General features: G+C 59.8%; 48 protein-coding genes, 1 tRNA gene and 1 pseudogene (1 of these 50 running past the window's edge). 14 read left to right on the forward strand and 36 right to left on the reverse strand.

All coding sequences use genetic code 11. The annotated features are described in order from the left end of the window. Positions 1-129 precede the first annotated feature (129 nt). From FHX09_RS13700 to FHX09_RS13730, 7 genes are all read right to left on the reverse strand, one after another. Positions 130-969: a dipeptide ABC transporter ATP-binding protein gene (locus FHX09_RS13700; RefSeq protein WP_183718870.1), complete on the reverse strand. Its 840-nt coding sequence runs from the start codon at positions 967-969 to the stop codon at positions 130-132. Then, the gene (locus tag FHX09_RS13705; protein WP_132588360.1) at positions 966-1,802 is read right to left on the reverse strand and encodes an ABC transporter ATP-binding protein; all 837 of its coding nucleotides are present in this window, start codon (positions 1,800-1,802) and stop codon (positions 966-968) included. Before FHX09_RS13705 ends, FHX09_RS13700 begins: the two co-directional genes overlap by 4 nt. A gap of 1 nt (position 1,803) precedes the next feature. Next, positions 1,804-2,694 carry an ABC transporter permease subunit gene (locus FHX09_RS13710; RefSeq protein WP_007796811.1) on the reverse strand — a complete coding sequence of 297 codons (891 nt, stop codon included), beginning with the start codon at positions 2,692-2,694 and terminating at the stop codon, positions 1,804-1,806. Between the two features lie 9 nt (positions 2,695-2,703). Next, positions 2,704-3,708 carry an ABC transporter permease subunit gene (locus FHX09_RS13715; protein WP_132588359.1) on the reverse strand — a complete coding sequence of 335 codons (1,005 nt, stop codon included), beginning with the start codon at positions 3,706-3,708 and terminating at the stop codon, positions 2,704-2,706. A gap of 90 nt (positions 3,709-3,798) precedes the next feature. Continuing rightward, positions 3,799-5,394, reverse strand: a complete 1,596-nt coding sequence (locus FHX09_RS13720) for an ABC transporter substrate-binding protein (RefSeq protein WP_007796805.1) — start codon at positions 5,392-5,394, stop codon at positions 3,799-3,801. 334 nt (positions 5,395-5,728) lie between these two features. Then, positions 5,729-6,214: an iron-responsive transcriptional regulator RirA gene (gene rirA, locus FHX09_RS13725; RefSeq protein ID WP_007796803.1), complete on the reverse strand. Its 486-nt coding sequence runs from the start codon at positions 6,212-6,214 to the stop codon at positions 5,729-5,731. Positions 6,215-6,474: 260 nt separating this feature from the next. Next, positions 6,475-7,971 (reverse strand): CoA-acylating methylmalonate-semialdehyde dehydrogenase, encoded by a 1,497-nt coding sequence (locus FHX09_RS13730; protein WP_132588358.1) that lies wholly within the window; start codon positions 7,969-7,971, stop codon positions 6,475-6,477. A 187-nt stretch (positions 7,972-8,158) separates the two neighbouring features. Between FHX09_RS13730 and FHX09_RS13735 the strand changes: the two genes are divergently transcribed. Together FHX09_RS13735 and FHX09_RS13740 are read left to right on the forward strand one after the other, a co-directional pair. Then, the gene (locus tag FHX09_RS13735; protein ID WP_132588357.1) at positions 8,159-8,473 is read left to right on the forward strand and encodes a putative quinol monooxygenase; all 315 of its coding nucleotides are present in this window, start codon (positions 8,159-8,161) and stop codon (positions 8,471-8,473) included. After that, entirely contained in the window at positions 8,470-9,351 is an 882-nt protein-coding gene (locus FHX09_RS13740) for a LysR family transcriptional regulator (RefSeq protein WP_007796796.1), read from the forward strand. Before FHX09_RS13735 ends, FHX09_RS13740 begins: the two co-directional genes overlap by 4 nt. Before the next feature lie 18 nt (positions 9,352-9,369). On the opposite strand, the gene FHX09_RS13745 is transcribed toward FHX09_RS13740, so the two are convergent. From FHX09_RS13745 to FHX09_RS13760, 4 genes are all read right to left on the reverse strand, one after another. Further along, complete coding sequence (locus FHX09_RS13745) at positions 9,370-9,837, reverse strand: DUF4174 domain-containing protein (protein WP_132588356.1); 468 nt, start codon at positions 9,835-9,837, stop codon at positions 9,370-9,372. A gap of 63 nt (positions 9,838-9,900) precedes the next feature. After that, positions 9,901-10,365 (reverse strand): hypothetical protein, encoded by a 465-nt coding sequence (locus FHX09_RS13750; RefSeq protein ID WP_183718868.1) that lies wholly within the window; start codon positions 10,363-10,365, stop codon positions 9,901-9,903. Positions 10,366-10,583: 218 nt separating this feature from the next. Next, positions 10,584-10,829, reverse strand: a complete 246-nt coding sequence (locus tag FHX09_RS13755; RefSeq protein WP_007796787.1) for a helix-turn-helix domain-containing protein — start codon at positions 10,827-10,829, stop codon at positions 10,584-10,586. A gap of 494 nt (positions 10,830-11,323) precedes the next feature. Next, the gene (locus tag FHX09_RS13760; RefSeq protein ID WP_132588354.1) at positions 11,324-11,977 is read right to left on the reverse strand and encodes a hypothetical protein; all 654 of its coding nucleotides are present in this window, start codon (positions 11,975-11,977) and stop codon (positions 11,324-11,326) included. 629 nt (positions 11,978-12,606) lie between these two features. Between FHX09_RS13760 and ppk2 the strand changes: the two genes are divergently transcribed. Beyond that, a complete protein-coding gene (ppk2, locus tag FHX09_RS13765; RefSeq protein ID WP_007796780.1) occupies positions 12,607-13,524 on the forward strand; it encodes a polyphosphate kinase 2 in 918 nt (305 codons plus the stop codon). A 133-nt stretch (positions 13,525-13,657) separates the two neighbouring features. Here the strand turns inward: ppk2 and FHX09_RS13770 are convergent. Together FHX09_RS13770 and FHX09_RS13775 are read right to left on the reverse strand one after the other, a co-directional pair. Continuing rightward, positions 13,658-13,734 (reverse strand) — tRNA-His (locus tag FHX09_RS13770). Between the two features lie 126 nt (positions 13,735-13,860). Continuing rightward, a complete protein-coding gene (locus tag FHX09_RS13775) occupies positions 13,861-14,310 on the reverse strand; it encodes a phasin (RefSeq protein WP_007796777.1) in 450 nt (149 codons plus the stop codon). A gap of 214 nt (positions 14,311-14,524) precedes the next feature. Between FHX09_RS13775 and FHX09_RS13780 the strand changes: the two genes are divergently transcribed. Continuing rightward, positions 14,525-18,247, forward strand: a complete 3,723-nt coding sequence (locus FHX09_RS13780) for an ATP-binding protein (RefSeq protein ID WP_184450241.1) — start codon at positions 14,525-14,527, stop codon at positions 18,245-18,247. Positions 18,248-18,468: 221 nt separating this feature from the next. On the opposite strand, the gene FHX09_RS13785 is transcribed toward FHX09_RS13780, so the two are convergent. Further along, entirely contained in the window at positions 18,469-20,421 is a 1,953-nt protein-coding gene (locus tag FHX09_RS13785) for an acetoacetate--CoA ligase (RefSeq protein WP_132588353.1), read from the reverse strand. 160 nt (positions 20,422-20,581) lie between these two features. Here FHX09_RS13785 and FHX09_RS13790 point away from each other — a divergent pair, with 160 nt between their 5' ends. Further along, positions 20,582-22,462, forward strand: a complete 1,881-nt coding sequence (locus tag FHX09_RS13790) for an AsmA-like C-terminal region-containing protein (RefSeq protein WP_132588352.1) — start codon at positions 20,582-20,584, stop codon at positions 22,460-22,462. Here the strand turns inward: FHX09_RS13790 and FHX09_RS13795 are convergent, their stop codons facing one another. The 5 genes from FHX09_RS13795 to FHX09_RS13815 all read right to left on the reverse strand — a co-directional run bounded on the left by FHX09_RS13795 (position 22,463) and on the right by FHX09_RS13815 (position 28,074). Continuing rightward, the gene (locus FHX09_RS13795) at positions 22,463-23,281 is read right to left on the reverse strand and encodes an ABC transporter permease (RefSeq protein ID WP_007796763.1); all 819 of its coding nucleotides are present in this window, start codon (positions 23,279-23,281) and stop codon (positions 22,463-22,465) included. Positions 23,282-23,283: 2 nt separating this feature from the next. Next, positions 23,284-24,195 carry an ABC transporter permease subunit gene (locus tag FHX09_RS13800; RefSeq protein ID WP_007796760.1) on the reverse strand — a complete coding sequence of 304 codons (912 nt, stop codon included), beginning with the start codon at positions 24,193-24,195 and terminating at the stop codon, positions 23,284-23,286. 3 nt (positions 24,196-24,198) lie between these two features. Next, on the reverse strand, positions 24,199-25,341 hold the full coding sequence (locus tag FHX09_RS13805) for an ABC transporter ATP-binding protein (RefSeq protein ID WP_132588351.1): 1,143 nt from the start codon (positions 25,339-25,341) through the stop codon (positions 24,199-24,201). A 91-nt stretch (positions 25,342-25,432) separates the two neighbouring features. Continuing rightward, positions 25,433-26,533: a polyamine ABC transporter substrate-binding protein gene (locus tag FHX09_RS13810; protein WP_007796753.1), complete on the reverse strand. Its 1,101-nt coding sequence runs from the start codon at positions 26,531-26,533 to the stop codon at positions 25,433-25,435. Positions 26,534-26,661: 128 nt separating this feature from the next. After that, positions 26,662-28,074, reverse strand: coding sequence for a short-chain fatty acyl-CoA regulator family protein (locus tag FHX09_RS13815; RefSeq protein ID WP_132588350.1), 1,413 nt, complete (start codon positions 28,072-28,074; stop codon positions 26,662-26,664). Between the two features lie 192 nt (positions 28,075-28,266). Here FHX09_RS13815 and aceA point away from each other — a divergent pair, with 192 nt between their 5' ends. Together aceA and FHX09_RS13825 are read left to right on the forward strand one after the other, a co-directional pair. Beyond that, positions 28,267-29,556 (forward strand): isocitrate lyase, encoded by a 1,290-nt coding sequence (gene aceA, locus FHX09_RS13820; RefSeq protein WP_132588349.1) that lies wholly within the window; start codon positions 28,267-28,269, stop codon positions 29,554-29,556. A gap of 22 nt (positions 29,557-29,578) precedes the next feature. Continuing rightward, complete coding sequence (locus tag FHX09_RS13825) at positions 29,579-29,815, forward strand: hypothetical protein (RefSeq protein ID WP_007796744.1); 237 nt, start codon at positions 29,579-29,581, stop codon at positions 29,813-29,815. Positions 29,816-29,834: 19 nt separating this feature from the next. Here FHX09_RS13825 and FHX09_RS13830 read toward each other — a convergent pair whose 3' ends face one another. Beyond that, a complete protein-coding gene (locus FHX09_RS13830; protein ID WP_132588348.1) occupies positions 29,835-30,704 on the reverse strand; it encodes a LysR family transcriptional regulator in 870 nt (289 codons plus the stop codon). Positions 30,705-30,791: 87 nt separating this feature from the next. On the opposite strand from FHX09_RS13830, the gene FHX09_RS13835 reads away from it, so the two are divergent. Further along, positions 30,792-31,025, forward strand: a complete 234-nt coding sequence (locus FHX09_RS13835; protein ID WP_132588347.1) for a hypothetical protein — start codon at positions 30,792-30,794, stop codon at positions 31,023-31,025. Here FHX09_RS13835 and FHX09_RS13840 read toward each other — a convergent pair. The 4 genes and pseudogenes from FHX09_RS13840 to FHX09_RS13855 all read right to left on the reverse strand — a co-directional run. Further along, positions 30,998-32,558, reverse strand: a pseudogene (locus tag FHX09_RS13840) (methyl-accepting chemotaxis protein); the annotation flags it as partial. The gene FHX09_RS13835 and the pseudogene FHX09_RS13840 sit on opposite strands and share 28 nt — an antisense overlap. A 144-nt stretch (positions 32,559-32,702) precedes the next feature. Then, positions 32,703-35,231 carry a HAMP domain-containing methyl-accepting chemotaxis protein gene (locus tag FHX09_RS13845; RefSeq protein WP_184450243.1) on the reverse strand — a complete coding sequence of 843 codons (2,529 nt, stop codon included), beginning with the start codon at positions 35,229-35,231 and terminating at the stop codon, positions 32,703-32,705. A gap of 301 nt (positions 35,232-35,532) precedes the next feature. Further along, positions 35,533-35,676: a hypothetical protein gene (locus FHX09_RS13850; protein ID WP_007796730.1), complete on the reverse strand. Its 144-nt coding sequence runs from the start codon at positions 35,674-35,676 to the stop codon at positions 35,533-35,535. 149 nt (positions 35,677-35,825) lie between these two features. Continuing rightward, the gene (locus FHX09_RS13855) at positions 35,826-36,959 is read right to left on the reverse strand and encodes an NAD(P)/FAD-dependent oxidoreductase (RefSeq protein WP_245505409.1); all 1,134 of its coding nucleotides are present in this window, start codon (positions 36,957-36,959) and stop codon (positions 35,826-35,828) included. 170 nt (positions 36,960-37,129) lie between these two features. Here FHX09_RS13855 and FHX09_RS13860 point away from each other — a divergent pair, with 170 nt between their 5' ends. The 5 genes from FHX09_RS13860 (at position 37,130) to edd (ending at position 44,074) form a co-directional block, all read left to right on the forward strand. Then, positions 37,130-38,566 carry a glutamine synthetase family protein gene (locus FHX09_RS13860; protein WP_037083376.1) on the forward strand — a complete coding sequence of 479 codons (1,437 nt, stop codon included), beginning with the start codon at positions 37,130-37,132 and terminating at the stop codon, positions 38,564-38,566. A 13-nt stretch (positions 38,567-38,579) separates the two neighbouring features. After that, the gene (locus FHX09_RS13865; protein ID WP_132588345.1) at positions 38,580-39,878 is read left to right on the forward strand and encodes an FAD-binding oxidoreductase; all 1,299 of its coding nucleotides are present in this window, start codon (positions 38,580-38,582) and stop codon (positions 39,876-39,878) included. A 133-nt stretch (positions 39,879-40,011) separates the two neighbouring features. Continuing rightward, positions 40,012-41,487, forward strand: a complete 1,476-nt coding sequence (zwf, locus tag FHX09_RS13870) for a glucose-6-phosphate dehydrogenase (RefSeq protein WP_132588344.1) — start codon at positions 40,012-40,014, stop codon at positions 41,485-41,487. Between the two features lie 11 nt (positions 41,488-41,498). Then, the gene (gene pgl, locus FHX09_RS13875; protein ID WP_132588343.1) at positions 41,499-42,197 is read left to right on the forward strand and encodes a 6-phosphogluconolactonase; all 699 of its coding nucleotides are present in this window, start codon (positions 41,499-41,501) and stop codon (positions 42,195-42,197) included. A gap of 56 nt (positions 42,198-42,253) precedes the next feature. Beyond that, on the forward strand, positions 42,254-44,074 hold the full coding sequence (edd, locus tag FHX09_RS13880) for a phosphogluconate dehydratase (protein WP_132588342.1): 1,821 nt from the start codon (positions 42,254-42,256) through the stop codon (positions 44,072-44,074). 123 nt (positions 44,075-44,197) lie between these two features. Here the strand turns inward: edd and FHX09_RS13885 are convergent, their stop codons facing one another. The 6 genes from FHX09_RS13885 to FHX09_RS13910 form a co-directional block, all read right to left on the reverse strand. After that, complete coding sequence (locus FHX09_RS13885) at positions 44,198-44,551, reverse strand: hypothetical protein (protein WP_132588341.1); 354 nt, start codon at positions 44,549-44,551, stop codon at positions 44,198-44,200. A 173-nt stretch (positions 44,552-44,724) separates the two neighbouring features. Further along, the gene (ugpC, locus tag FHX09_RS13890) at positions 44,725-45,816 is read right to left on the reverse strand and encodes a sn-glycerol-3-phosphate ABC transporter ATP-binding protein UgpC (protein ID WP_007796708.1); all 1,092 of its coding nucleotides are present in this window, start codon (positions 45,814-45,816) and stop codon (positions 44,725-44,727) included. A gap of 21 nt (positions 45,817-45,837) precedes the next feature. Further along, positions 45,838-47,490, reverse strand: coding sequence for an alpha-glucosidase family protein (locus FHX09_RS13895; protein ID WP_184450245.1), 1,653 nt, complete (start codon positions 47,488-47,490; stop codon positions 45,838-45,840). 27 nt (positions 47,491-47,517) lie between these two features. Next, on the reverse strand, positions 47,518-48,681 hold the full coding sequence (locus FHX09_RS13900; protein ID WP_184450247.1) for a carbohydrate ABC transporter permease: 1,164 nt from the start codon (positions 48,679-48,681) through the stop codon (positions 47,518-47,520). 1 nt (position 48,682) lies between these two features. Further along, a complete protein-coding gene (locus FHX09_RS13905) occupies positions 48,683-49,696 on the reverse strand; it encodes a sugar ABC transporter permease (protein ID WP_007796698.1) in 1,014 nt (337 codons plus the stop codon). Between the two features lie 167 nt (positions 49,697-49,863). Then, positions 49,864-51,228, reverse strand: coding sequence for an ABC transporter substrate-binding protein (locus FHX09_RS13910; RefSeq protein ID WP_183718856.1), 1,365 nt, complete (start codon positions 51,226-51,228; stop codon positions 49,864-49,866). 283 nt (positions 51,229-51,511) lie between these two features. On the opposite strand from FHX09_RS13910, the gene FHX09_RS13915 reads away from it, so the two are divergent. Continuing rightward, positions 51,512-52,558, forward strand: a complete 1,047-nt coding sequence (locus tag FHX09_RS13915) for a substrate-binding domain-containing protein (protein ID WP_007796692.1) — start codon at positions 51,512-51,514, stop codon at positions 52,556-52,558. On the opposite strand, the gene folD is transcribed toward FHX09_RS13915, so the two are convergent. From folD to FHX09_RS13945, 6 genes are all read right to left on the reverse strand, one after another. Then, the gene (folD, locus tag FHX09_RS13920) at positions 52,537-53,436 is read right to left on the reverse strand and encodes a bifunctional methylenetetrahydrofolate dehydrogenase/methenyltetrahydrofolate cyclohydrolase FolD (protein WP_132588535.1); all 900 of its coding nucleotides are present in this window, start codon (positions 53,434-53,436) and stop codon (positions 52,537-52,539) included. The genes FHX09_RS13915 and folD overlap by 22 nt on opposite strands. Before the next feature lie 117 nt (positions 53,437-53,553). After that, complete coding sequence (locus tag FHX09_RS13925; RefSeq protein WP_132588338.1) at positions 53,554-55,284, reverse strand: succinoglycan biosynthesis protein; 1,731 nt, start codon at positions 55,282-55,284, stop codon at positions 53,554-53,556. A gap of 103 nt (positions 55,285-55,387) precedes the next feature. Further along, entirely contained in the window at positions 55,388-56,179 is a 792-nt protein-coding gene (locus FHX09_RS13930; protein WP_132588534.1) for a WecB/TagA/CpsF family glycosyltransferase, read from the reverse strand. Between the two features lie 297 nt (positions 56,180-56,476). After that, complete coding sequence (locus FHX09_RS13935; protein WP_132588337.1) at positions 56,477-57,010, reverse strand: hypothetical protein; 534 nt, start codon at positions 57,008-57,010, stop codon at positions 56,477-56,479. Beyond that, entirely contained in the window at positions 57,010-57,375 is a 366-nt protein-coding gene (locus FHX09_RS13940) for a hypothetical protein (protein ID WP_132588336.1), read from the reverse strand. Before FHX09_RS13940 ends, FHX09_RS13935 begins: the two co-directional genes overlap by 1 nt. Positions 57,376-57,392: 17 nt before the next feature. Further along, positions 57,393-57,671, reverse strand: partial view of a rod-binding protein gene (locus FHX09_RS13945; RefSeq protein ID WP_132588335.1) — the 3' portion only. It continues 288 nt past the right edge of the window; only the last 279 of its 567 coding nucleotides appear in the window; its start codon lies off the right edge, out of view; the stop codon is at positions 57,393-57,395.

Consider the following 57,671-nt stretch of genomic DNA (forward strand, 5'->3'; position numbering starts at 1 on the left):
TCCATCAGGTTGGTCTTGAACAACCCGACCCTAAATGGAAAACACTGATGGCCGCCTAAACCTCAGGACCTACACCACCTCCCGGGGCACGATCCCGGCACCGGTGTCGCTAACGCTGGCGAACCCTTCCTACGAAGCAGCCAGGGTGGCATTCTTGCGCGCAATACGCGCCCTGATGGTTTCGACATCGGCGCGCGGCGTCGCCGCAAACAACGTCTTCGTGTAGCTGTGCTGCGGATCATTGAAAACCTGATCCCGCGTGCCGTACTCCACAGCCTCTCCGAAATACATCACCATGACATCGTCGGCCATATAGCGGACGACCGACAGGTCGTGGCTGATGAAGACATAGGTAAGGTTCAACTCGTCCTGCAGGTCAGCGAGCAGATTGAGCACCTGGGCCTGGACCGAGAGATCAAGCGCGGACACCGGCTCGTCGAGAACCAGGAGTCTTGGCTTCAACATCAGAGCGCGAGCGATTGCGATACGCTGACGCTGGCCGCCGGAGAACATATGCGGGTAGCGGTTGAAATGGACCTCCTGGAGGCCGACCTTCTTGAGCATCGCCATTGCCAATTCGCGTCGCTCGGCAGCGGGCGTATCGGTGTTGATGATCAGGGGCTCCATCAGGATGTCACCGATCTTCTTGCGTGGGTTCAGCGAACCGTAGGGGTTCTGGAAGACGATCTGTACCTTGCGGCGAATTTCCGGCGTCAGGTCGCCTGCGGCGATATCGACCTTCTTGCCGTCGATGAACAGATCGCCGCCGCTCGCCGGATCGATCATCGTGACAATGCGGGCAAGCGTCGACTTGCCGCAACCGCTTTCGCCGACGATCGCCAGCGTCTTGCCCTGCTCCACCGTGAAGCTCACACCCTTGACGGCATGTACGGTCCTCTCCTTCTTGAAGAGGCCGCCCGGCAGGTAATAGTTGCGGACAATGTTCTTTGCTTCGAGGACTGGCGTCATTGGGCCGCTCCCTTGAAAATTTCGCCGATGGTCGGCAGCCGGTCACCGGTGGCATTTTCCGGCAGGGCGGCAAGCAGCGCCCTTGTATAATCGCTCTTCGGGGATTCGAAGAGCGACAGGACGTCGGCCTCTTCCATCTTGCGGCCCTTGTATTGAACGATCACCCGATCGGCCGTCTCGGCGACGACGCCCATGTTGTGCGTAATCATAATGAGGCCCATGCGATGCTCCGTCTGCAGCCGCATCAGGAGATCGAGGATCTGCTTCTGAATGGTCACGTCGAGCGCCGTGGTCGGTTCGTCGGCGATCAAAAGCTTCGGATTGCAGGCGATCGCAATGGCGATCATGACGCGCTGGCACTGGCCACCCGACATCTGATGCGGGAAATGGCTGAGCCGCTCGGCGGGGTTGGGAATGCCGACGGCCTCGAACAGCTCGATCGCGCGCTTGCGCCGCGCAGCCTTATCTAGGCCTAGATGGATTCGCAGAACCTCTTCGATCTGAAAACCGACCGTGAAGCAGGGATTGAGGCTGGCGATCGGTTCCTGGAAGATCATCGACATATCCTTGCCAATGATCTTGCGTCGTTCGCTTGCTGACATGCCAAGCAGATTGCGGCCGTCAAAGACCATCTTGTCGGCCGTCACCTTTGCCGTCCATGGTAGAAGCCCCATCGCTGCGAGCATGGACACCGACTTACCGGATCCCGACTCTCCGACGATTGCGAGGACTTCCCCCGCATCTACCTTGAGCGACACACCATCGACGGCGCGAAACGGACCCGTTGACGTCTGGAATTCGACGACGAGATTTTCAATTTCAAGAAGTGCCATCTCAGGACCTCTTCAGTTTGGGATCAAGCGCATCGCGCAGACCATCGCCCATCAGGTTGATAGCGAGAACCGTGATAAGGATGCAGAGACCCGGGAAAGTCACGAGCCAAGGGTTGCTCTGTAGGAACTCACGCGAGTCCGCGAGCATCGTGCCCCATTCTGGCGTCGGCGGCTGGGCGCCTTGGCCGAGGAAGCCAAGGGCTGCAGCGTCGAGGATCGCGGCCGAGAATGCGAGCGTCGCCTGGACGATCAGGGGTGCCAGACAATTCGGCAAAATCGTCTTGAACATGAGGCGGAACGTGCCGGCGCCGGCCACGCGGGAGGCCACGACATACTCCTTCTCGCGCTCGCTGATCACAGCGGCGCGTGTCAGACGAACGAAGTGCGGCTGATTCACGATCGAGATCGCGATCATGGCGTTCACGAGGCCCGGCCCTAGGACGGCGACCAGCACGAGAGCCAGAAGCAATGAAGGGAAGGCCAGGATGATGTCCATGACGCGCATGATGAAGGTATCGACCCTGCCCCGGAAATAACCCGCGACAACGCCGAGCAGCACGCCGGCGACAGCCGATAGCGATGCGACGACGAGGCCGATGAACAGCGAAAAGCGCGTGCCATAAATCAGACGCGACAGCATATCGCGACCGACGGCATCGGTGCCGAGCAGGAACATCGGATTGCCCTTTTCCGACCACGCCGGCGGCAGGCGCTGCATGCCCTCATAGGGCAAGATCGGATTATGCGGAGCAATCAACGGCGCGAAGATCGCCATCAGCAGGACCAGCAGGAAGACGCCGAAACCGACGACAGCGCCCTTGTTGCGAGAGAAATAGTACCAGAACTCAGAGAGCCCTGACGGCTGGGTCGACTTGGTGGTTATCACACTCATAAGCCGCTCCTAGTGACGAATACGTGGATTGATGAGACCGTACATGAGGTCGACGATCAGATTGACGACCATGATGATGCCGGCGATCAACAGCAGCCCGCCTTGAACGACGGTGTAATCGCGCTTGAAGACGGCATCGACCATCCATTTTCCGATACCCGGCCAGGAGAAGATCGTTTCCGTCAGGATTGCGCCGCCGAGCAGCACGCCGACCTGCAGACCGATCGAGGTTACGACCGGGATCATGGCGTTGCGCAACGCATGCAGGCCGACGACGCGCAACGGCGCGAGGCCCTTCGAACGCGCTGTCCGAACATAATCTTCGCCCAGCACCTCGAGCATGGCCGAGCGCGTCTGGCGGGCGATGACCGCAAGCGGAATGGTGCCCAGAACGATTGTCGGGAGTATCAGCGATGAGGCGGCAGACTTGAAGGCACCGGCCTGACCGGACAGCAGGCTATCGATCAACATAAAACCGGTAACCGGCTTGAAGAAATACATCAGCCCGATGCGGCCGGAGACGGGCGTCCAATGCAGTGTGTTCGAGAAGAGAACGATAAGCAGCAGGCCCCACCAGAAGATCGGCATCGAATAGCCAACAAGAGCCACGCCCATGACGCTCTGGTCGAACCATGTTCCCCGTTTGACGGCCGCGAAGATGCCGGCGGGGATGCCGAGCACTATCGCAAAAAGGATGGCGCAGAGCGAAAGCTCCAGCGTCGCCGGGAAAAGCGTGCCGAACTCCTGCAGAACCGGGCGCTTGGTGACGATCGACGCCCCCAGATCGCCCTGCACCACATTGCTGAGGTAATCGAGGTACTGCACGTAGACCGGACGATCGAGGCCGAGATCATGCATGACCTGGGTATGGCGTTCCGGCGCCATCACGCGTTCGCCCGACATCAGCATGACCGGATCGCCGGGCAGCAGACGGATGAACGAAAAGGCGATGAGCGAAACGCCGATGAAGGTTGGGATCAGGATCGCGAGGCGTCCGATGAGAAATCGCAACATTGGCAAGTGTCCATAGTGTTCCGGCGGTCAGGTATTAAACCTGACCGCCGGCCAAGCCCGGGGTTGCCGGGCATCTTTGCATAATTTTGATTACTCGGCGATATCAACGCCGTCGAAGCGGTGAACGCCGACCGGATCCTGCACGAAACCGGAAACCTTGGCGCTCATCGGTACGAATTCTGTGGAGTGATCGATCGTCGCCCACGGAGCTTCCTTCTTGAAGACGACCTGCGCCTGTTCGTAGAGCTTGGTGCGCTCTGCGACGTCAGCGGTCTTCTTGGCCTTCTTCACGAGATCGTCGAATTCCTTGTTGCACCACTGCGCGCGGTTGTTGCCGCCGACGGCTTCGCAGCCGAGCAGAGTGTCAAGGAAGTTGTCCGGGTCGCCGTTGTCACCCGTCCAGCCGAGGATTGCAGCGCCATCGCGGGCCTTGTCCTTGGAGAGCTTCAGGTATTCAGCCCATTCGTGGGTGACGATGTCGACCTTGACGCCAACCTTGGCAAGGTCAGCCTGCATCAGTTCAGCGGCGCGACGTGCGTTCAGCATGTACGGACGCGAAACCGGCATCGCCCAGATCTTCATGCTGAGATCCTTGACGCCAGCCTTTTCGAGCATGGCCTTGGCTTCGGTCGGGTTGTAGGCATCATCCTTGATGGCATCGTTGTACGACCACATCGTCGGCGGGATCGGGTTCTTGGCAACCTGGCCGGCGCCCTGGAAGACGGCCTCGACGATCGCCTGCTTGTTGATCGCCATGTTCAGCGCCTTGCGGACTTCCGCCTTATCGAACGGAGCCTGGAGGGTGTTGTAGGCGAGGTAGGAAACGTTCAGGCCCGGCTGTTCCAGAACCTTCAGGTTCGAGTCCGTCTGCAGGTCCTTGATGTCCGCCGCGTTCGGGTATGGCATGATGTGGCATTCGCCAGCCTTCAGCTTCTGAGCACGGACGGAAGCGTCCGGAGTGATCGCGAAAACGAGATCATCGATCTTTTCCTTGCCCTTGAAGTAGGTTTCGTTGGCCTTGTAGCGGATGACGGCATCCGGCTGGTAGGCAACGAAGGTGTACGGACCGGTGCCGAGCGGCATCTGGTTCATCTGTTCCATCTTGCCGTCAGCCTGTAGCTTGTCGGCATATTCCTTCGACAGCACAGAGGCGAAGTCCATTGCCAGGTCGGCAAGGAACGGTGCTTCCGGATGGTTCAGCGTGAACTTGACGGTCAGGTCGTCGACCTTCTCGACCGACTTGATGAGATCCGGGAAGCCCATGCCTGCAGCATATTCGTAGGAAACGCCGGCGACATACTTGGCCCACGGGCTGTCAGCCTTCAGCTGGCGCTCGAACGAGAAGACGACGTCATCAGCGTTCAGATCGCGGCTCGGGGTGAAGAACTCTGTCGCCTGGAACTTGACGCCCGGACGGAGCTTGAAGGTGTAGACCGTACCGTCGTCGGAAACCGTCCAGCTTTCAGCTAGGCCCGGCTCGATTTCGGTCTTGCCGTGCTGGAACTCGACGAGACGGCTGTAGACCGTGCGCGAGGAAGCGTCGAAGGTGGTGCCTGCAGTGTAAATGCCGGGATCGAAGCCTTCCGGCGAGCCCTCGGAGCAGTAAACGAGCGTTTTGGACCAGGCTGCGGATGCCATGGCCGAAGCCAGGACCGTCGCGGCCAACAAGACAGACATCTTTTTCATGATATCGTTTTCCCAGGTTTGTTCTTTTATTTGAAATCCCGGAAACCCTCCGGAATGACGGCAGATGGAACGACATTTATTTGCTGAAATCAACGACCGAAGTGGAAAATTTTTCCAGATGGACAACTTTAGTAATTTTCCGCCAAAAATGGGCCGCATTTAGAAATAAACGGACTGGATAAACTCGATTCCTGTCGCATTTGGTATAATTTCGCGTCGGCTAGAGCATTGCCGCACACGCCATGCGCGAATTTTTCGCCCCAAACTCCCCTAAAACAGAACGACCGCGGCGCGAAACGCGGCCACGGTCGCATCAAAATTTCGTCAGCGAGGTTTAGGCTGCCGGAGCGGCAATCGTCGGCTTGCGACGCGATTCCTGATTGCCCGTCAGGCCCAGCAGGAAGTTGATCTGCGGCCGCGCCTTGACGAGATCGTCGATCGAATACTGCGTCAGCACGTCGAAGAAGGCGTTGAGCGCCTTGCGCAAGGCGGAGTTCAAGCCGCAACTATCGACAAGCGGGCACTCGACCATGCCGTCATCCTCGAAGCACTCTGCCATCGCAAAGCTATCTTCCGTGACGCGAACGACGTCGAAGAGGCTAATGTCCTTCGCCGGCTTGCCGAGCCGCACACCGCCGTTGCGGCCACGAACCGTCTCGACCAGGCCTGCCTTGTTCAGAGGCTGCAGAATCTTGAACAGAAAGAGCTCGGAAACGCCATACGCCTTGGCAATCTCCGGAATCCGGCTCAGCTGCCCTTCATTGGCAGCGCAATACATCAACATGCGAACCGCATAGTTGGTCTGCTTGGTCAAACGCATGCCGATCTCCAGAATCGTCTGTTACGAGTCCCCTATATAGGGGCTTTGCTAGTTTTGAACAATTCCAAAATATGAAATTCATATTCACCTTATGTGAGACGGATTGCCACAACAATTTTTCAATCGGAACTCGCCGCGCCCGAGAAGAAGTCACGCGCGATTATCGGCAATCAGCAGGAAAGCGCCCAAAAGCACAGACTTCGACACCTCAACGCAAAATTGGGGGCCGAAGCCCCCAATTAAAACGTCACTCGTTCGGTCTAACTCATCGTCGGCATGACGAATTCGGCGCCGTCCTTTATGCCCGAAGGCCAGCGGGCGGTGATCGTCTTGGTCTTGGTCCAGAACTTGATCGAGTCCGTGCCGTGCTGGTTGAGGTCGCCGAAGCTCGATGCCTTCCAACCGCCGAAAGAATGATAGGCAAGCGGAACCGGGATCGGCACGTTGATGCCGATCATGCCGATGTTGATGCGCGAAGCAAAGTCACGCGCGGCATCGCCGTCACGGGTGTAGATCGCGACACCGTTGCCGTATTCGTGCTTCATCGGCAGGTCGAGGGCTTCCTCGTAGTTCTTGGCGCGAACGACGGAGAGGACAGGCCCGAAGATTTCGGTCTTATAGATGTCCATGTCGGGCGTGACATGGTCGAACAGCGTACCACCGACGAAATAGCCGTTCTCATAACCCTGCAGCTTGAACCCGCGGCCATCGACGACGAGCTTGGCACCCTCCTCGACGCCACGATCGATCAGGCCACTGACGCGGGTATAGGCTTCCTTGGTAACAAGCGGGCCCATGTCGGCCTTCTCATCGGTGTAGGGACCGATGCGGAGCGACTCGATCTTCGGCGTCAGCTTCTCGACGAGGCGATTGGCGGTTTCCTCACCGACCGGGACGGCAACGGAGATCGCCATGCAGCGCTCGCCGGCGGAACCGTAACCTGCGCCCATCAGGGCGTTGACGGCCTGGTCCATGTCGGCGTCAGGCATGATGATCATATGGTTCTTCGCGCCGCCGAAGCACTGTGCGCGCTTGCCGTTCATGGCAGCCGTTCCATAGACGTAGCGGGCAATCGGGGTGGAGCCGACGAAGGAGACCGCGCCGATATCCGGATCCGTCAGGATGGCGTCGACCGCAGCCTTGTCTCCATTGACGACGTTCAGGATGCCTGCCGGGAGGCCAGCCTCAATCATGAGTTCTGCAAGACGCAGCGGCACGGACGGGTCGCGCTCCGACGGCTTCAGGATGAACGCGTTGCCGCAGGCAATCGCCGGGGCAAACATCCACATCGGGATCATGGCCGGAAAGTTGAACGGGGTGATGCCCGCGCCGATGCCGACCGCCTGGCGCATCGAGTACATGTCGATTGCCGGGCCGGCGCCTTCAGTGAATTCGCCCTTCTGCAGATGCGGAATACCGCAGACGAATTCGCAGACTTCAAGACCACGGACGATATCGCCCCTGGCATCCTCGACCGTCTTGCCGTGCTCGCTGGAGAGGAGGGTCGCGAGTTCGTCCATGTGCTTGTTCAGCAGCTCGACGAACTTGAAGAAGACGCGGGCCCGGCGTTGCGGGTTCGTCGCTGCCCACTTTGGCTGAGCGGCCTTGGCGTTCTCGACAGCTGCACGCAGGTCCTCGACGCTTGCCAGCGCGACAGTCGCCTGAACTTCGCCGGTTGCCGGATTGTAGACGTTGCTGGTGCGGCCGCTGGTGCCGGCGACGTGCTTGCCGCCGATGAAATGACCAATCTCACGCATGGGGTGCTCCTCCTGTTTTTTGGATGGCAAACAATCGCACTTCAATTTGCACAAATCAATGAGCCGAGATAAGCAACCGTTGTGCATGAATTGAAGCTCAGCAATCCAGCTGATCTTCCTCAAGGTCTACACAGGACATGGTTAGACTACCACGGGCGATCCAAACTGAAGAGGAGATAGTGCTTCGATGAGCGGGAAACTCGTTGTCAGAATTGCGGAGCTCGAGATCGATCCCGACAAGCTCGAAACCTATCGCGTAATGTTAACCGAAGAGATCGAAGCGTCCGTCGCACTGGAGGCCGGCGTCCTGTCGCTGAACGCGGTCTCCATCAAGGACAGTCCCCACAAGATACGCATCCTGGAGGTCTATGCGAACCAGGCGGCCTACGAAGCGCATCTTCAGATGCCGCATTTCCTCAAGTACAAGAACGCGACCGCTGGGATGGTGACGTCGCTGACATTGGTCGATGTCGAACCCGTCATCATGCGAGCAAAGCCATGAACTGGGACGACGTCCGCATCTTCCTCGCAGTTGCCCGTACCGGGCAAATCCTTGCCGCGTCGAAACGGCTGGGGCTCAACCACGCCACGCTCTCGCGGCGGCTCACCTCGCTGGAAGAGTCGTTGAAGAGCCGCCTCTTCGTCCGCCGCACAAACGGCTGCGAGCTCACGGCCGGGGGCGAAGTTTTCCTCGCGTCCGCGGAACGAATGGAAACCGAAATGCTGTCCGTGCAGGCCAATCTCGGCCGCACCGATACGGCGATCGCCGGAACGGTGCGTGTGGGAGCGCCTGACGGTTTCGGTGTGTCCTTTCTCGCGCCTCGCATGGGCCGGCTGATCGAGCGCCATCCGGAACTGAAGATCCAGCTCGTGCCGGTGCCACGGTCGTTCTCGCTTTCGCAGCGTGAGGCCGATATCGCCATCACTCTGGAGCGGCCAGAACAGGGCCGCCTCGTCTCGGCCAAGCTCACGGACTACACGCTCGGTCTCTACGCCTCTCGAAGCTATGCCGAGCTCAACGGCCTGCCCGCTGACGCAGAGGGGCTGAAGCCGCACCGGCGGATCGGCTATGTCGAGGATCTGATCTTCTCCCAATCGCTGAACTTCACTGGCGAGGTGATGCGCAACTGGAACGCCGCCTTCGAGATTTCCTCGGCGACCGGCCAGACAGAGGCGGTACTTTCGGGCGCGGGGATCGGCATCCTGCACGACTATATTGCCCGGCAGCATGACGAACTGGTGCGCATCCTGCCCGAGATTTCGATCCGTCGAGCCTACTGGACGACGTTTCACGAAAGCGCGCGTGAACTTGTGCGGGTGCGCACGGTCTCCGACTTCCTTCAGGAACTTGTAGCTGCGGAACGTCACATATTTCTGTGATTTTGGCTCAACGTCAGGTCAGTCGCGCTTCTCGGACTCTTCGTTCGTCTGCTGCTTGTCCGAGGCAATCTCGGCTGCCCGCACAGGCATGCTGTCAATAATCGCAAACAGTTCACCGCTCGAGATCGGTTCGCTGACTTTCAGCTTAACCGTTCCATCCTTGCCTACGAGAAAGGCCGCGAACTCTCCGGTCGGGGGATCCCCCAACTCGCCGGCAATCGCCGCAGCATCGAGATTTTTTCCGGCCCCGAAGAGAACCCTCACACTGCCGCCGGCAATCTTGAGAATGACCATATCGCGGTCCTGCAGGGCATCGCGATTGGCAAGTAACTGGTTTTCTTGACGAGCGCCACGCGCGTTTCCCTTGTCGGGAAAGACGACCAGAACGCGGTTGCGCCACTGGAACTGCTCAAGGCTCGCGATGGCGGAGTAGGCGCTGTTGCCTTCGTCCACTTTGGTCGCACCATATAGAAGCATTTTCGACATGCACATTTCTCCTGTTGACGGAACGTCTAGGGAGCAGCGGCGGTTCCATCCGCGGGCATGTGGCTAGCTGCGCCAGGATTTTCGCAATTGCCAAAAGGCGCCGAACAGCACCAGCAGCAAGGGAATGCCGCCGTAGGACAAGGAGACTTGCGCCAATTGTTCCAGCCCCTGCGAAGGTGCATCAACCGCCGCAGCGTCATGCATAAGGCTTGAGCCGAGACTATAAGCGGCACGCGAGACGGCCGCTAAAGCGACAATCAATCCGGCCATGTCGACGAAGCGGGCGTGGCCGCGCATGCGATCAATGATAACGGTCGCGAGACCACAAAGAAATGCAGCGGGCAAAAGATAGGCGGCCCCGCCCAGCAGCTGGAAATCCCCCAGGACGACGTCGTCCGACTCGCTTACGAAACTGACCCTCAGGATCGGCAGCAAGACCGCGAGAACAGAAAGGACGGCAAGCGCGCCGCGCTTGATAAGTTCGCTCAAATCAATCCGCGTGGCGCCAATGCGACGAGCCCGGCTCATTCTGCCTCCCCGATATAGGAATCCGCCGCAGTGCACAGGCGCTCGGCTCATTCGAGGGGACATTTGCTATGAAGTTGCTAACGCACAGCACAATCAGCCACGGTAAAACTACCCTTTGCGGGCAAAAGCGTTCAGTCGGTTCGGAGGAGAAGGTTAAGAAGAGATGAAGGAGGGCAAGGCCAGGCGGGCAATTTGCCTGCCCGGCCCTGAGATCAACATCACATCGGGACAAACGATGAGACCGGCACCTGCAATGCAGAGGCGATCCGCTTGAGCTTGGCGGGATCAGCATCCTCACCACTCTCGATTTCCTCAATCTCATTGACAACCAGGCCGCAGGTTACTGCGAGGTCATCGACGCTATAGCCGACGGCCTCTCGAGCGGCACGTACAGCAGCGGCTACATTCATGGCCGAAACGGCGGTAGCCTTGGATGCATCCAGATTGCTGAGCGAAATGGACATTTACGTCTCCTTCTGAAATCACTCTGAATTAGCCCCCGGCGAGAAAATGGCACTCTCGATCACGATTTGCAATGCAGTATGGTTAATCCGTGATCGGCGAGAGCCCAACGACGGGAGCTCGAACAAGTTGGCAAAATCTGATTGCCCTTTGTAAGCAAAGCAGTTTTGCCGGCCTACCCGATGACGCCGATAGAGGCGTCCACACGCCAAAAAACGTCACGCGCGCGGCGATTTGTCACCTAATTTTAGGCCTTCGCGTCGATTTCGAAACGAATCACTGTGACCGAAATCGGGCGAATGAGACCATCATGCGAACAACGCGGCCTCGGGTAAAAAAACGTTTCAGCAGGGCTGAAAAGTTTGTTCGGACTTGCTTCGAAAGGGGCATGCCATTCCGAAGCAAGTCCAGTAGCGGATATAGGTAGGATCCAACGACACCGCGAGAACAGAGGATCATTCGACAGGCCCGACGGGCACAGATCGAAATGTCGGCGTCACGCAAACTCGGCGGACAGAGCGACGTCTTCTTCGGCTTCCTCTATGTGCCCAGCCGTCATGACGAACAGCAACGCGTGGGCAACCAGGATCGCTGAGCCCAGCAGCGCGGCATAGGCGAGCAGGATTGTACCCATCGGCACTGCGAAGTTCAGCTGCGGCAGGGCGCCGAGCATCATAGGCACGTACCAGGAGACGGCCGAAATCGCACCCGAAACGATGAACACACTGCGATGCGACGAAGGCAAGCCTTCCATGATCGAGCGACCGATCTGCTTCTTCACCCGCGGAAGGATGATGGAGTGGATGAAGCCGCCGTTAACGGTCAGGATGAGCACGATGATCATCTTGGCCCAGACCTTCTGATTGCCGAGCTTCGCCGGATCGAAGACGCCGTAGTAAGTGAGAAAACCAAGCCCGGTGGCCCAGAGCAGGATCAGGCCCCAGTTGACGACTTTCGAGCCGAACTTGAAGACCTTCCAATGATCTTGCGTAATCTTACCTCTGATCAAAAACCGCAACACAAGAAGATCAAGCACGGTTGCGGCACCAAGGCCAAGTGCCAAACCAATGAAATGCACTATTCTCAAGGCCGACTTGATTGATATTGCCGGATCTTGGGCGAGAGTCTGAATAAGGAGAGTAAATCCCATACTTATGCACCTTTCATTTCATTGGATCACAGCGTTGGAACGCAGGTAGGTCTGAGTGTCAGGATACGGGAAATCGCACCAAGCGCCGAATTCAATCGGCCTCGACAAGTGAGCGAATTAAACGTTCCGACAGTCTGTGATCCCTTTTTGGTGCCCCGTTCCCCGAGGATCGATTTATTAGTAAAGAATGAACAAAGGGCGGCGAGAACGTGGCCAAACCGCGTCGATATCGCGATATCGTAATTTATCCATGTCTTATTCTTTGATGACGCACGTATAGAGCGAGCAATTCTTCAAACTCAATGCACAAGGCGCGCGCCCAATGTCACAGGAGGTTCATTCTAAAGGAATAGACCCGACTAAGGATTAGCCCCAAGAGGAGCCGGAGATGACAATAGTTCAGGTTGAAGAACATCGTCATGATCGCGCCAGCTCTCCACTTAAGGGAACAAGATCAGGAAAGTGTTTCCTGCCTGTATTCTGATCCACTGCTCGCAAGGCTCGGCTGCAGCGCCCTTGCGCCCGGCCGGGACTTGAAGAGCGCAGTCGCCGTTTTGCATCTACCGGTTTGAGGCTGACCGAAAGCCGCACTTCCAATCGTGCCACGAACATATCGAGGGTGAACGTCCATGAACAATGCATCCGACAACAGCTATTCCGACTGGCTTGAGGCCGAACTGGCCGACACGCTGGACGAGGATTACGAGTTGGAACTCTCCGAGCCGGCGCTTTCCGACGCAATCCGCAAGATCTATCGCAACGCGCACCCGGCATCGATTCCGCGGCTCGACTATTTTCGTGCGCTACTGTCGCTGCAGGCAGAGCTGATCAAGCTTCAGGATTGGGTGGTCTATAACAAGGAGAAGGTCGTCGTGATCTTCGAGGGTCGCGATTCTGCAGGAAAGGGCGGCGTGATCAAACGCATCACGCAGCGCCTCAATCCGCGCGTCGTCCGTGCCGTCGCATTGCCCGCCCCTTCCGACCGCGAAAAAACGCAGTGGTACTTCCAGCGCTACGTGCCGCATCTGCCTGCCGGCGGCGAAATCGTTCTCTTCGACCGCTCCTGGTACAATCGCTCGGGTGTCGAGCGGGTCATGGGATTTGCGACCGAGGACCAGGTCGACCAGTTCTTCAACGACGTGCCGGAATTCGAACGCATGCTCGTTCGCTCGGGCATCCGGCTGGTCAAATACTGGTTCTCGATCACCGACGAAGAGCAGCAGATGCGCTTCCTCGTGCGTATCCACGACCCGTTGAAGCAGTGGAAGCTCTCGCCGATGGATCTGCAGTCGCGCGTCCGCTGGGAAGGCTATACCAAGGCGAAAGAAGAGACTTTCGCGCGCACCAACATTCCCGAAGCGCCCTGGCATATCGTCGAAGGCAACGACAAGAAGCGGGCACGGCTGAACTGCATCGACCACCTGCTGCGTCAGATCCCCTATGGCGACGTTCCGCACGAGGAGATCACGCTGCCCGATCGCGTCTTCAATCCGGATTACGAGCGCAAGGTGCTGCCGCCGGAGCTTTACGTTCCATCGAAGTATTGATTGGGAGACCAGTCCGCGGGCACGGTGGAGGCCGCTGTGCTCGCTTCTACTACGCGAATTGAGCAGAGACCACACCAAAAGCTTGGTACGGACCGTTGACCACAGTGAAAGGGATTCTGCTAAAAGGAGAGAATGGTACGGTTGGGGGGTCTCGAACCTCCGACCTCAGGTGCCACAAACCTGCGCTCTAACCAACTGAGCTACAACCGCACAAATCGCGTCCGACGCGACGGGGGTCACATACGAGGACTTGGAAATTAATTCAAGCCCTATCTCTCCCCAATATACAAAAAGGCCGGACAAATGGTCCGGCCCTTCGTGTGTCCTGTCGAATAATCAGGCTGCCTTGAAGGAGGCCATGACCTTTTCAGCTGCTTCTTTCGAAGGCTTGGCAAGCTTTTCGACAACCTGCTTCGAGGTTTCCTGCATGGTCTTGGCCTGCTCGATCGTCAGCTCGACCTGCTTGCGCAGGAAGGTGGTCTGGAGTTCGACGAGTTCGGCGACCGACTTGACGGCAAGCAGCGCTTCCATGTGCGTCAGCGAGTTTTCAGCGTTCGTGCGCAGGGCGTCGATCGCCTTGTGGCCAATCTCAACGGCGCCGGCCTGGGCCGTCTGAACCGTTGCTTCGAGCGTCTTGCTCGCTTCTTCGCCGGCGCTCTTCATCTTCGCGTAGGCTTCGCGCGACTGCTGCGCGCCCTTTTCAGCGAAGTCGCGGAAGGATTCCGTGAACTTGGAAGGATCAAACGACGACATTGAAAAAACGTCGTCCATCTTTATGTTAGCCATTGGTTTGCGCTCCTTTTGCCTCGGCATGCGTGATGGCCTCGTAGGTTAGATGTTCATTATATAGCGCAGATTTTTGTGCATTGCAACATGTTTGTGCGACGCACAACGCGTTAACCTTTCCAGCCGAAAGCCTGGCCCCGTTCTAGACCCCGTTCCGGCCTATCGTTATTAATAGACTATTAATTTCACGGTGACCGAAGCCAAAGGTTCGATCATGCCCGCAGTGCAGTATCCGTTCATCGACATCGCCGTGCATCCCCGGGTGCGGGACCGCTTTTCGCGTGGCGAAGCGATGGTCCTGCTGTCGGCGGATCTCAGCCGCGCGCTCTGGGCAAATGGCGCCGGCGCCGAACTCTTCGGGCAATCGGCGGTTTACGATCTTCTGGACCAAGGCATAGACGGGGCCGACATCACCTTTCGCCAGTTGGAGGCGACGGCGCGACAGCTCGTAAATGCCGGCGACAGCCGCAACTTCTTGATCCGCATTGCCAAGGGCTTCCAACGTGTTCCCGTTCAGGCAACAGTGGAACTGATCCACCTCGCATCCGGGGAGCGCGCCGTTCTTCTGTCACTTCCGGTTTCGACCAATGCCTTGTCGATAAAGGCGTCCGCGGAACAGATGCTCAGAGGCCTCGACGATCCCGACACGCATATGGCCGTTATCGGGGCCGACGGCGAGATCATTGCCTCCTCTCCCGGCTTTGCCTCGCTAGGTGTCACGCAGCAGACCTCCAAGGCAATGATCACACTTGCCGGCGATCATGCCGACCGCCTTGTGAAGCGCCCTGTTGCCACGGGCAAAGGCTACCTTCCGGCGGCCGTCGGGCGACTGAGTGACGAGCCAGTGCTCAACCTCCTTTTCGCCGTTGAAACCGTGATCGGCCACCTCGACCCAATCGACACGCCGGCGGCGGCAGAACACTTATCCACAGCCGCCGTTAACCATAGCGAGCTTGCGCAAGCCGCGACCTTCGTCGATGCTATCGATGCCATTGCCGGCATCGAAGACATGGAAGAACCGCCCGAAGAGGGCATCCATGAGAGCGATACAGCCGAAGCGGTGACTGCGGAAGCTGCAGCAATCGCCGAAGAGGCGTTGGAGGCAGAGCCGGCCGCTGCAGAGATCAGCCAAGAAGGCGAACCGCTGCCGGCCGCGATGGAAGAGGCCGTTGAGCAGTCCTTGCCTATTGAAGAACCTACGGCAATCGAGATGACGGCGGAAGGCTTGACGGATGCACCCGCCGCCGCCCTCGACGATGAAGCCGTGGCAGTCGAAGAGACACCGGCGGAAGAACCGGCGCCTGAAAACGTAGATGCATCCGGTCAGTATGCCGACGTCGTCAATGAGGCCGAGCAGTCGGAGCCGGAGACGGCCGCCAAGGCAGGCGCCTTCGTTTTCAATCCGAATAGTCGCGCGACCCGTTTCGTCTGGAAGATCGACGCGGCAGGACGGTTCAGCGAAGTGTCGAGCGAATTTGCAGAAGCGGTCGGGCCGCATGCGGCTGATATCATCGGCACGCCGTTCAGCGATATTTCGGCACTCTTCAACCTCGATCCGGAAGGCAAGATCAGCGAAGCCCTGGCGCGGCGCGACACCTGGTCGGGCAAGACGATCAACTGGCCGATCGAAGGGACGAGCCTCGCCGTGCCGGTCGATCTCGCGGCCCTGCCCACTTACACCCGAAGCCGGGAGTTCGACGGTTTCCGCGGCTTCGGTGTCGTGCGCCTGTCCGATGCCGCCGAAGATCCTTTGGCGCTCGGCCTGACGCTTGGCCCGAATGGCATCATCAATGACGCGGCTGCACTCGACCAACCGATCGAAGCCTCCGAAGAGGCGTCGTTGTCGGCGCTGGCCGATGAAGTGGCGACTAGCGAGCCGACGGCGGCGGGAACGGTGGCCCCCGCTTCCGAGCGGACTGCTGAAGAGGCCGCAACCACCACCGACGCCGACATTGTGACGACGGCCGAGCCGACAAAGCCGCAGCCAGCTACGGAGCCTCCGGCCTTACGAATCGTCGAAAATCCGAGCCGCCGCCTGACGGACAAGATCGTGCAATTGCACGGCGCCGGCCCGCAGCTGACCTCAGCCGAGCAGGCAAATTTCCGCGAGATCGCCAAGCGTCTCGAAGCCTTCGGTGTCCGCGAGTCGGAACCGCGCGACGACGAGCCTGCGGTCAGTGAAAGCGAAGAACGCTACATCCCGGCAGCAGAAACACCGACGATCGGCATGCACGCTGATGAATCGTCCACATTCGAGGACGATAGTGTCGGCACCTCGCCTGAAGAGAAAAAGGCTGACGACGTACAGGCTGCAGCCGACGGACCCGAGGCGGCCGACGAGATCGACGACGACGTGACCGAAGGGCTGGAGGAAACCGTCAGCCAAATGGACATGCTGGCGAGCTTCATTCCGCCGCGCGCAAAGATGGGCGTCGGGCTATCTGCCGCTGCTATCGACCAGTTGCCTGTCGCTGTCCTCGTGCATGCTGGCGACCAATTAATCCATGCCAACCCGGAATTCATGCGACTGACCGGCTACAAGACGCTGGAAGCGCTGAGCGAGGTCGGTGGCATTGATGCGCTGCTGCAGCGCTCGGAGCTCGAAGAGGGTGCCGGCCGCGCCGGCTCGATGATGCTTGTAACGGTCGATGATAGTCTCGTTCCAGTCACGGCACGGCTGCAGTCCATCCGCTGGGAAGAAGCCAGCGCCTTGATGCTCGCCCTGATGCCGGCAGCAAGTGACGCGGCGGTTCCCGCCCGCCCTGCACCGCCGACGGAGCCCCGCTCCTTCGACAGGATGCTGGAGAAGGTCGCCAAGCTGCAGGTGGAAGTAGAAGAGCTGCGGTCGATCCTGGAAACGGCTACCGACGGCGTCGTCGTAATCGGCGCCGAAGGCGACATCCGCTCGATGAACCGCTCGGCGAGTGCACTGTTCAACTACGACGAAGACGAGACCCGCGCGAAACCCTTCGTCATGCTCTTTGCGCATGAAAGCCAGAAGGCTGTGCTCGACTACCTCGGCGGCTTGTCGGATCACGGTGTCGCAAGCGTGCTCAACGATGGCCGGGAAGTCATCGGCCGCGAGGCCGGCGGCGGCTTCGTGCCGCTCTTCATGACGATGGGGCGTCTCACCTCCTCCAGCGGCTATTGCGCGGTCATTCGCGACATCACCCAGTGGAAACGCACGGAGGATGAACTGCGCAGCGCCAAGAGTGCAGCGGAGACCGCCAACGAACACAAGACCGATTTCCTCGCACGGGTCAGCCACGAGATCCGCACGCCGCTCAACGCGATCATTGGTTTCTCCGACATGATGGCAACCGAGCGTTTCGGGCCAATCGGTCATCCGCGCTATGTCGAATATGCCAACGACATCGGCAGGTCCGGCCGCCATGTCCTTGATATCGTCAATGATCTGCTCGACATCTCGAAGATCGAGGCCGGCGAAATGGACCTGGATTTCAGTGCCATTGATCTCAACGAGGCCGTTTCCGAGGCAGTAGCGCTACTCCAGCCGCAGGCCAACAGCCAACGCGTGATCATCCGCACGGCCCTCTCCCAAGCCGTGCCTGATGTCGTTGCCGACCTTCGTTCGATCAAGCAGATCGCGCTCAACATCCTCTCCAACTCGATACGGTTCACGCCGGCGGGCGGACAGATTGTCGTTTCCACGTCCTACGAGGCAAACGGCAGCGTCGTCTTACGGGTGCGCGATACCGGCGTCGGCATGACCCGGAGCGAGCTCGACCAGGCCATGAAGCCGTTCCGCCAGGTTTCCGCGCAATCGCGCCACCGTGGCGACGGCACGGGGCTCGGCCTGCCGCTGACCAAAGCGATGGTCGACGCGAACCGGGCGATTTTCGCGATCAGCTCGGCACCCAACGAAGGCACGCTGGTCGAGATCGCCTTCCCGTCGCAACGGGTCCTGGCAGGCTGAACGAAAAAAGGCAGCCAAAAGGCTGCCTGAGAGTTCGGGTGCTGATCAATAAGGGCTTAGTCAGTCCAACATCATGTTTGGGAGCCAAAAGCTCCGGCTGCTTCGTTCATGCGCAACCCCAAGTTAAATTCACTTTTGACCAACGTTTCTTAACGAAAGATTACCGCGACCTTCAATCTCTCAAAGGTGAAAGCTTGTAATCTGCCCGTTACCGTCCTTGATCAGACACGCAACTCCTCAAGTCCCGCAAACAGATCCAGTGCCTCCGGGTTGGCAAGCGCTTCCTTGTTCTTGACCGGCCGGCCGTGGACCACCTCGCGAACCGCAAGCTCGACAATCTTCCCGGACTTGGTGCGGGGAATATCTCTAACGGCGATGATCTTTGCGGGTACGTGGCGTGGCGAGGCGCCCGTGCGAATGCGGTTCTTGATTGCCTTCACCAACTCGTCAGTCAGGGATGCGCCGGGCGCCAGACGCACGAAGAGGACCACGCGGACATCGTCATCCCATTCCTGGCCGATGCAGAGCGCCTCCGCGACTTCGTCCATCTGTTCGACTTGGTTGTAGATCTCGGCGGTACCGATGCGGACGCCACCAGGATTGAGCGTCGCATCGGACCGCCCGTGAATGATGATACCTTCATGCTCGGTCCATTCTGCGAAGTCGCCGTGGCACCACACATTGTCGAAACGCTCGAAATAGGCTGCCCTGTACTTGGCGCCACCGGGATCGTTCCAGAACATCACAGGCATCGACGGAAAGGCCTTTGTACAGACGAGCTCACCCTTTTCTTGGCGAACCGGCTGGCCCTCATCATCCCAGACATCCATGGCAAGGCCGAGGCCCGACCCCTGGATTTCGCCGCGCCAGACCGGCTGCAAAGGGTTGCCGAGGACGAAGCAGGAGACAATATCGGTACCACCCGAAATGGATGCGAGCTGCACGTCTTCCTTGATGCCTTCGTAGACGAAGGTGAAGCCCTCGGGTGACAGCGGCGACCCGGTCGACGTCATCAGCCGAAGACTGGAGAGGTCGTGGCTCGCGCGCGGCGTCAACCCGCTCTTGCGAACCGCGTCTATATATTTCGCCGACGTGCCGAAGACGGCAAACTTCTCGGCTGCCGCAAAATCGAAGAGTACGTTACCATCGGGTGCAAAAGGCGAACCGTCGAACAGGCAAAGCGTGGCGCCGACCGCCAGTCCGCTCACGAGCCAATTCCACATCATCCAGCCACAAGTGGTGAAATAGAAAAGCTTCTCCCCCGGCTGAATTCCGCAATGCAGCCGGTGTTCCTTAAGATGCTGTAACAATGTGCCGCCGGCGGAATGAACGATACACTTCGGAACGCCGGTCGTTCCCGACGAGAAGAGAATATAAAGAGGGTGCGAGAATGGCAGGCGCACAAACTCGACAGAACGCGCTTCGAACGGCGCGATGAAGTCGTCCAGCGTCTTGGCGCCGGGCGTCTCGCTGACCACCGCAGACGCGTCCCCGGCATAGTGAATGACCAGACATGGCACGCCGAGCCGCTTTGTGACGGTCGCGACCTTGCCCTTCACGTCCTGCAGCTTGTCGCCATACCAATAAGCGTCGCAGGCGATGAAAAGCTTCGGCTCGATCTGGCCAAAACGATCGAGTACGCCCTGCTCGCCGAAATCGGGCGAACAGGACGACCAGATCGCGCCGATCGAAGCGGCCGCCAGCATGCAGGCCACCGTTTCTGGCATGTTGGGCATCATCGCCGCAATGCGATCCCCAGAACCGATACCCATTGCCTTGAATGCCTGCTGCAGCCTGGAAACCAGGCTACGGAGCCGGTCCCAGCTCCAGCGATCGGCAACCTTGTCCTCCCCCCGAAAGATTAGTGCGTCACCGGCGCCTTCCCCGGAAAGCAGGTTCTCGGCAAAATTCAGGGTCGCATCGGGGAAGAAGCGTGCCTCGAGCATGGCATCGCCATTGACGAGCGCCCGAGGTCCACGCTCTCCCTTGACGCCGCAGAATTCCCAGACCGACGTCCAGAACCGCTCCCTGTCGGCGACCGAAAAGGCGTGCAGATCGTGGTAGTTTGCCAGGGACAGATCGAAGTCGCAGTTGCACTGCTGCATGAAGGCGTACATCGGGCTCGCTTCGACCGATGCTCGCGAAGGCATCCAGAGTGGCTTATCGTCGCGCATTCGACACTTCTCCTATTTGCTCGCCTATATACCATGCAATATCAGCTTATAAAGGCAGTGACGAGCACGGCCAGCGGCGTGCATTTGCAAGCAAGCGGCATTTGATATATCCGGCCTTTCAGAGCATTAAGGGCAGTGGCCGAAGAGACTGGCGGATTGTATGGGGACGTCACGACAACCGCGATGGCGGAGAAGAATCAGGCCCGTGACCCGTTGGCTGCCGGGCTTTGCACGGCTTGCCACGATTACCCTGCTTGTCTTCCTGTCGATCTTCGTGGCACTTCGTGTCGCTGCCCCCTATCTGATTTCCACCGGCCTCGTTCGCTCCGGCATTGAGGATGCGCTCTCCAAGTGGGCTGGCTATCGCGCAGAGATTGCCGGCAAGCCGGTGATCGAATTCTGGCCGACGCCTCGCATCACCCTCAGCAAGATCTCGGTTCACCAGCAGGGCGAGGGCAACAAGCTCCTGGGAACGATCGAAAGCCTATCCGCCGAGTTCAGCCTAATTGATGCGATCAGGGGGCGTGCAAGCTTCCACGAGTTCCACCTGCTTCGTCCCAACTTGCAGCTTACTCGCGAAGGCAGCGGCGTGATCGACTGGACCAATGAGGGGCTTCTGGCAAGGGCGATCGCAGGGGCGCGCGAGGAAGATGGGAGAGAGGTTCTCGACCAAAAGCTGGATGCCAAAGTCGGGGCCATTACCGTCGAAGACGGCACGGTGAATGTCACCGACGTATCAAGCGGCCGAACTTATCGTTTCGACGGCGTCACCGCTGATGTCAGCTGGCGCAAATTGTCGAGCCCGATCACAGCGGTGCTTATCGCGAGGACGGGCGGACAGGACCTCAAGCTCGATTTCTCCTCTCCAAGCCCGTTGCTTATCTTTGGTGGCAGGAAGGCCGAAATGGGCGGATCGCTGACCTCGAGCCTGCTCACGGCGCGGTTCCAGGGACTGGCAAACATTTCGCACCTCTTCGACCTTTCCGGGAACATGGCCGTCAGCATCGGCGATCTTCCCGCTCTTCTGGCATGGGCCGACCGCTCGCTGCCCGGTCTTGCAACCCTTAAGACCTTCTCGATCGAGACCGATGTCGCTTCGGTTCCAAACGGGTTTCGCTTCGACAATGTCAGCATGAGCATGAATGGATCGAATGCGAAGGGCGTGATGGACGTTGCCTTTCCGCCAGGCAAACGCGCCAAGCTCGGCGGCACGCTGGCTTTCGACCAGATGAATTTCAGATCGCTCTTCGATGCGTTCATACTTCGCCTGGCGGCCGGTGAAGCAAATGGGCCACCGGATGGCGGTGCACTGCAGAAGCTGGACCTCGACCTCAGGCTCTCCGCAAAGCAGGCCCTGATCGAGCCTTTCATGCTTTCGGATGTCGGCGCGAGCATCATCGTTTCCAGCAACGAGGCGAAGTTCGACATCGGCGACAGCCAGTTTGAAGGTGGCACGCTGTCTGCTCATCTGGAGGCGATGCGCGGGGATTTTGACGGCGGCGGCAAGCTGCAGCTGTCGATCCGGGGGGCTGACTTTGCCGGCCTGATCGAGCGGCTTCAGCTCCGGGGACCACTTCCCCTTGCCACCGGCTCTCTCGACATGTCGCTCAAGACCTCGATGCCGCTCTGGAAGGCGGGCGCTGGCGACGTGACCGGCAGGATCGCTTTCCGCGCGCGCTCGGGCTCTCTGCCGAGCTTCGATGCCGAAGCCGTGCGCGAAAAGGCCGCACGGGCCGACTTCTTCCCCTTGAATGCGGTCTCCCACCAAGCCTTCGCCTTCGACAATTTCGACATCGCCGCCGATCTCGCGGACGGCGCGGCGACGATCCATGGTGGACGGATCGAAGGGCCGCTCGAGACGCTCGTCCTTTCCGGTGTCATCCCATACCGATCGAACGGATTGGCGTTGTCGGGCACGATCGAAGCAACCGATCCGACGGCGTCAACCAGTTTGCCGCCTCTGCCGTTCTTCGTTGGCGGCGCTTGGCCGGAGCCGGTTATCTCCCCTGCTCCCATTACGCAGCAGGGGTCGACCAAATAATCACGGCGCGTTTGCCGCTGCACGCTCGTCGCGCTCGCGCTGCAGTTCGCGGCGTTTCGTGATCATGGAGGCGCAGATGACGCCGATCGCCACAATCCCGATCAGAATGGTGCAGACCGCGTTGATCTCAGGCGTTACCCCGAGGCGGACTTGGCTGTAGATCTTCATCGGCAACGTCGTGGCCCCGGGACCCGAGGTGAAGCTCGTGATCACGAGATCGTCCAACGACAACGTGAAAGCGAGAATCCAACCGGACAAGACGGCGGGCGCAATGATCGGCAGCGTCACTTCGAAGAAGGTCCTTACCGGTGGTGCGCCGAGATCCTGCGCCGCCTCCTCAATCGAGCTGTCGAAGCTCACGAGGCGTGATTGCACGACGACCGCCACGAAGCACATCGTAAACGTCGTATGAGCGAGCGTGATTGTCCAAAAACCGCGGTCGAGGCCGATCGCCACGAACAGCAATAGAAGCGACAGGCCGGTGATCACTTCAGGCATGACCAGCGGCGCATAGACCATGCCGGAAAACAGCATGCGTCCGCGGAATCGCGTGTAGCGTACCAGAGCGATCGCTGCGAGCGTTCCAAGGATCGTCGCAGCGGTGGCCGAGAGGAGGCCAACACGGATCGTCACCCACGCGGCGTCAAGCAAAGCCTGATTGTGCAAGAGCGAGACATACCACTTGGTTGAAAAGCCGCCCCAGACGGTCACGAGCTTTGACTCGTTGAAGGAAAACACGACCAGCAGAACGATCGGCAGATAAAGAAACGCAAAGCCGAGCGCGACGGAAGCGACGTTGAAACGGGTCCATCTCAGCATGTCTATCTCCCCTGCTCTTCGGCCTTGGCCTGGGCGTTCTGGAAGAACACGATCGGGATCACCAGGATCAGCAGCAGGATCGTCGCCACCGCCGAAGAGACCGGCCAATCACGGTTGGCGTTGAACTCGTTCCACAACGTCTTGCCGATCATCAGCGTCTGCGATCCACCAAGCAGATCGGGGATAACAAACTCGCCGACCGCGGGGATGAAGACCAGCATGCAGCCGGCGAGGACGCCCGGCAGCGACAGCGGGAAGGTCACCCGCCAGAATGCGCTGATCGGAGTGCAGCCAAGATCCTGCGCAGCCTCGATCAGAGTGCCATCCATCTTCTCAAGCGACGAGTAGAGCGGCAGTACCATGAACGGCAGATAGGAATAGACGATGCCAATATAGACTGCGACGTTGGTGTTCAGGATAATCAACGGGCTGTCGATGACATGCAGCGACAGCAGCAGCTGGTTGAACAGTCCCTCCGGCTTCAGGATCGCGATCCAGGAGTAGACGCGGATCAGGAAGCTCGTCCAGAACGGCAGGACGACCAGCATCAGCAGCGTCGGACGGATGCTGCGCGGAGCCTGAGCCATGCCATAGGCGATCGGGTAGGCGATCAAAAGCGTAAGGAACGTCGATATCCCAGCGATCACCAGGCTCGATATGTAGGACTTCATGTAGAGCGGATCATCGATCAGATAGCTGTAGTTGTCGAAGGAGAAGGTGCTCACCTTCTCCCAGAATCCGGCCCAGCCGTCACCGAGGGAAAAGACCGGCTCGTAGGGCGGCATGGCGATTGCCGTCGTCGACAGCGAGATACGGAAAACGATGAAGAACGGCGCCAAGAAGAACAGCAGCAGCCAGACATATGGAATGATTATGACCAGGCGATTGTAGAAGGTGGAACCGAGCTTGCCCATGGTTCAATCCTTGAGGAGGACGCCGGCATCCTCGGCGAAGGTGATCCAGACTTCCTGATCGTAGATGAACGGATCGTCGACCGCGCGCTGGGAATTAAGGAGCGAGGCCTTGACCACTTTGCCGTTCTTCAGCTTCACGTGGAAGACCGTCATGTCGCCGAGATAGGCGATGTCCCATAGTTCCCCGGACGCCGCGTTCACCTTTGGATTGGCTGGAGGCTTGCGCGAGACTTTCAGCTTTTCCGGGCGGATCGCAAAACCGACGGACGAGCCCATGGCCGGCTTTTCGGGGGTGATGACGCTAATTGAGAAATCTTCATCGACCGCGATCTCGACGGTGCTGTCATTCGCGCTGGCGACTTTGCCGTCGAAGATGTTGACGTCGCCGATAAAGTCCGCGACGAAGCGGGAATTCGGCGCCTCATAGATCTCGGCGGGCGTCGCGACCTGGATTACCTTTCCGTGGCTCATGACCGCAATGCGGTCGGCCATAGTCATCGCCTCTTCCTGGTCGTGGGTGACAACGACAAAGGTCAGGCCGAGGTTTTGCTGTAGGTCCATGAGCTCGAATTGCGTTTCCTCGCGCAGCTTCTTGTCGAGCGCACCGAGCGGCTCGTCTAGCAGCAGCACCTTCGGCCGCTTGGCAAGGGAACGCGCCAGAGCCACGCGCTGGCGCTGGCCGCCGGAGAGCTGGTTCGGCTTGCGCGTGGCGAACTTCTCGAGCTTCACCATCTTCAGCATCTGCAGAACGCGTTCGGCGATCTCCTCCTTTGGCATGCCATCCTGGCGCAGGCCGAAGGCGACGTTCTTCTCAACCGTCATATGCGGGAAGAGCGCATAGGACTGGAACATCATGTTGACCGGACGCTTGTATGGCGGCGTTCCGGCGAGGTCGGTACCGTCGAGGACGATTTCGCCCGAGGTCGGCTGTTCGAAGCCTGCGAGCATGCGCAGCAGCGTGGATTTTCCGCAGCCGGAAGCCCCCAGCAGGGCAAAGAATTCGCGATGATAGATGTTCAGCGACAGGTCGTCGACCGCCATGAAATCGCCGAACCGCTTCGTGACGTTGTTAAACGAGATGAAGGGCTTCGACGTAGGGTCTGCCCACGGTGCAAAGGAGCGGCGGATATTGCCGAGTGACTTCATATTGTGCCCCGAGTATTATTTTTGGAAGCCGACGTCCCCTGCGATCGGCGTAAGAAAAGGCCCGGACGTTGCCGACCGGGCCTGATTTCAATTACTGGCCGGTGACGACTTTCGTCCAGATCCGGGTCGCGGTGCGTTGCGTTTTCGGATCCCATGGGGTGACGCTATAGAGCTTCTTCATCACGTCCTCGCTCGGATAGACCGACGGGTCTTCGAGGACTGCCTTGTCGATGAACTGCTGCGACGCCTTGTTACCGTTGGCATAGAACACGTAGTTGCTGGCCTTGGCGATGACTTCCGGCTTCATCAGGTAGTTGAGGAATTCATGCGCCTCAGCAACATGCTTGGCATCCGCCGGGATCGCCATCATGTCGAACCACATCTGCGCGCCCTGTGACGGAATGGAATAGCCGATCTCCACGCCGTTCTTGGCTTCGGTCGCACGGTTGGCAGCTTGGAAAATGTCGCCGGAGTAACCGAAGGCGATGCAGATGTCGCCGTTAGCCAAGGCGTTGATATATTCCGAGGAATGGAACTTGCGAACGAAGGGCCGTACCTTTTCCAGCAGTTCGCCGGCCTTTTGCAGATCGGCCGGCTTGCTCGAATTGGGGTCAAGTCCGATATAGGTCAAGGCTGACGGCATGACATCCTTCGGTGCATCGAGAACATAGATGCCGCAATCCTTGAACTTTTCAGCAACCTTCGGATCGAAGATTGCTTCAAGGCCCGGCTCCTTTGCGTCCGGTCCGAGGATTTCGGCGAGCTTCTTCTTGTTGTAGCCAATCCCGTTGGTGCCCCACATGTAGTCCACCGCGTATTCGTTACCGGGGTCGTACATGGCGGTGCGCTGCTGGATCATATCCCACATATTGGAGAGGTTCGGCAGCTTGGATTTGTCGAGTTTCTGGAAGACACCGGCCTGGATCTGGCGCTGCAGGAAGTCACCGCTCGGCACGACCACGTCGTAGCCCGTACCGCCGGCGAGCAGCTTGGTTTCAACCGTCTCGTTGGAATCGAAGGTGTCGTAGACGACCTTGATGCCGGTTTCCTTGGTGAAGTCTTCGAGGATGGAGCTGTCGATATAGTCCGACCAGTTGTAGACGTTGACCACCCGCTCCTGCGCAAAGGACGGCGCAGCGGCGAACGCGAGCACAACGGCGCTTGCTGCAAGTCTTGCGATAGTTGACCTCATGATATCTCCTGTTTTCTTCTTGTTTTGCGGTGCCGCTTGCGGACGCCCACCCTCTGGTTTTAAAGCAGACTAGAAAGGTTTTTGAGAGCCCACAAGCGCAAAAACCTGCAGCCTCACTCATTTCACAGTCATTGGAAATCGAAGCTGCTGAGGCCTGCAACCATCTCATCGAGGCCCAACGGCCGTGTGACAGGCGGCTCGGCGCGCGCAAGGCATCCGCGCCGTTCGCAGAGGCGGCAGGCAGGTCCGATCGCGACCGGCTGTTGGATGGCTGCAACCTGGCCGTAGACCGACGCTTCACCAGCGGCAGTTTCACAACCAATCAGCAAGGCGGTGCGCCTCACCCGCTCGCCAAACGCGGCGTTCGGCCCCTCAAGCGTCCGGGAGACCGTGAGATAGCTGGCGCCATCTGGCATTTCGACCGTTTCGGCAAGAATCTGGCCCGGCTGCAGGAAGGCGGCATGAATGTTCAGCTTGGGACAGCCGCCGCCAAAACGCGAATGCGGGAAACCCTGCGCTCCCGCACGCCGCAACCGGTGACCGGCGGCATCGATCTCCATCATGAAGAACGGAATGCCGGAGGCACCCGGTCGCTGCAGCATGACCAGCCGGGCTGCCGCCTGCGCACAGGAAACGCCGAAGCGGGAACGAAGGATATCGACATCGTATCGGCTGCCCTGGGCCGCAGCCAGAAAGGGCGCATAAGGCATCGCGAGCGCCAGAGCTCCGTAACGACAGAGTTCGAAGCGCGCTATCCGCTTCGCCTCCGGCGTCGACAGCGCCAGACCATCGAGTTCCGCCAGGATCGCATCACGCAATGCAAGCGTGGCAACCTCCATGGCGACTTCATGTGCCTGATCAGCCGGCGACAGACGTTCGGAAACGAAGAGTCGCATAGAGTGCCGATCGAAACGACGCCGCAGATCCGGCATGACGTGAACCGGAAGGACGCGCACGCTTATGCCGCGCTCCGCCCGCAGCCACTCCTTGAACGCGACCGGGAGATCGCGCACCTCGGCAAAGCGCGCTAAAAAGGCCTCGGCGGCATTCTCCAGCTGGGGAAAATATGCCGAGCGCCGCTCAAGGAGATCGCGGACCTCGTCGGCCGGCAGCCGCGCACCGGCGAGCGGCACCTGCCCCGCACCCGCCGTTAGCGACGTCAGGTCCGACAGGCGGCTGGCCTGCTCGCTATAGGCACGGTAAAGTTTGATGATGCCGCTTGCGGCGTTGGGCGCCGCCTCTGCGACCTCCACGAGTTCCTGATCGCCGGGAAGTTCGCCGGCGAGCAGTGGATCCGCGAAAATCTCGCGCAGCTGATTGAGGCTACCGCCGCTCTCGTCCCTCAACTCCTCCAAATCAACCTTGTAGACCGACGATAGCTTCAGGAGCAGCTGTACCGTCAGCGGCCGCTGGTTGCGCTCGATGAGGTTGAGATAGGAGGGGGAGATGCCAAGCTCCTCGGCCATCGCGGACTGAGTCAGACCGAGGCCGTTGCGAATGCGCCGGACTTTTGGCCCCGCAAAAATCTTGCGCTCCGCCATGTGACAATCCTTTACAAGATTCCGACGCATCAGAATTTACAATACTTTACAGATTTACAGAACGCCCCTGTCAAAGGCTTTGCATCCTAACTCGTTTCTGACCGATATTCTACAGATAACTCTGGCCTTTCTCAGCAAATTGTAAATTCTGTCAATCATCCAACCGACCGCATAATCTGCAAGGAGCATGAAATGACAGAATTTGACAAGCTGCACCGAGACCTTCCAGAAGGACGCTTCAACGGGGTTGAGCGTCCCTACTCGATCGACGACGTCAAGCGCCTGCGCGGCTCCGTGGAGTTGCGCCATACGCTCGCGGAAATGGGCGCCAAGCGGCTGTGGCAGCTCCTGGATCAGGATGATTTCGTCAACGCGCTCGGCGCGCTTTCAGGCAATCAGGCAATGCAGATGGTTCGCGCCGGATTGAAGGCAATCTACCTCTCCGGCTGGCAGGTCGCCGCGGATAGCAATACCGCCTCGGCCATGTATCCGGATCAATCGCTCTATCCGGCGAACGCCGGTCCGGAACTCGCCAAGCGGATCAATCGGACCCTGCAGCGCGCCGATCAGATCGAAACATCAGAGCAAAACGGCCTCTCCGTCGAGACCTGGTTTGCGCCGATCGTCGCCGATGCGGAGGCAGGCTTTGGCGGCCCGTTGAATGCCTTCGAGATCATGAAGGCCTATATCGAAGCGGGTGCGGCCGGTGTTCACTTCGAGGACCAGCTGGCATCGGAGAAGAAGTGCGGCCACCTTGGCGGCAAGGTTCTGATCCCGACTGCGGCACATGTCCGCAACCTCGATGCGGCTCGCCTCGCCGCCGATGTCATGGGCGTTCCGACGCTCGTCATCGCACGGACTGACGCGGAGGCAGCCAAACTGCTGACATCAGATATCGACGAGCGCGACCAGCCCTTCGTCGATTACGATGCCGGACGGACGGTTGAAGGCTTCTATCAGGTTCGCAACGGGCTCGAGCCCTGTATCGCTCGCGCCGTCGCCTACGCGCCGCACTGCGATCTCATCTGGTGCGAAACCTCGAAACCGGATCTGGAGCAAGCACGCCGTTTTGCCGAAGGCGTGCACAAGGTGCATCCCGGCAAACTGCTCGCCTACAACTGCTCGCCGTCGTTCAACTGGAAGAAGAACCTAGACGACACGACGATCGCCAAGTTCCAGCGCGAACTCGGCGCGATGGGCTACAAGTTCCAGTTCATCACGCTGGCCGGATTCCATCAGCTGAACTTCGGAATGTACGAGCTCGCCAGAGGCTACAAGGACCGGCAGATGGCCGCCTATTCCGAACTGCAGGAGGCGGAGTTCGCGGCCGAGATCAACGGCTACACCGCAACCAAACATCAGCGCGAAGTCGGCACCGGCTATTTCGATGCCGTTTCGATGGCCATCACCGGCGGACGTTCGTCGACGACGGCGATGAAGGAATCCACCGAGCACGCGCAGTTCAAACCAGCAGCAGAATGATCGCACCAAGGAGGAGAATGCCATGCCTACGCTTGCACGCGTCAAGGAACGCGCTGAAGAACAATCCACCTGCATGACACCGGATCAGCAGACGATGATCCGCATGCTGGCCAATGACCTGCACCGGCTGAACCAGTCGGTCATGAAGGCGGTCGATGCCGGCGTTTCCGTCGAGATCGTTCGCTCGGCGAGACACCATGGCGGCGACGGGAACTGGGGAGACCTTTTGATCCCCGTCATCGTCGCGGGGCGCAACTGAGTAGGATCAGGCGACGCTCTCAGCTTCGGCTGGAGCGCTTGCCCGCGAAGAGATCGACATGGCTCTTCAGCAATCTCGTCATGCGATCGGCAACGGTCCGGATTTCCGGCCGGTGCCGATCTTCGCTGTTCATGACGATCCATTGCCGGTGGCGCAGTTCCGGCAGCTCGCTGCCGAGGCGCTGCAATTCGGGATCGAGGTCGCCGACGAAGCACGGCAAGACCGCCTTACCGGCCCCTGCCCTCACCAGTTCCGGCAGTGAGCGCGGCCGGTTGACGGTCGCAACGATCGAGCCGGCTGCGTTGCGATGCGGCCAGCGAAGGTAGTTCGATATCGCATCCTCTTCGGCGACGGCCACCCAGCGCTCATCGGTCCCGTCAGCATTCCGTCTGACATAGACAGCATAGGCCACTTCGCCGAGCAGGCGGGCGGCAAGGTTGCCTTCTTCCGGTTCAAAGGCGCGGATACCGATGTCGCTTTCCCTGTAGTTCAGATTGGCGCGTGCTTCGCCGATGGTCAGCGACACCGCGAAGGCATCGCCGGGCTTGCGGACAGCAGCGAAGTTCTCCGTCAGCAGCCATGCGATCCAGGTGCCGGCGGCGATCCTCACCGTTGCGCCGACGCTGCTTGCCTGCCGCCAGGCATCGACCTTGCGCGCCGCCGCCTCCATGTCCTGCAGATGGTCCAGAAGCACCTGGCCATCGACAGTGAGGCTGTAGCCCGTCTGGCTGCGGACAAAGAGAGCCTTGCCGATCTCATGCTCCAGATCGAGCATGCGACGGCCGATCGTGGCGGGGCTCAGCCCGCTTGATGCGCTGGCACCGGTCAGCCCGCCAAACCGGGCAACCTGAAGAAAGAGCTGAAAAGAATCCCATTGCGTATTTTTCATTGACGAAAAACATAGTGGGATAATTCGTGTTTATAAACCAGATTTTGATGAATAACTAAAGCGATGCCCAGACGGAAGGACATCGTCATGATCACTCTCATCGCCATTGCCCAGATTGCAGACCTGCTCAACGACAGCCGTGGCAAATATTCGCCGCGAGCCGAAAGCGAGTTCTACGAAAGCTTCGGCAGCTCCCGGCTAGTCCGCTTCGCGGCCTTGCTCACATCCTTCAGAATATCGGTCAAAGCGTTTCGCGCCAGAGCACCCGGCCGTTGTCGACCTGAGCGCAGCGATCAGGCCGCCTGCCTCGTCCGGCCGTAATCGGGAGCGGCATCGAAGCGGAACTGCTGAACCAGCGCCATCAACGCATCCGCCTCATTCGCAAGCTGGCGGCTCGCCTCGGTCGTTTCCTCAACCATTGCGGCGTTCTGCTGCGTCATCTGGTCCATCGCATTGACGGCGCCGTTGACCTCCTGCAGAGCGGCCGATTGGTCCTGGCTTGCCGTTGCGATCGTTTCGACGTGACTGCTGATCGCGATGATCTCCTGACTGATCGCGGCGAGCACCGAGCCGGTCTTCTGCACGAGACCGGATCCGGTCGTGACCTCCCGCGTCGACTTCTCGATCAGGCCCTTGATTTCGCGCGCGGCGTCTGCAGAGCGCTGCGCGAGCTCGCGCACTCCCTGCGCAACGACGGCGAAACCCTTGCCTGCCTCACCGGCGCGCGCCACCTCGATACCGGCGTTCAACGCCAGCAGGTTCGTTTGAAATGCGATGTCGTCGATGACTTCAATGATCTGTTCGATCTGCTTCGAGGCCTCCTCGATGCGGTCCATCGCCGCGACCGTGTCGCTGACCACGGTGCCCGAGCTATCGGCGTTCTTCTTCGTCACGGATACGGCGTCGTTCGCCTCCCGCGCACGCACCGCAGACGATTTGACCGTTACCGTGATTTCCTCGACGGCGGCCGCCGTTTTCCTCGAGATTGGCAGCCTGCGCTTCCGTACGCTTCGAAAGCTCGTCGGCGGAAGCCAGCATGGCGCGGGAATTGCTCTGGATCGAAGCGGTGTTGTCACGAATGCGGGCCAGCGTTTCCTGCAGGCGGATGAGCGATGCGTTGAAATCGACACGAAGCTGCTCCAGGCAACCGACGAACGCAATCTCGATCGTCGGGGAGACATCGCCCTGCGCCAGACGCGCCAAACCGGCCGCGAGCTGATTGACGGCGAAGTCGATCTGACCGTCGAGCGTGCGCTTCTCGGCATCGTTGCGAGCGCGCTCGTCGTTGCTGAGTTGGCGCTGTTCGGCCGCCTGCGTTTCCAATGTCTGGCGAGCGCGGGCGTTATCCCGGAAGAGCGCGAGGGCGCGTCCGATGGCGCCGAACTCGTTCTGCTTCTCCACACAGGGGATCGATCCATCGAGATTTCCGGCAGAGTTCGTATGGATGGTAGCGGTCAGCGCTTCCAGCGGCCTGACGGACGTCCGGATGGCGAAGTAGGCGACTACGCCGACCGGCAGCAATACCGCGACGCCAGCGCCGGCCACCAGGATCAGCAACTGCTGCAGACTATTGTAGTAAACCTCCATCGGGATGCCGATGAAGAGGATGCCGACATTTGAGCCGGTCGCGTTCTTGACCGGGAAATAACCAGTCATGAACTTCCGACCGAACAGCTCTGCCGGGCCGTAGTAGGCCTGCCCCCTGGCCAATACCACCTGCGCGGGGTGATCCGCTGCGAGCTTCGTGCCGACGGCGCGATCGCCGTTTTCCTTCTTCACGTTCATCGAGACGCGGACGTAGTCGCTGCCCTGACGTTCAAATGCGGTTGCAACGCCTGCAATCGACTGCGCGGTAAAAGAAAATCTTCAAAAAATTGGCAATTGTCAAAAATTTGAAATCGAGCCCAAGCGCTGAGCCGTCTCCAGGCCGTGGCAGGAGGCAGAAAGCAAAAAGCCCCGGAAAATCCGGAGCCTTTGTGGCGATTGAGTTCGATCGTCTTATGCGGCGCGATAGATCGTGCCCTGCATGTCGCCGTCGATCTTGAACTGCCGGATCAGTTGCAGGAGCAGATCCGCTTCCGTTGCAAGCTCGCGGCTCGCGGCGGTGGTCTCTTCGACCATTGCCGCGTTCTGCTGCGTCATCTGATCCATTTGATTCACCGTCGCATTGACTTCCTGCAGCGCGCCCGACTGGTCATGGCTCGCACGGGCGATCGTCTCGACATGCTGGCTGATCGTGACGATCTGAGCGCTGATCTTCGCAAGCACCGTGCCGGTCTCTTGCACGAACTGCGAGCCGGAGCTGACCTCTGTCGTCGATTTGTTGATGAGGCCCTTGATCTCCTGCGCAGCAGCAGCGGAGCGCTGCGCCAACTCACGCACCTCCATGGCGACGACAGCAAAGCCCTTGCCGGCTTCACCGGCGCGCGCCGCTTCGATGCCGGCGTTCAATGCCAGCAGATTGGTTTGGAACGCGATCTCGTCGATGACGCCGATGATCTGCTCGATCTGGCGGGAAGCATCTTCGATACGGCCCATCGCGTCGATGGCGTTGCTGACGACGACTGCCGAGTCGTCGGCGCTGCGCTTGGCCTGGCGGACGATCTGATCAGCGTCCTTGGCGCGCTCCGCAGAGGAGCGGACCGTCACCGTGATCTGTTCAACCGCGGCGGCGGTCTCTTCAAGCGAAGCTGCCTGCTGCTCGGTGCGCTTGGCAAGATCTTCGGCGGACTGAGCCATCTGGTTGCCGTTGCCCTGGATCATCTCGACGTTGTCGCGGATCTGGCTCATGGTTGCCTGCAGGCGCATCATCGAACCGTTGAAGTCCTGGCGAAGCTGCTCGAGACGCCCGATGAACGGCGTATCGATCGTGGTCGAAATGTCGCCCTGCGACATGCGCTCGAGACCGGAGGCCAGCGCGTTGACCGCAAACTCGATCTGGCGGTCCATCTCCCGTTTCTCGGCATCGTTGCGTTGGCGCTCGTGCTCGGCAGCAGCACGCTCTTCATCGCTCTGCTCCTCAATACGGATCTTGGAGATCGCATTCTCCTTGAAGATGCCGAGTGCGCGGGCCATGTCGCCAATTTCGTCATGCCGCTGATCGCCCGAGATGTTCGTATCGAGCGCGCCATCGGCAATGCGCCGCATGGCCGCGGTGATCTGACCAATCGGACGCTGCAGAGTTAGAACCAGGGCGATACCGCCGATGATCGAGACCAGAATGCCAAGACCGGTCGTCAGCACCGAAATGCCGTTCGCCTGCGTACGCTCGGCACCGGCGCTCTGCTTTTGCAATTCGGCAAAGGTCGTCAGTTGACCCCAGACGGCATCAAGTTGCTGGCGGGCGGATGCGTAGTCAGTAACACGCTGGTTGATCGTATCAACGAGGCTCTGGGCGTCCTTGTCCATCGAGGCAAGGGCTGGAGACATGGCCGCGACGATGTCTTCCGCGAAGTTCATACCCTTCGCGCTGGCGAGCAGCGTGTTGAGATTGGTGCCGAGCGTCGCGATCTCCTGATGCAGGCGGACGCGGTTTTCCTTGCCCGGCTTGGCGGCGAATTCACCGAGGACGAGCTGAAGCGAGTAGATCGCGCTCTCCAGGCGGCGCGTGTCCTCGAGCACGGAATTCGTCTGGGCGATACGGCTGTCGAGCTCGACGAAGGTGGTCGTCGCCGCGCGCATCATCTGCGTCGCCGTCAGCTGCGTATAGGTCGACATCTGACGGAAGCGCGAGACAAGCCGCCCGAGATTGGCTATCGCCTCATCGGTGCCGGCGTCAGCAGCAGTTGCCTGCGCCTTCACGTCACTGATCGTCTGCGACAGCGACTGCGTCATGCTCTTCTGGTTCGCGGGTACCGAAATCTCGATCAGGCGCTGAGCCTTCGTGATGGCAGGAATGGCGTCGGTAACGACCTTCAGCTTGTCGGCGGGCAACTGGGCCTTGTTGAAATCGCCCATGACTGTGGCAAGCGTGTCCCCGCCCTTCAGCAGGCGATCGGCGGCGCGGAGCGTTGCCGTCGCGTTGCCTTCGTCATTGCGGATATTTTCCTCAAGCTGCTGCGCATCGTAGTTCACGTTGAAGCGGCTTGTGATCATCACCTTCTGCGCGTCGTCGATCGACTTGCGGAGAGCGAGCTCCTGCTCATGAAGAGTCCAGAGCTTGCCCACGGTGTCGGAAATCCCGGAAGTGCCGTCAATCGCAACCCGCAGGTTGTCGCGTCCGCCGTTTTCGCCGATCTGCTTCAGCGTGGCGTTCAAAGTACCTTGCTGTGTCTTGATGTCCCCATAAAGCTTGTCGCGTGCTTCCTGGCTGGTGATCTGCAGGAAGTCGTCCATGGAACCATAAAGATCCTTGAACCCGCTTAGCGACTGCAGGACGCTGTTGGAGATTTCCATACGCCCCTGCAGCAGACCAGAGGCATAGAGACCGGTCAGGCCGACGGCAGAAATGCTTACAACAAAGGGCAATACAAAGATCAGGACCTTGGTCTTGATCCTGAAACGGGAAAGAATCTTATCAATCAACATGGCGGTTCCGGCCTTCCATACACCACTCCTCCCGCCGGCCGCCTGGCGGGCGCCGACCGAGTGCATCGAGCTGCTCTATTGGAACAATTGGAATCCCGGACACGAGGCCTGGGCGGCAGTCATTGCCAGCTCGCTTCACGTCAAAACGGAAAGCGCCCAAAAAATATCGAGCGAGTTTTGCAGAGGATGTCTTAATTTTCGGATAAGCGAAAACTCGGGATAGCCGTGTTCAAATCAATTTATCCGCTAGACGGCCGGCGCGCAAATGCGCGCCATGCCAGGCGTCTAAAGATCGCGCATGTCAGAACCAACGTGCGAGGAGGAGAGCGGCCACGGCGGCCAGTGCACTGGCAGAGATGACGAAATAGCGTACGGCGACGAGCTTGTTGTCGGGCTTGGCTTGAGCGATTGCAATGGCGCGTGCGCGTCGTGTGTTCTTGTTCATCTGCAGAACCTCACTTCATCTCTGGCATAACAATCCAACAAAACGACTTGCTGGTAAAGCTCTATTTAGGAAGCGCTTTTCCAACTGTCATTGAGGCAGGATGGCGCACCCTCCTTAAGAACTCTTGAATCGAGCGGGTTGTTTCGTGCCTACAAAGATTCACCGGCAACGAAGCCGGAAGCCCACGCCCACTGGAAATTATAGCCACCGAGCCAGCCGGTCACGTCGATGCATTCGCCGATGAAGAAGAGGCCTGGGACGCTTTTCGCCGCCATGGTGCGGGAATCAAGCGCGGCCGTATCGATGCCGCCGAGCGTCACTTCGGCGGTCCGATAGCCCTCCGAGCCCGACGGCTTGATCTTCCAGTTCTGCACGGCGTCGACCAGACGCAGCAAAACCTTGTCGGAGAGATCGGCTATGTGACCCGCGATGCCTTCCCGCTCGGTCAGGTATTGCGCCAGCCGTTTCGGCAGAATCTCGGCCAGCGCCGTCTGCGCCGACTGCCGGCCATTTGCCCTTTTCGCGGTCTTCAGATGCTCGTGCAGATCGACATTCGGTTCGATGTCGACGGTGATGTCGTCGCCCTCGCGCCAATAGGAGGAGATCTGCAGGATCGCCGGACCGCTGAGGCCGCGATGCGTGAAGAGCAGGGCTTCGCGGAAGGCGGTCTTGCCGTGGCGGATTTCGACCGAGGCTGATATGCCCGAGAGTTCGGAAAGGCTTTCGAGCGTGGCCTGATCCAGGGTTAGCGGCACAAGGCCGGGCCGCGTCTCGACCAGGGGAAGGCCGAACTGCTCGGCGACGCGATAGGCAAAGCCGGTCGCCCCCATCTTCGGAATCGACTTGCCGCCGGTCGCGAGGACCAGCGTGCGGCATTCGTATGCGCCCTCCGACGTCGAGATGCGGAAGCCTTCGCCGCTCTTTTCGACATCCCCGATCTCGGTACGCAGATGCAACGCCGCGCCGGCTGTCTGCATCTCGTCGAGCAGCATGCGGATAATGTCCTTGGCGCTATCGTCGCAGAACAACTGGCCAAGCGTCTTCTCGTGCCAGGCGATCCGGTGGCGATCGACCATGGCGATGAAGTCGGAAGGCGTGAACCGCGCGAGGGCCGATTTGCAAAAATGCGGATTGGCAGAGAGGAAGCTTTTCGGGCCAGTATTTATATTGGTGAAATTGCAGCGGCCGCCGCCGGAGATGCGGATCTTTTCGCCCGGCGTCTTCGCATGGTCCAGGACGATGACCGAGCGACCGCGCTGGGCGGCGCGAATGGCGCACATCATGCCGGCGGCGCCCGCGCCGATGACGATCACATCGCTTTTTCGCAAAACCACTTCCCTTGTCGAAAGGCGTCTTCTTTTTCCATCAAGAGGCGAAAGTCAACGTGCCTCCCCCTCGCCAATTGCCAAACTCCAGCTATGATGCCGTCACGATCAACGCAAACCGGTGTGTCATGTCCCCAAAAAAGACGACGCTGAAGCCTGCCAGAAACGTACCCGCCTCGAAGAAAACACCCCCGGACCCCGGACACCAGCGCGGCGTTGCAAACTGGAAGGAAGCAGCGCAGTTCTTGCGGGCGCGTGGCATCGAAGACATCGAGTGCATCACGCCGGACCTTGCCGGCGTGCCGCGCGGCAAGATGATGCCGAGCTCCAAATTCACGTCAAACACCTCGCTTGCCCTGCCCTCGGCGATCTACCGTCACACAATCTCCGGCGAGTATCCGGATGAGACCGAAAGCTTCCGCTATGAGCCCAGGGACAGCGACCTGAAGCTGGTTCCCGACCTTTCCACGCTCTCCGTGGTCCCTTGGGAAACCGACCCGACGGCGCAGGTGATCTGCGACATCGTCAGCGTAGACGGCGAAGAGGTTCCCTATACGCCACGCAACGTCCTGAAACGTGTACTGAAGCTTTATGGCGACCGCGGCTGGAAGCCGATCGTGGCGCCCGAGATCGAATTCTACCTGGTTGCCAAGAACGACGACCCCGACTATCCGCTGCATCCGCCGAAGGGCCGCTCCGGTCGCTCGATCCTCGGCGGTCAGGGCTATTCGATCGCCGGTATCAACGAGTTCGACGAACTGATCGACGACATCTATCATTTCTCGGAGAAGCAGGGCCTCGAGATCGACACGCTGATCCACGAGGAGGGCCCGGCGCAGCTGGAGATCAACCTGCGCCACGGCAATCCAATCGAGCTTGCCGACCAGGTGTTCCTGTTCAAGCGCACGATCCGCGAAGCGGCAATGAAACACGGCATCTACGCGACCTTCATGGCCAAGCCGATGCAGGGCCAACCGGGTTCGGCCATGCACATCCACCAGTCCGTGGTCAACGTGGAGACAGGCAAGAATATCTTCTCGAACCCGGACGGTTCCGCCTCACGTGAATTCTTCCATTTCATCGGCGGCCTGCAGAAATACGTGCCGAGTTCCATGGTGATGCTGGCGCCCTATGTGAACTCCTACCGCCGGCTGACGCCCGACATGTCGGCGCCCGTCAACAATGCCTGGGGTTACGACAACCGCACGACGGCGTTCCGTGTGCCGGTGTCCGATCCGCAGGCAAGGCGCGTGGAAAACCGCCTGCCGAGTTCGGACGCCAATCCTTATCTCGCGCTTGCCGCCTCGCTGGCCTCCGGCCTGCTCGGCATCATGAAGGGCATCGAGCCGACCGCGCCGACAGAGGACACGGCAAACGAGGGTTCGATCGATCTGCCGCGCGGTCTTCTGGAGGCCGTCGCACTGATGGAGGACGAGGAAGCCTTCGAGGAAGTATTCGGCAAGGAGTTCCTCGGTATCTACGCCGGTGTGAAGCGCGGAGAATTCGAAACCTTCATGCAGGTGATCAGCCCCTGGGAACGCGAATTCCTTCTGCTGAACGTGTAGGGAGGGCTTGGTCATGACATTGCAGGAGAGATGGCAAAGCCCCATTGCGCCCGGCATTTCGTGGTATCAGGCAACGGTCGGCGAACGGCCGACCTATCCCGCACTCGACGGCTCGACGACTTGCGACGTCGCGATCGTCGGCGGCGGTTACACAGGGCTGCAGGCTGCCTACAATCTCGCCAAGTCAGGCGTCTCGGTGGTTCTCATCGAGGCGTGCCGGTTTGGCGACGGCGCCTCCGGGCGCAATGGCGGCCAGCTCGGCACCGGACAGCGCTGGTGGCCGGAAGAGCTTGAGGAAAAAATCGGTTACGAGCGCTCGCGCGCGCTGTTTAACCTTGCCGAGGCCGCCAAGCGGCATCTCATGGATTTTGCCACGGACCATCAGATCGACATGGACTACATGCCGGGGCAGATGAACGTAGCGCACAAGGAAAGCTACAGGCCGGACTATTACGAAAATGCCGAGATCGCGGCTATGCGCTACAACTACCCTCATGTGCGCTTCATGGACAAAGCCGAGACCCAGGAGCGGCTTGGCTCGACGCGCTATTATTGCGGCGTTCGCGATACCGGCACGGGTCATATCCACCCGCTGAAGCTGCTGATCGGTCTGGCCCGTGTTGCGGCCAATGCCGGGGCGCACGTTTTCGAGATGACGAAGGCGACGGCGATTCGCCAGGGTAGCCGCAAGGTGACGATAGAGACGCCGAGAGGCACGATCACCGCTGACAAGGCGTTGATTGCCTGCGACGGCTACATCGGCAATCTCGAGCCGGTGACTGCAAGCCACGTGATGCCCATTCGCTCCTTCATCGGCGCCACCGCTCCACTCGACCGCTATCCGGAGGTACTTTCTGGTGGCGAAGCCGTGGCCGACTCACGCTTCGTCGTGCGCTACTTCCGCAAGTCCAAGGACGGACGGCTACTCTTCGGCGGTCGAGAAGCCTATACGGCCGACAATCCGCGCGACATTACGCAGCACATCCGCCGGCAGATCGCGGAAATCTACCCGACGCTTCGGGATATCGAGATCACGCATGCCTGGGGCGGTTCGGTCGGCATCACCATGCCGCGGCAGCCCTTCGTGCGCGAGGTCATGCCTGGCGTGACCTCGATCGGCGGCTATTCCGGACACGGCGTCATGCTCGCAAACTATTGTGGAAGGCTCTACGCGCAAACGGTTCTGGGAAAATCGGCGGATCTCGATCTTTTCAGGTCGCTCGATATTCCGGCCTTTCCAGGGGGCGCCGCCATGCGGGCGCCGCTGCTCTTTCTGGCGCTTTCCTGGTTTGCGTTGCGCGACAAATTTTAGTCAGATTGCGGATTTCATCGCGCGGCAATTCGAACTAAAACCTCTTTCCGAGAGATTCATTGCATCGCACACTGGCTTTTTTAAATCGATTAGATTAAAGAGCCAATAACTCGTCTGATTGAGAGACATCCTCATGAGCAGCCAAATCATCCCCGTTGAACCCTTTGATTATGTCGTTTTCGGCGGCAGTGGCGACCTTGCAGAACGCAAGTTGCTTCCGGCCCTTTACCATCGTCAGATCGAAGGTCAATTCACTGAGCCGACCCGTATCATCGGCGCCTCGCGCAGCCCGCTTACGAACGAGGAATATCGCAAGTTTGCCCAGGACGCCCTGAAGGAGCATCTCAAGAAGGGTGAGTACGACGAGACCGAGGTCGCGAAATTCCTGCGGCGCCTGTACTACGTGCCTGTCGATGCGCGTTCGGACGCCGGCTGGGATCAACTGAAGAAGCTTCTGGATGAGGGCAAGGATCGCGTACGCGCCTTTTACCTCGCCGTTGCGCCTGGTATTTTCGGCGACATCTCGCAGAAGATCCACGACCACAAGCTGATCACCAAGTCGACGCGCATCGTTGTCGAGAAGCCGATCGGCCGCGATCTCGCTTCCGCCCTGCAGCTGAACGACACGATCGGCAAGGTCTTCAAGGAAGAACAGATCTTCCGTATCGATCACTATCTCGGCAAGGAAACGGTGCAGAACCTGATGGCGCTGCGCTTTGCCAACGCGCTCTATGAGCCGCTGTGGAATGCCAATCACATCGACCACGTACAGATTACGGTTGCCGAGTCGGTCGGCCTCGAAGGTCGCGCGGGCTACTACGATACCGCCGGCGCTCTGCGCGACATGGTGCAGAACCACATCATGCAGCTCGTCTGCCTGGTTGCAATGGAAGTTCCTTCTTCGATGGACTCCGAAGCCGTCCGCGACGAGAAGCTAAAGGTGCTGCGGGCATTGAAGCCGATCAACGCATCGAACGTCGAGACCAGCACCGTTCGCGGCCAGTATCGCGCAGGCGCTTCCGGCAGTGGTCCAGTCAAGGGCTACCTGGAAGAGCTCGAAGGCGGCGTTTCGAACACCGAAACCTTCGTTGCCATCAAAGCCGAGATCGGCAATTGGCGCTGGGCCGGCGTTCCCTTCTACATCCGCACCGGCAAGCGTCTTGCCGGTCGCATGTCAGAGATCGTCATCACCTTCAAGCCGATCCCGCACTCGGTCTTCGATCAGTCCGCCGGCCGCATCAACCAGAACCAGCTCATCATTCGCCTGCAGCCTGACGAAGGCGTCAAGCAGTCTCTGATGATTAAGGATCCAGGTCCAGGCGGTATGCGTCTGCGCAACGTCTCGCTCGACATGAGCTTCGCCGAGTCCTTCTCGGTGCGGAACCCGGATGCCTACGAGCGCCTGCTGATGGACGTCATCCGTTCCAACCAGACGCTGTTCATGCGCCGCGACGAAGTGGAGGCGGCATGGCAGTGGGTGGATCCGATCCTCAAGGGTTGGGAAACGACCGGACAGAAGGTTCAAGGCTATACCGCCGGCACCTGGGGTCCTAGCCAATCAATCGCGCTCATCGAGCGTGACGGCCGCACCTGGCACGACAACCTGTAGGATCAAAGACGATGGCAGCGACGATGCATGCTTTCGCCAACGGCGCAGAACTGGCTCGCAACCTGGCAGACAAAGTCGTTGCGTCGCTTTCCGCCGCAATCGACGCACGCGGAGCGGCGACGTTCGCCGTCTCCGGCGGTTCGACGCCGAGGCTCTTCTTCCAGGAGCTTTCGGCGCGTGATCTCGACTGGACCAAAGTGACCATCACGCTGGTCGACGAGCGTTTCGTGCCTGCGGACAATCCGCGCTCGAACCATCTGCTGGTGGCCGACAACCTCCTGCAGAACAAAGCGAAAGCCGCGCGCTTCCTGCCACTCTATCAGGCGGCGGCGTCGGTCGAGGACGCGGCGAAGCTTGCGACGACGGCGACCGCTTCGATCAGCAATCCCTTTGACGTGGCGATCCTCGGAATGGGCGGTGACGGCCACACGGCCTCGTTCTTCCCGGATGGCAGCAATCTGAAGGTCGCGCTCGACGCTAAGACGCCACGTGGTATCATTACCATGGAGGCGGACGGCGCGGGCGAGCCGCGGCTCACCTTCACCTTCTCCAGCCTTCAGGATGCAAAGCTGCTCGTGCTTCACATCGAAGGCGAGAGCAAGAAGGACGTCCTGACGAAGGCCGAGAGAGCCGGCGACGAGGCAGAGATGCCGATCCGCGCCATTCTGCGGCGGGCAACGAGCCCGGTCGAAGTCTACTGGGCTCCATAGGCCTTCGGGCAAGCCGCGAACGAAAATTGAAGAGCAACCAAGGCAGGATACCTCCCATGTCCGCTAATGCACGCATTTCTGCGATCACCGCCCGCATTGTCGAACGATCGAAGCCGACGCGCGGACTCTATCTGGAGCGCCTGCGAAACGCCGCTTCCAAAGGTGTAAGCCGCTCGGTTCTCGGTTGCGCCAACCTCGCGCACGGCTTCGCGGTCTGTTCCCCCGCGGAGAAGGAGGCACTGGCGGGGGACCGCGTGCCTAATCTGGGCATCATCACCTCCTACAATGACATGCTCTCCGCGCATCAGCCCTTCGAGCACTATCCGGCAATCATTCGCGAGGCAGCAGCGGAGGCCGGTGGCATCGCCCAGGTGGCGGGTGGCGTCCCAGCCATGTGCGATGGCGTCACGCAGGGCCAACCGGGCATGGAGCTCTCGCTGTTTTCCCGTGATCTGATCGCCATGGCGGCCGGTGTTGGCCTCTCACACAACATGTTCGATGCCGCGCTCTTCCTCGGTGTCTGCGACAAGATCGTGCCGGGCCTCGTCATTGCCGCCCTCTCCTTCGGTCACCTACCGGCAATCTTCGTGCCGGCCGGGCCGATGACGACGGGTCTTCCGAACGACGAGAAGTCGCGCGTGCGACAGCTCTATGCAGAAGGCAAGGTCGGCCGCGCCGAACTTCTGGAAGCGGAATCGAAGTCGTACCACGGTCCGGGCACCTGCACATTCTACGGCACGGCGAACTCAAACCAGATGCTGATGGAGATCATGGGCTTCCATATGCCCGGCTCCTCCTTCATCAATCCGGGCACGCCGCTGCGCGAAGCCTTCACGCGTGAGGCGGCCAAGCGGGCGCTGGCGATCACCGCACAGGGCAACGAGTTCACGCCCGCCGGCGAGATGATCGACGAACGCTCCGTCGTCAACGGCGTCGTCGGTCTGCATGCGACCGGCGGCTCGACGAACCACACCCTGCACCTTGTCGCCATGGCGCGGGCAGCAGGCATCCAGTTGACCTGGCAGGATATCGCCGAGCTTTCCGAAGTGGTGCCGCTACTGGCGCGCGTCTATCCGAACGGCCTTGCAGACGTGAACCACTTCCACGCGGCGGGCGGCATGGGCTTCCTCATCAAGGAACTGCTTAAGCACGGCATGCTACATGACGACGTGCGCACCGTCTTCGGCCAGGGCCTGCAGGCCTACACCATCGATCCCCGCCTCGGCGACGACGGCACGATCGTGCGCGAACCGGCGCCGGAAAAAAGCGTCGACCCGAAGGTGCTTGCCAATATCGAGACGCCTTTCCAGGCCAATGGCGGCCTGAAGATGCTGCGCGGCAATCTCGGCAAGGCCGTTATCAAGATCTCTGCGGTCAAGCAGGACAGGCACGTCATCGAAGCGCCGGCCGTCGTCTTCCACAGCCAGCAGGAATTGCAGGACGCGTTCAAGGACGGGAAACTCAACAAGGACTTCATCGCCGTTGTCCGTTTCCAGGGACCGAAGGCGAACGGTATGCCGGAACTGCACAAGCTGACGCCGCCGCTCGGCGTGCTGCAGGACCGCGGCTTCCGCGTCGCGCTTCTGACGGACGGCCGCATGTCGGGCGCCTCAGGCAAGGTGCCGGCAGCAATCCACGTCACGCCGGAAGCTGTCGACGGCGGTCCGATCGCGCGGATCAAGGACGGCGATATTATCCGCCTCGATGCGATCGCGGGCACACTGGAGGTGCTGGTCGACGCTGCCGATCTGGCTGAACGTGAATCTGTTGTCGCCGATCTTTCCGAGAACGAATTCGGCATGGGCAGGGACCTGTTTGCACCCTTCCGCCGCGCCGTTGGCCCTTCGGATCGTGGTGCAAGCGTGCTGTTCCACTGAGCGGCATTGCGCTGAAAAACAGCAAGCCCGCGAGGAAATGAACTGCCCCCCGAATGTTGGACAACAACCTTCGGGGATCGGTTCAGAAACTCGCGGGCTTTTGTCTTTCAATGCTTCGAGAAATCAGGCGCGAATGTCGAGCACGCGATCACGGTGCGCCGGGTGTGTGCTGTAGACAAAGATCTTGTTGAGTTCCTTGTCATTCAACATCCGAAGGAACCGGACTTCGATCGTGTTGTTGGTATTCACCCGCATCAGCATGCAGCCGACCTTGGTGATGCGGGCATCCGGGATATCGAGATAGAACTGCTTCGGAAGGGCGTATTGGGTGAGCAGCGCGAGGACCGCAGTGCTCTTCGAAATACGAATGATATCGCATCGCCGGGACGCCATGTGCATGACGCCCTTCTCGGTATATTCGATGCGTGCGGCGTTCATCGTATCCTCCATCTTGAACCGCACCTCACGGTCGTACATGAAGGATTCTTCTTTGTTCAAGAAGTGCCCGGAAGGCATTGAATTGGATGCAGCCACCGCCGTATTCCCCTCGATATGCAACGGGGAAATCTTACCAATCGAATCTTTAACAGAAGGTGAGAAGAGTTCCGATTTGGGCCGTTTTTTGGAACGGCCCAAAAATGGATCGGATGCTATTTACGGTAGGTCCGGCCATCGGCATCGAACAGATGCAGCTTCGTCCGATCGGCGGAGAAATGCATCTTCTGACCCTTCCTGACGTCATAGATGCCGGGCAGCTTGACGATGATCGGTTCGCCTGGAACGAGGCCCTCGATGTAGAGAAGCGTCACTTCGCCGAGCGCCTCGACGATCGAAACTTCGCCCTCGAAGAGGTAGTCATCGCCGGCACCGGCGATACGCAAATCTTCAGGACGAACGCCGAAGCTTGCGGTCTTGCCCTTCTCGGCGGCCGCTGTGGGAATGTCTAGTGTCACGGACTTGCCGCCTGTCAGCGTCACCGTGGTCGTATTGCCAGCCTCGGTGATGGTCGACGGGATGACGTTCATGGCCGGAGAACCGATGAACTTGGCAACGAAGAGGTTTGCCGGACGCTCGTAGAGTTCCAGCGGCGCCCCCACCTGCTCGATATTGCCGGCGGAGAGGACGACGATGCGGTCGGCAAGCGTCATCGCTTCCACCTGGTCGTGGGTGACGTAGATCATCGTCGTGCCGGCCATCTGCTCGCTCAGCCGGGCGATCTCGATGCGGGTTGCGACACGAAGCGCTGCGTCGAGGTTCGACAGCGGCTCATCGAAGAGGAAGACCTTGGGGTTGCGGCAGATGGCGCGGCCGATGGCGACACGCTGCCGCTGACCACCGGAGAGCGCCTTCGGCAGGCGATCGAGGTACCGGGTGAGCTGCAGGCTTTCGGCGGCGGCACGAACGCGGCGATCGATCTCCTGCTTGCTTTCGCCGGCGATCTTCATGCCGAACGCCATATTGTCGTAGACCGTCATATGCGGATAAAGCGCATAGGACTGGAACACCATGGCGATACCGCGCTTGGAGGGCGGAACGTCGTTGACCAGTTGGCCGTCGATATACATGTCACCGCCGGTGATGTTCTCCAGGCCGGCAATCATGCGCAACAGGGTGGATTTTCCGCAGCCCGAAGGACCGACGAACACAACGAACTCGCCCTCCTTGATCTCCAGATCGATGCCGTGGAGAACGTCCACGGAACCGTAGGATTTGCGAATATCCTTGAGCGTCAGTCCAGTCATTAATTCCTCCTCCTCAAATCGTCAGGCGAGACGAGCGAAGTACGCTCCCCACGCCGGAATATCGATCTTCTCACCGTAGTTATTGCTGACGAAGCCGTGGCCCGTCAACGCCTGCCAGTCTCCGGCAGGCAAAACGACGGCGCTTTCGGCAGCGCTCATGTTGAAGACGCAGAGCAGCTTTTCGTTGCCATACTCGCGCACGAAGATCAGCACGTCGTCCTGCGGCTCGATGAACTCGATCTCGCCCTTGGCGAACGCCGGGTGCTGCTTGCGGAAGGCAAGGAAGCGGCGATAGTGCTCGAGCACGGAGGTTTCGTCGCCCTGCTGGACGCTGACGGCGCGCAGGATGTGCTCGACCGGAACCGGCAGCCACGGCTTGACGGTCGAGAAGCCGCCCTGAGCGACCTGACTGTCCCAAACCATCGGCGTGCGGCAGCCGTCACGGCCCTTGAATTCCGGCCAGAACTGGATGCCATAGGGGTCCTGCAGGTCCTGGTAGGCGAGATCTGCCTCTGTCAATCCAAGCTCTTCTCCCTGATAGAGGCAAACGGAGCCGCGCAACGTCATCAACAGCGATGTGTACTGCTTGGCAAAGGCATCGTGATCGGCAACGAGCGATCCCCAGCGGCTGACATGGCGCATGACATCGTGGTTGGAGAATGCCCAGCAGGCCCAGCCATCCGGTGCAGCCGCCGCGAAATCCTCCATCACTTCCTCGACACGTTCCGGCGAGAGCGGATCGGGAGCCAGGAACTCGAAGGCATAGCACATGTGCATCTTGTCGTTGCCGGAAGTGTATTCTCCGACAATCTCAAGACCGCGCTGGCTGTCGCCGACTTCGCCGACCGCTGCAATCGCCGGAAACTCCTCGAGCACGGCGCGGAACCGCTTCAGGAACTCCAGGTTCTCGGGACGGTTCTTGTCGTAGACGTGTTCCTGGAAGTTATACGGATTGACCGCCGGAGCGGTTGAAGCGTTGCGGCGCTCGGGAGGCAGCGCCGGATTGTCACGCAGTTCCTTGTCGTGGAAGTAGAAGTTGATCGTATCGAGACGGAAGCCATCGACACCGCGCTTCAACCAGAAACGGACGACATCCAGCAGCCGGTCCTGAACCTCGGGATTGTGCAGGTTCATATCCGGCTGCGAGGTAAGGAAGTTGTGCATGTAATACTGCATGCGCGTCGGATCCCACGCCCATGCGGACCCGCCGAAGATCGACAGCCAGTTGTTCGGTGGCGTGCCATCCGGCTTGGCATCGGCCCAAACATACCAATCCGCCTTGGCGTTGGTCTTGCTGGCGCGGCTTTCGACGAACCACGGATGCTGGTCGGAGCTGTGCGAGATGACGAGATCAATCATCACGCGAATACCGAGGCGATGAGCCTCGGATATCAGCGTGTCGAAATCCACCAGCGTGCCGAAGATCGGATCGACGTTCTCGTAGTCGGAAACGTCATAGCCGAAATCGCGCATCGGCGAGGTGAAGAAGGGCGAGATCCAGATCGCGTCAGCGCCAAGGGCGGCGACATGCGGCAGGCGAGCGGTGATGCCCTTCAGGTCGCCGATGCCGTCGCCATTGGAGTCCTGGTAGGAGCGCGGATAGATCTGATAGATCACCGCGCCACGCCACCAGTCCTTGTTGGCCGTCAAAATGGATTGGGATGCCATGCTCATGTTTCCTGTTGGATAGTCTTGGGTTGCCTAACCGCCCTTGACCGAGCCCGCGAGCAGACCACGCACCAGATAGCGCTGCAAGCCAAAGAACACGAGCAGCGGTACGACAATGGTGACGAAGGCCGAGGCCGTCAGGATCTCCCAGTTGCCCCCCCGCGAGCCGAGCAGCGCGTTCAAGGCGCCGGTCAGCACGAGGTGGTCCCTGTCGGTGCCGAGGAAGACCATGGCGACGAGCAGGTCGTTCCACACCCACAAGAACTGGAAGATCGCGAAGGACGCGAGCGCGGGAAAGGATAGAGGCAGTACGATGCGGGTAAAGATTTCAAAATCGCTCGCGCCATCGACACGGGCGGATTCGATGATCTCCTTCGGGAGACCGGCAATATAGGCACGCAACAGATAGATCGCCAGCGGCATGCCAAAGGCGGTGTGCGCAAACCATATCCCGGGATAGGTCTTCGACGGAGCGTCGAGCAGCGAACCAATGCCGTTATAAAGCCGCAGAAGCGGAATGAGCGACATCTGCAGCGGCACGACGATGAGGCCGACGACAAGCGCGATCAGCAACGCACGGCCCGGGAATTCCATCCAGCTCAGCGCATAGGCTGCAAAAGCCGCAATGAGGATCGGGATAATCGTTGCGGGGATGGTAACCGTCAGCGAGTTGATGAAGGACTGGCCGATCCCCTCACTGGTGAGAACGTTCCGATAGTTCTGCAACGTGAATTCAGGCGGCGTGGCGACTGAAATGTAGACGCGCCGGCCGCCGTCATCCGGGCCAAAGGCGGCGGGCTTCGTGTAACGATAGCTTCCGTCATCGTTGACGGTGAGCGAAAGGCCGTCACCCAAGTCGGCCGTCTCGCCGGCCTTGTAGGCGGCCGGTTGCTGGACACGCGTGCCGAACGCCCTGATGGAGCGGCCCTGCAGTCCCTCGAGAACATTGCCTGAAATGACGTAAACCGCGCCGTCCTGCTTCTGCTGGTCCGGCTGCCCAAGGCGGGCGGCCACGGTTCGGGACGAGCCGGCGAAGGCCGTCCACCAGCCGGAAGAAACGAGCTGATCCTTGTCTCGCAGGGCACTAACGAAAATGCCGAGCGTCGGTATCAACCAGATAATGACGATGACGAGCACCGCGAAGTGAACGAAGAGGCGGGCCGGGCCGATCTTGAAGAAACTTCCTGATAGGGTCATCTCAGTGGCCTCCCAGCTCGCGATTCGCACGGCGGACGTTCCAGACCATGATCGGCGTCACGGCCAGCATGATGATCAGCGCGATGACCGCGCTTCGGCCGGAATCGCCGCCTCCCCGGAAGAGCCAGTTGAACATCAGGTTGGCGAGCACCATCGAATTCCACTGGCCGTTGGTCATGGTCAGCACGATGTCGAACACCTTAAGGACGAGGATGGTGATCGTGGTCCAGACGACGGCGATCGTGCCCCAGACCTGCGGCACCATGATGCGCCAGAAAATCTGCCAGCCATTGGCGCCATCGATGACGGCAGCCTCGATGGTTTCTTCAGGGATACCGCGCAGCGCCGCAGACAGGATCACCATGGCAAAGCCCGTCTGAATCCAGATCAGGATCACCATCAGGAAGAAGTTGTTCCAGAAGGGCACCGAGATCCAAACCTGCGGTGTGCCGCCGAACAATTGGACGATCGCGTTGAGGAGCCCGATTTGAACATCGTTGCCGCCGCGGTACTCGTAGATGAATTTCCAGATCACCGAGGCGCCGACGAAGGAGATCGCCATCGGCATGAAGACGATGCTCTTGGCGATGTTGCCCCACCAGATGCGGTCGGTCATCACGGCGATGACGAGGCCGAAGAAGGTGCAGGCCGCCGGCACGACGGCCAGCCACAGGATATTGTTGAAGATCGATTGGCGGAACTCGCGGTCCGTCAAAGCCCACTGATAGTTCGCGAAGCCGACGAACTGCTCGCCGGAGCGATCATAGAAGGAAAGGATCAGCGTGGCGACCACGGGATAAACGAGGTAGACGATAAGAAGGAAAAGGGCCGGCCCGATGAACAGCCACGGCCGGATCATCGCCCGCCGGTTCAGGTTGCGCGCTGCCGAGTGGATGTCGCCATCCTTCACCGGCAGCGACCAATCCAGAATCTTGTTCGAGAAATAGAAATAGGCCGAGCAGGCGAAGACCGCCACGATCACGACCCCCAAAGCGGAAACTATCTGCGACAGCATTCGTCCCTCCCCCTGCTACCCTGTCTATCCTGACGGGTTTGCGCGCCGATCGTCGTCACGTCACCATCGCTTTCAACGCGACAGGTGACGCTGGCCGGACACTCCCAGTATCCGGCCATGCATTTCAGCCATGCCGCCGTTGCCGACGGCATGGGACTCAGGCGATGTTACTTGATGCCATCCCAGGCGCTCTGGATTTCCTTGCCGGTGTCTTCCGCGGACTTGCCGCCGACGAAATCGACCATGCCGGTCCAGAACGCGCCCGCGCCGATCTTGCCAGGCATCAGGTCAGAGCCGTCGAAGCGGAAGGTAGTCGCGGTCGTCAGGATCTCGCCTTCCCTCTTCATCTGGTCGTTGGCATAGGCTGCCGTGTTGACGCCCTTGTACGGCGTCAGGAAGCTGGACTGTGCCATCCAGACTTCGTGCGCGATCGGAGTCTTCAGGAACTCGATGAAGGCACGAGCCGCCTTGGAGTCCTTGGTGACGGTAACAAGCGTGCCAGCGCCCAGAACTGGCTTGCCGAGGTCGGCATGCGCCGCGTAGGTCGGCAGATAGAAGAAGTCGGCATCCTGACCGAGTTTCGTGCCCTCCGGGAAGAACGACGGGATGAACGACGCCTGATGGTGCAGATAGCACTTCGGCGGCACGCCGAAGAGACCCTTCGGGCTATCCCGGAAGTCGGTCGCCGCGACTGCTGCAACGCCACCGCTTACATACTTCTCGTTCTTGGCGAACGAGCCGAATTCCTCGATCGCAGCAACGACGGCAGGATCGGTGAACTTGACTTCGTTGGTGGTCCACTTGTCGTAAACATCAGGCTTCTGCTGACGCAGCATGATGTCTTCGATCCAGTCCGTTGCCGGCCAGCCGGTTGCACCACCGGAACCAAGACCGATGCACCACGGAACGCCGCCATCCTTGACGATCTGATCCGTCAGGGCGTGCAGTTCTTCCATAGTCGTCGGGACCTTGTAGCCCGCTTCCTTGAAATTCTCAGGCACGTACCAGACGAGCGACTTCACGTCGGCCTTGTAAGGGAACGCATAGAAGGCTTCCTTGCCGTCCTTGCCCTTGTAGGTGCCGTAGCCGACCCAGCTATCGCCGGCGCCGTAGTTGTCCTTGATCCACTGGGAATTCTCATCGCCGAGCGGCGTCAAGTAGCCCTTGCTGGCGAGATCGGCCAAAAGGCCCGGCTGCGGCAGGACCGCGATATTCGGCGGCGAACCGGCCTGTGTGTCGATGACGATCTGCTGTTCGTAATTTTCCGAAGACGAGTACTTGGCGTCTACACCGGTTGCTTCGGTGAAGTAGGCCAGAATGCTGCGGAAGAAGGCTTCGTCTTCGCCGCGCCAGGGCCCGAAGATCGTCATCTGCTCGCCCTTGAGATCGGCGTGAGCAGCCTTGAAATCGTCGTAGCTCTTCCAGTTGAATTTCGAATCCTGCCCCGGAGCAAACTTCAGATCGGCAGCAGACGCAGCACCGGCAGCAAGTAGCGCCGCCGCGGCGACGCCCATCAAAAACGTCTTTCTCATGTGATCAACCTCCCATCACAATCCCAACCGCACTTTTGAAACCATTTTGACGCCGTTCCAAAGCGCTTTGACAAAAGCACTCATGTCACTTTCGCCGGAAAAGAGTCAAGCAATTTCGAAAAAAGCGCAAAAGATGCGGCCTTTTACATCAGGGTTTCGACGCCATACCTTGGGAATATGGAGCGATTTTTCTTGAGTCAAGCAGCACAACTGCTACATAATTAAAAGCGCTTTGGATTCCATTGGGAGGTGGCGACCAGTGTAAGCGGAGGAAGAATAGCACGTGAATCTGAAACAGCTATCGGAATTGCTTGGCCTGTCGCAGACGACGGTAAGCCGAGCATTGAACGGCTATCCCGAAGTCAATGAGGCGACGCGCGAGCGGGTCCTGCAAGCCGTGAAGGAGACAGGCTACCGCCCGAACAAGGCGGCGCAACGGCTGGCGACCGGCAAGGCAGGCTCGATCGGGCTGGTGATGCCGACGGCTCCCGATCACTATTCCGATGTGCATTTCGGCGAGTTCCTAACCGGGCTCGGCGAGGAGGCCGTGCGCCACGACTTTCATTTCGTGATCATGCCGGCCGATCCAAACGACGAGGTCGGGGCACTGCGGCGGCTGGCGATCAGCGGCAATGTCGATGCGCTGTTCGTGGCCTATATGCGGGCCCACGATCCGCGGCTGCCAATGCTGAAGTCGCTCTCCATGCCATTCCTGGTGCACGGCCGCTCCATCGGCTCCGAGCCCGACTATCCCTACCTCGACATCGACAACGAGGCCGCTTTCTATGATGCCGCAAGGTTGCTGCTTCAGCTCGGCCATACGCGCTTTGCCCTCCTCAACGGGCCTGGACATCTCGACTTTGCAATCCGCCGCAAGAACGGGCTGGTTGCGGCCCTTGCCGAGCGAGGGCTATCGCTTCCGGAAGACTGCATGAGCCATACGTCGATGACGGACGAGCTTGGCCAGTCCGCCATGGAACGATTTCTACAGATGCCGGAGCGACCGACGGCGATCCTCTGTTCCAGTACGGTGCTGGCGCTCGGCGCCATCCGCGCCGTCAATCAGGCCGGGCTGAAGCTCGGGGAGGACATTTCACTGATCGCGCATGACGACGTTTTGCCGCATCTGAAACCCGAGAACTTTTCCGTGCCGCTGACGACGACGCGGTCGTCGCTGCGCGCCGCGGGTGTGCGCATCGCCCAGCGGCTCATCGGGACGGTCAAGCAGGACGGCCCCTTCCCGGAACAGGAGCTCTGGAAAACCGAACTGATCGTCCGCGCTTCGACAGGCCCCGCCCCGAGGCAGGATCAGAATTTGGGCGGCGTCTGACCGGCGCCGCGATGGGCGGCGATCACAGTATTGGCCATCAGCATCGCAATGGTCATCGGACCCACCCCACCTGGAACCGGCGTGATGACATCGGCGACCCTCGACGCCTCGTCAAAGGCAACATCGCCGACGAGGCGGGTCTTGCCTTCACCCTTTTCGGGAGCCGGAACGCGGTTGATGCCGACGTCAATCACGGTGGCGCCGGGCTTCACCCAATCGCTCTTGACCATCTCCGGGCGACCGACAGCGGCGACCAGAATATCGGCATTACGGCAGACCGACGGCAGGTCCTTGGTACGTGAGTGAGCGATCGTCACCGTGGCATTGGCATTCAGCAGCAGTTGCGCCATCGGCTTGCCGAACAGATTGGAGCGGCCGATCACCACAGCATTCAGGCCGGAGAGATCTTCGCCATGCGTGCGGCGGACGAAAACCATCGCACCGGCGGGCGTGCAGGAAACGAGGCCGGTTTCGAAATCGCCAGTCGCAAGCTTGCCGGCGTTGACGACGTGCAGACCATCGACATCCTTTTCCGGCAGGATCGATTGGATGATCGGTTCGGATTTCAGATGCTTCGGCAACGGCAATTGCACAAGGATCCCGTGGATCGAGGGGTCGTGGTTCAGCGTAGCGACGAGCGCTACCAACTCCTCCTGCGTGGTCTCAACCGGCAACGTGTGCTGGACGGATTTGAATCCGCATTCCTTCGCCATCTTGCTCTTGGAGTTGACATAGGCATGGCTGGCCGGGTCATCCCCGACAATCACGACGGCAAGGCCCGTCTTGACGCCGCTCTGCTTGTCCAGCGCCGATGTCGCTGCCTTCACCGTTTCGATTACCGAAGCGGCGACCTGTTTGCCATCAATCACTGTCGTCAAGACTGTCTCCTGCCCTTGCTTTAGCCCATTGTAGCCGTTGGCGCTCAGCGCGATTTGCCTGTCCACGCCCTATCCTGCCTAAAATGGCAAATGCAAGAACAATCGTGTCGCAGCAGGTCAGGATGCTGCCGACCGGGTACGCAGCCTGTCGCGCATGGCGGCGAGCTCGGCACGGACGATGTCCACCTCCTGCGGCCCTTTGGCGGGGGCGGCCGTCGATGGCGTGCCGACATTTGGCTCGGGTGTGGGGGTGCGTAGCGACGGCTCTTTCCTTGCGGACGCAGCAAGCGTGGAGCGCGCTTTGGCAGAGACAACAGCCAGGCCGAATGCGAGCCCAGCAAGAGCGCCGAGCAGTGGCGACAGCCAACGCTGACCAGCCGGCATGGCGACTGTCTGTACCGGCTTCTGCAGTTGTACACTGCCAGTACCCGGCGCAACGGCTCCTGTGGTAATCGCGTCCTCCAGGCGCAAGCGCGCCGCACTTGCCTTGTCACGCAGCTCGGTCAGCTTCGCGAAATCGACGCCCGTGTCCTTGCTCTGCGCGATCAGCGCGTTGCGGTGATCGCTCAGCTGCCGTTTGTCGACGGTGGCTGACTTCATCTCGTCATTCGCTTCGCGCACCAGCCGAGCGAGGTCGTCGCCAATCGCATCCTTCAAACCGTCGACCTCGGCCTGCTGCGCCTGCAGCCGCGGATGGCGTGGGCCGAGATTGACCGACAGCTGCGAAAGCGACAGGTGTGCGGCCACATATCTGTCACGGTGGTCGATGAGTGTCGGCAACATGAGGTCAGGATCAAGTGTGCCGGCAAGGACATCGCCGACCTTTGCCGTCTTCAGCCGGCGGGCCTGCTCCTGGGCAGCAAGGATGCGCTGCTCGGCTACCTTCAGTTCCCCATCAATGCTTCCGATCTGCTCCTGCAGATCAGTCGCAACCTTCACGTTGCCTTCGCCGCTCTTCTGCGTGAAGGAGGCAAGCTCGAGCTGCGCCGCATCGTCCGCCTTTTTCAACGATCCGTCTTCGGCAACCCCAGTTGCAGCTTCTCGACTCGTCAGGACGGACGCGAGGTAGCCCGCAATGCGCGCGGATTTCTCCGCGCTGCCTGTGGTAACCTTGAAATCGATCGTGCCGGCGTGGGGATCGGTCGCGGTGCGGATCGCGGAAACGAGCGATGCCTCTGCGCGCGAAACAGGGTCGGCCGCTGTGCCATCGGTCGATAGCAGGTCAATAGCGACTGCAAATGCATCGGAGGAACCGCCGGAAAACTCCGGATCGCGGTCGAGCTTCAATGCCGCAACGGTCGCGGCGATCGTATGAGACGCCGAAAGCGTCTTTTCGGCCGCTTTCGTGGCTACAGCGCGACCTTGGCCGGCGCCTTGGATGGCGAGCATTCCTTCCGCGCTATAGCGCGCCGGCTCTGCAGGGATCAGACTACCGCTCGCTCCACCCAGCGCACAGACGAGACCAATCGCAGCGAGACGCTTCAAGCGCCCTGGTTTCGGCGCACTTTCGGAGGTAGAAGATGCAACCTGGGTCAGGTTTGCAGCTGCTGCTGTGGGCGGTGCGATGGGTGCAGGCGTAATCGGCGGCGTCTCGACAATGGCGGCCTCGACATCGTTTGCTGCCTCAAGCCTCTTGCCCAGGATTGTCTCGATGCGACTGACAAGCGGCGGCGCTTCAGGTCCAGTAGCGCGGCTGGCTCGCTGCTGCTCAAGCGCGCGTTCGATCACGCCGAGCAGTTTTGCTTCCGCCGCCGGCATCACAGCGGCTTCGGATGGCATCGCGATATAGTTGCGCCGTGCCGTCGGGGGCCGGAGGATGGCTTGGCTTCTCGGATTGCTGTCGTACATCGCCACATCTCATGCGTATGAACGGAACGGTCGAGCCGCCCGCGACTGCGGATGGTTAAGTAACCCTAAATGTTCATAGCAAAGAAATGGTTAACTGACGCAATTACGTTGATCGACGCAGTAGCCGCCGGCGGCGCGTTACGCCGTATTGGAGCACGTAGTAGAGGAAGGTTGCGGAATCGAGGGCGTACCGCAAACCCCGGCGTGTCGCCTCGTGTATCCCGCAATAGCCGCGGTCGAGCCCGATCATCCGCAGAAATTTTGGCACGTGGTGAACCGTGCCCGCCACGACATCGAACAGGTCGCCAACAGCAAGCACAAGCCGAGCATGATCCGCCCGGATGTTCTTATGGATCCATTTCTCCTTAGATGCCGTGCTCGTTCCGACGATCAGTAAATCGAGCCATTGCCGATCGATGGCTTTGATGATCGCCGATTTGTCTGCCGTCTCGGAAAAGCTGTCGGAAATGATGATGAACTCATGCCACGGGGCGTGCCGCCGGAACGTTGCAGCTGTCGTCCTGACCGCCTCGGGCGTGCTGCCGATCAGGCCGATGCGCCGCGGCACCTCCATGAATGTCAGCAGCGCAGGCACGAAATCGGCGGCCTTCAAGCGGGCGGGGAACAGCGATCCGTGCGCCACTCTCGACGCAATATCGAGACCGAGGCCATCAGGGAGCAACAGATTTTGTGTGAGAACGGCGCGGTATTCGCTGTCGCGCAGCGTCATCAGCATATTGCCCGCGGTGACGAACGAGATGGACGTCTGCCCAACCGGCATCGACAGTAGTTCATTGATGAACACCAGCGCGTCATCCCAGCCAAGATCGCAGACCGGCAGATCGAAGATCGCGCGACGCGACGACAGGACCGCGAAATTCGCGATCAGGCTCATGCCGGCTTCCTGACGATAGTGTTTCATGCTGCATGCATCCCGGAACAGATCACATCGCCGCACCAGACGATTCAGCATCGACCGATAGCGTTCGCCTGGGAGCGCATGAAGAATTCCGAAAACCGGAAAGCTGTGCACAGTCAGCCCATCGCCGCGACTTGTAGCAGCACGATTTCAACTATCCCTTAGGAAAATCGCTTGAATTCCTAGCCTCAAACGAAGGAATTGTTAACTATCGGCAGCCCTGAGATAAATGCAAAACTGCGCCAGTGGTGCCGCTTCAGGGCGATAGCCGTCTTACTCCGTTGCAGCCGGGTCCGACACGGGTGCCGGGGCTACGACATTGACGGGCTTGACCGTTTTCTTCTGCTGCCCGGAGGCATTCGCCTTGACTTCTTCCTTCGAGAGGTAGTCGAGCTGCTCCAGCATCACCTGATCGATATAGTCTCCGCCGAGATGCTGGTTGATGTCCTTCTTGATCATCTCGCGGAAGGCATTCGGATCGAAGGACTTCATGTTGGAGATGTCGACCATCTTGTTGCCGACGAGCAGCGTGAAGAGCTCGTCGGTCGTCATTTCCGTCAGAGGCAAGGTGAGGTTCTTCACCTTGTCCTTGTTCATCATGAAAGACACCTTGCCGAGGAAGTAGCCGGTGACGGCGCCGTCGGCAATGATCGGCACGGTAATCGTCTCGCCCTTTACAAGCTCGAGCTGGCTTTGCTTGGAATCATCGGGAGCCGGCGCAGGAGCCGTTGCCATGTGCACGGAGAAATAGACCGATGCCAGCGTGATCGCGCAAACCCAGACGCCTGTCAGAACGAGCTTAATCATCAAGCGTCACGTGCCACGAATTGCTCTTGGGAATAGGTGCCGTCGGCATCCGCGTCCTGGACCGCATTCTTCAGGAGATCGGCAACCGTGCGAACCGCCTCCAGGTGCGCTTCGACGCGCCGAGCGTTCAGCACCAGCTTCTTCTTCAGCCCATGCAGCTGATCGAGATGCGTCGCCGCCAGTTCCTTCGGATCGGTGTCGCGGAAGAGCATGGAGAGTTCATACAGGCAACGGCTCTTGTGGGCATTCGACACTTTGAGATCGAACTGAGGGTCGCTGCCGATCCTCGTATTCTCATTGTCGATGATCATTTCAAGGCGTCCAAGAACCGATTTGATACGGTAGTCGTTCGAGATTATTTCCATTTTTTTCCTCGATTTTCTCAGGCGTCATTGGCGGACTTGTTGTCCGCAGTTGTTGTACCGAAGGTCTTGCGCTGGAATTCGTCGATCATGCTCATCGCCATATTGCGATCGTCCTGATCGGTGGAAGCGTTGGCGACCTTGCCTTCCTGCTTCTTCAGCGCATCCTGATAGAGCTGCTTGGCAATGCCGATGCCGTCGCCCTTCGAAATCTCGTTGCCGAGCTGCTCCGCCATCATGCCCTTCCAGATGTCACCGGTGGCACCCTTGCCGTACACTTCCTCACTGTCACTCGGCAG

It is taken from the genome of Rhizobium sp. BK538 (assembly GCF_014197575.1).
Lineage (GTDB): Bacteria > Pseudomonadota > Alphaproteobacteria > Rhizobiales > Rhizobiaceae > Rhizobium.

Coding starts and splice junctions, on each gene's coding strand:
- FHX09_RS13700 (WP_183718870.1), bottom strand. CDS start 969: ATGACGCCAGTCCTCGAAGCAAAGAACATTGTCCGCAACTATTACCTG.
- FHX09_RS13705 (WP_132588360.1), bottom strand. CDS start 1,802: ATGGCACTTCTTGAAATTGAAAATCTCGTCGTCGAATTCCAGACGTCA.
- FHX09_RS13710 (WP_007796811.1), bottom strand. CDS start 2,694: ATGAGTGTGATAACCACCAAGTCGACCCAGCCGTCAGGGCTCTCTGAG.
- FHX09_RS13715 (WP_132588359.1), bottom strand. CDS start 3,708: ATGTTGCGATTTCTCATCGGACGCCTCGCGATCCTGATCCCAACCTTC.
- FHX09_RS13720 (WP_007796805.1), bottom strand. CDS start 5,394: ATGAAAAAGATGTCTGTCTTGTTGGCCGCGACGGTCCTGGCTTCGGCC.
- rirA (WP_007796803.1), bottom strand. CDS start 6,214: ATGCGTTTGACCAAGCAGACCAACTATGCGGTTCGCATGTTGATGTAT.
- FHX09_RS13730 (WP_132588358.1), bottom strand. CDS start 7,971: ATGCGTGAGATTGGTCATTTCATCGGCGGCAAGCACGTCGCCGGCACC.
- FHX09_RS13735 (WP_132588357.1), top strand. CDS start 8,159: ATGAGCGGGAAACTCGTTGTCAGAATTGCGGAGCTCGAGATCGATCCC.
- FHX09_RS13740 (WP_007796796.1), top strand. CDS start 8,470: ATGAACTGGGACGACGTCCGCATCTTCCTCGCAGTTGCCCGTACCGGG.
- FHX09_RS13745 (WP_132588356.1), bottom strand. CDS start 9,837: ATGTCGAAAATGCTTCTATATGGTGCGACCAAAGTGGACGAAGGCAAC.
- FHX09_RS13750 (WP_183718868.1), bottom strand. CDS start 10,365: ATGAGCCGGGCTCGTCGCATTGGCGCCACGCGGATTGATTTGAGCGAA.
- FHX09_RS13755 (WP_007796787.1), bottom strand. CDS start 10,829: ATGTCCATTTCGCTCAGCAATCTGGATGCATCCAAGGCTACCGCCGTT.
- FHX09_RS13760 (WP_132588354.1), bottom strand. CDS start 11,977: ATGGGATTTACTCTCCTTATTCAGACTCTCGCCCAAGATCCGGCAATA.
- ppk2 (WP_007796780.1), top strand. CDS start 12,607: ATGAACAATGCATCCGACAACAGCTATTCCGACTGGCTTGAGGCCGAA.
- FHX09_RS13775 (WP_007796777.1), bottom strand. CDS start 14,310: ATGGCTAACATAAAGATGGACGACGTTTTTTCAATGTCGTCGTTTGAT.
- FHX09_RS13780 (WP_184450241.1), top strand. CDS start 14,525: ATGCCCGCAGTGCAGTATCCGTTCATCGACATCGCCGTGCATCCCCGG.
- FHX09_RS13785 (WP_132588353.1), bottom strand. CDS start 20,421: ATGCGCGACGATAAGCCACTCTGGATGCCTTCGCGAGCATCGGTCGAA.
- FHX09_RS13790 (WP_132588352.1), top strand. CDS start 20,582: ATGGGGACGTCACGACAACCGCGATGGCGGAGAAGAATCAGGCCCGTG.
- FHX09_RS13795 (WP_007796763.1), bottom strand. CDS start 23,281: ATGCTGAGATGGACCCGTTTCAACGTCGCTTCCGTCGCGCTCGGCTTT.
- FHX09_RS13800 (WP_007796760.1), bottom strand. CDS start 24,195: ATGGGCAAGCTCGGTTCCACCTTCTACAATCGCCTGGTCATAATCATT.
- FHX09_RS13805 (WP_132588351.1), bottom strand. CDS start 25,341: ATGAAGTCACTCGGCAATATCCGCCGCTCCTTTGCACCGTGGGCAGAC.
- FHX09_RS13810 (WP_007796753.1), bottom strand. CDS start 26,533: ATGAGGTCAACTATCGCAAGACTTGCAGCAAGCGCCGTTGTGCTCGCG.
- FHX09_RS13815 (WP_132588350.1), bottom strand. CDS start 28,074: ATGGCGGAGCGCAAGATTTTTGCGGGGCCAAAAGTCCGGCGCATTCGC.
- aceA (WP_132588349.1), top strand. CDS start 28,267: ATGACAGAATTTGACAAGCTGCACCGAGACCTTCCAGAAGGACGCTTC.
- FHX09_RS13825 (WP_007796744.1), top strand. CDS start 29,579: ATGCCTACGCTTGCACGCGTCAAGGAACGCGCTGAAGAACAATCCACC.
- FHX09_RS13830 (WP_132588348.1), bottom strand. CDS start 30,704: ATGAAAAATACGCAATGGGATTCTTTTCAGCTCTTTCTTCAGGTTGCC.
- FHX09_RS13835 (WP_132588347.1), top strand. CDS start 30,792: ATGATCACTCTCATCGCCATTGCCCAGATTGCAGACCTGCTCAACGAC.
- FHX09_RS13845 (WP_184450243.1), bottom strand. CDS start 35,231: ATGTTGATTGATAAGATTCTTTCCCGTTTCAGGATCAAGACCAAGGTC.
- FHX09_RS13850 (WP_007796730.1), bottom strand. CDS start 35,676: ATGAACAAGAACACACGACGCGCACGCGCCATTGCAATCGCTCAAGCC.
- FHX09_RS13855 (WP_245505409.1), bottom strand. CDS start 36,959: ATGATGTGCGCCATTCGCGCCGCCCAGCGCGGTCGCTCGGTCATCGTC.
- FHX09_RS13860 (WP_037083376.1), top strand. CDS start 37,130: ATGTCCCCAAAAAAGACGACGCTGAAGCCTGCCAGAAACGTACCCGCC.
- FHX09_RS13865 (WP_132588345.1), top strand. CDS start 38,580: ATGACATTGCAGGAGAGATGGCAAAGCCCCATTGCGCCCGGCATTTCG.
- zwf (WP_132588344.1), top strand. CDS start 40,012: ATGAGCAGCCAAATCATCCCCGTTGAACCCTTTGATTATGTCGTTTTC.
- pgl (WP_132588343.1), top strand. CDS start 41,499: ATGGCAGCGACGATGCATGCTTTCGCCAACGGCGCAGAACTGGCTCGC.
- edd (WP_132588342.1), top strand. CDS start 42,254: ATGTCCGCTAATGCACGCATTTCTGCGATCACCGCCCGCATTGTCGAA.
- FHX09_RS13885 (WP_132588341.1), bottom strand. CDS start 44,551: ATGTACGACCGTGAGGTGCGGTTCAAGATGGAGGATACGATGAACGCC.
- ugpC (WP_007796708.1), bottom strand. CDS start 45,816: ATGACTGGACTGACGCTCAAGGATATTCGCAAATCCTACGGTTCCGTG.
- FHX09_RS13895 (WP_184450245.1), bottom strand. CDS start 47,490: ATGAGCATGGCATCCCAATCCATTTTGACGGCCAACAAGGACTGGTGG.
- FHX09_RS13900 (WP_184450247.1), bottom strand. CDS start 48,681: ATGACCCTATCAGGAAGTTTCTTCAAGATCGGCCCGGCCCGCCTCTTC.
- FHX09_RS13905 (WP_007796698.1), bottom strand. CDS start 49,696: ATGCTGTCGCAGATAGTTTCCGCTTTGGGGGTCGTGATCGTGGCGGTC.
- FHX09_RS13910 (WP_183718856.1), bottom strand. CDS start 51,228: ATGAGAAAGACGTTTTTGATGGGCGTCGCCGCGGCGGCGCTACTTGCT.
- FHX09_RS13925 (WP_132588338.1), bottom strand. CDS start 55,284: ATGTACGACAGCAATCCGAGAAGCCAAGCCATCCTCCGGCCCCCGACG.
- FHX09_RS13930 (WP_132588534.1), bottom strand. CDS start 56,179: ATGAGCCTGATCGCGAATTTCGCGGTCCTGTCGTCGCGTCGCGCGATC.
- FHX09_RS13935 (WP_132588337.1), bottom strand. CDS start 57,010: ATGATTAAGCTCGTTCTGACAGGCGTCTGGGTTTGCGCGATCACGCTG.
- FHX09_RS13940 (WP_132588336.1), bottom strand. CDS start 57,375: ATGGAAATAATCTCGAACGACTACCGTATCAAATCGGTTCTTGGACGC.